The organism is Enterocloster sp. HCN-30185 (assembly GCF_037890305.1).
Lineage (GTDB): Bacteria > Bacillota > Clostridia > Lachnospirales > Lachnospiraceae > Enterocloster.
The window spans coordinates 285,261-342,931 of record NZ_JBBKBT010000003.1; the positions used below are offsets into that span (position 1 = coordinate 285,261).

53 protein-coding genes and 1 pseudogene (2 of these 54 cut by a window edge) are annotated in these 57,671 nt (G+C 47.0%); 17 read left to right on the top strand and 37 right to left on the bottom strand.

Annotated features, from left to right (window positions below):
• The 7 genes from WKT10_RS05350 to WKT10_RS05380 form a co-directional block, all read right to left on the bottom strand.
• Positions 1 to 528 carry the 5' end (the start) of a TRAP transporter large permease gene (locus tag WKT10_RS05350; protein ID WP_340275955.1) on the bottom strand. It extends 771 nt beyond the left edge of the window, so 528 of the gene's 1,299 nt are visible here — the first part of the coding sequence; its start codon is at positions 526 to 528; its stop codon lies beyond the left edge, outside the window.
• Positions 518 to 1,039: a TRAP transporter small permease gene (locus WKT10_RS05355; RefSeq protein WP_340275957.1), complete on the bottom strand. Its 522-nt coding sequence runs from the start codon at positions 1,037 to 1,039 to the stop codon at positions 518 to 520. Before WKT10_RS05355 ends, WKT10_RS05350 begins: the two co-directional genes overlap by 11 nt.
• A 26-nt stretch (positions 1,040 to 1,065) precedes the next feature.
• On the bottom strand, positions 1,066 to 2,136 hold the full coding sequence (locus tag WKT10_RS05360; RefSeq protein ID WP_340275959.1) for a TRAP transporter substrate-binding protein: 1,071 nt from the start codon (positions 2,134 to 2,136) through the stop codon (positions 1,066 to 1,068).
• Positions 2,137 to 2,234: 98 nt separating this feature from the next.
• The gene (locus WKT10_RS05365; protein ID WP_340275961.1) at positions 2,235 to 3,686 is read right to left on the bottom strand and encodes a hypothetical protein; all 1,452 of its coding nucleotides are present in this window, start codon (positions 3,684 to 3,686) and stop codon (positions 2,235 to 2,237) included.
• Positions 3,683 to 4,117, bottom strand: a complete 435-nt coding sequence (locus WKT10_RS05370) for a SufE family protein (RefSeq protein WP_066543244.1) — start codon at positions 4,115 to 4,117, stop codon at positions 3,683 to 3,685. The genes WKT10_RS05365 and WKT10_RS05370 overlap by 4 nt, the downstream gene beginning before the upstream one ends.
• A complete protein-coding gene (locus WKT10_RS05375) occupies positions 4,114 to 5,316 on the bottom strand; it encodes an aminotransferase class V-fold PLP-dependent enzyme (protein WP_066543247.1) in 1,203 nt (400 codons plus the stop codon). The genes WKT10_RS05370 and WKT10_RS05375 overlap by 4 nt, the downstream gene beginning before the upstream one ends.
• Positions 5,291 to 5,731, bottom strand: coding sequence for a hypothetical protein (locus WKT10_RS05380; RefSeq protein WP_066543248.1), 441 nt, complete (start codon positions 5,729 to 5,731; stop codon positions 5,291 to 5,293). The genes WKT10_RS05375 and WKT10_RS05380 overlap by 26 nt, the downstream gene beginning before the upstream one ends.
• 153 nt (positions 5,732 to 5,884) lie before the next feature.
• On the opposite strand from WKT10_RS05380, the gene WKT10_RS05385 reads away from it, so the two are divergent.
• The gene (locus WKT10_RS05385; RefSeq protein WP_340275964.1) at positions 5,885 to 6,799 is read left to right on the top strand and encodes an AraC family transcriptional regulator; all 915 of its coding nucleotides are present in this window, start codon (positions 5,885 to 5,887) and stop codon (positions 6,797 to 6,799) included.
• Positions 6,800 to 6,843: 44 nt separating this feature from the next.
• Here the strand turns inward: WKT10_RS05385 and spoVT are convergent, their stop codons facing one another.
• The 6 genes from spoVT to WKT10_RS05415 all read right to left on the bottom strand — a co-directional run bounded on the left by spoVT (position 6,844) and on the right by WKT10_RS05415 (position 15,417).
• A complete protein-coding gene (spoVT, locus tag WKT10_RS05390; RefSeq protein WP_066543255.1) occupies positions 6,844 to 7,392 on the bottom strand; it encodes a stage V sporulation protein T in 549 nt (182 codons plus the stop codon).
• Between the two features lie 125 nt (positions 7,393 to 7,517).
• Positions 7,518 to 8,129 carry a metallophosphoesterase family protein gene (locus tag WKT10_RS05395; protein ID WP_066543258.1) on the bottom strand — a complete coding sequence of 204 codons (612 nt, stop codon included), beginning with the start codon at positions 8,127 to 8,129 and terminating at the stop codon, positions 7,518 to 7,520.
• Between the two features lie 4 nt (positions 8,130 to 8,133).
• Positions 8,134 to 10,083 (bottom strand): BMP family ABC transporter substrate-binding protein, encoded by a 1,950-nt coding sequence (locus WKT10_RS05400; protein ID WP_066543259.1) that lies wholly within the window; start codon positions 10,081 to 10,083, stop codon positions 8,134 to 8,136.
• A gap of 26 nt (positions 10,084 to 10,109) precedes the next feature.
• Positions 10,110 to 13,685, bottom strand: coding sequence for a transcription-repair coupling factor (gene mfd / locus WKT10_RS05405; RefSeq protein ID WP_340275968.1), 3,576 nt, complete (start codon positions 13,683 to 13,685; stop codon positions 10,110 to 10,112).
• A 194-nt stretch (positions 13,686 to 13,879) separates the two neighbouring features.
• On the bottom strand, positions 13,880 to 14,449 hold the full coding sequence (gene pth, locus WKT10_RS05410; RefSeq protein WP_066543530.1) for an aminoacyl-tRNA hydrolase: 570 nt from the start codon (positions 14,447 to 14,449) through the stop codon (positions 13,880 to 13,882).
• A gap of 215 nt (positions 14,450 to 14,664) precedes the next feature.
• A complete protein-coding gene (locus tag WKT10_RS05415) occupies positions 14,665 to 15,417 on the bottom strand; it encodes a transglycosylase domain-containing protein (protein WP_066543266.1) in 753 nt (250 codons plus the stop codon).
• Between the two features lie 200 nt (positions 15,418 to 15,617).
• Here WKT10_RS05415 and WKT10_RS05420 point away from each other — a divergent pair, with 200 nt between their 5' ends.
• Both WKT10_RS05420 and WKT10_RS05425 read left to right on the top strand, forming a co-directional pair.
• On the top strand, positions 15,618 to 16,979 hold the full coding sequence (locus WKT10_RS05420; protein WP_340275971.1) for an MATE family efflux transporter: 1,362 nt from the start codon (positions 15,618 to 15,620) through the stop codon (positions 16,977 to 16,979).
• Between the two features lie 93 nt (positions 16,980 to 17,072).
• The gene (locus WKT10_RS05425; RefSeq protein ID WP_340275973.1) at positions 17,073 to 18,476 is read left to right on the top strand and encodes an NAD(P)/FAD-dependent oxidoreductase; all 1,404 of its coding nucleotides are present in this window, start codon (positions 17,073 to 17,075) and stop codon (positions 18,474 to 18,476) included.
• Between the two features lie 57 nt (positions 18,477 to 18,533).
• Here WKT10_RS05425 and WKT10_RS05430 read toward each other — a convergent pair whose 3' ends face one another.
• The 8 genes from WKT10_RS05430 to WKT10_RS05465 all read right to left on the bottom strand — a co-directional run bounded on the left by WKT10_RS05430 (position 18,534) and on the right by WKT10_RS05465 (position 26,933).
• Positions 18,534 to 19,979 carry a glycoside hydrolase family 1 protein gene (locus WKT10_RS05430; protein WP_066543275.1) on the bottom strand — a complete coding sequence of 482 codons (1,446 nt, stop codon included), beginning with the start codon at positions 19,977 to 19,979 and terminating at the stop codon, positions 18,534 to 18,536.
• 10 nt (positions 19,980 to 19,989) lie between these two features.
• Positions 19,990 to 20,331 (bottom strand): PTS lactose/cellobiose transporter subunit IIA, encoded by a 342-nt coding sequence (locus tag WKT10_RS05435; RefSeq protein ID WP_242962917.1) that lies wholly within the window; start codon positions 20,329 to 20,331, stop codon positions 19,990 to 19,992.
• A gap of 84 nt (positions 20,332 to 20,415) precedes the next feature.
• A complete protein-coding gene (locus tag WKT10_RS05440; RefSeq protein ID WP_066543276.1) occupies positions 20,416 to 21,654 on the bottom strand; it encodes a PTS transporter subunit EIIC in 1,239 nt (412 codons plus the stop codon).
• A 6-nt stretch (positions 21,655 to 21,660) separates the two neighbouring features.
• Positions 21,661 to 21,984, bottom strand: a complete 324-nt coding sequence (locus tag WKT10_RS05445; protein WP_066543277.1) for a PTS sugar transporter subunit IIB — start codon at positions 21,982 to 21,984, stop codon at positions 21,661 to 21,663.
• Between the two features lie 39 nt (positions 21,985 to 22,023).
• Complete coding sequence (locus WKT10_RS05450) at positions 22,024 to 23,937, bottom strand: BglG family transcription antiterminator (protein WP_066543278.1); 1,914 nt, start codon at positions 23,935 to 23,937, stop codon at positions 22,024 to 22,026.
• Positions 23,938 to 24,181: 244 nt separating this feature from the next.
• Positions 24,182 to 24,463 (bottom strand): septation regulator SpoVG, encoded by a 282-nt coding sequence (gene spoVG, locus WKT10_RS05455; RefSeq protein ID WP_066543281.1) that lies wholly within the window; start codon positions 24,461 to 24,463, stop codon positions 24,182 to 24,184.
• A 77-nt stretch (positions 24,464 to 24,540) separates the two neighbouring features.
• Positions 24,541 to 25,662: a glucose-1-phosphate adenylyltransferase subunit GlgD gene (gene glgD, locus WKT10_RS05460; protein WP_066543283.1), complete on the bottom strand. Its 1,122-nt coding sequence runs from the start codon at positions 25,660 to 25,662 to the stop codon at positions 24,541 to 24,543.
• The gene (locus WKT10_RS05465; RefSeq protein ID WP_066543285.1) at positions 25,659 to 26,933 is read right to left on the bottom strand and encodes a glucose-1-phosphate adenylyltransferase; all 1,275 of its coding nucleotides are present in this window, start codon (positions 26,931 to 26,933) and stop codon (positions 25,659 to 25,661) included. The genes glgD and WKT10_RS05465 overlap by 4 nt, the downstream gene beginning before the upstream one ends.
• Positions 26,934 to 27,314: 381 nt before the next feature.
• Between WKT10_RS05465 and asnS the strand changes: the two genes are divergently transcribed.
• The 3 genes from asnS (at position 27,315) to WKT10_RS05480 (ending at position 31,812) form a co-directional block, all read left to right on the top strand.
• Complete coding sequence (gene asnS / locus WKT10_RS05470; protein WP_340275984.1) at positions 27,315 to 28,706, top strand: asparagine--tRNA ligase; 1,392 nt, start codon at positions 27,315 to 27,317, stop codon at positions 28,704 to 28,706.
• A gap of 141 nt (positions 28,707 to 28,847) precedes the next feature.
• A complete protein-coding gene (locus WKT10_RS05475) occupies positions 28,848 to 29,918 on the top strand; it encodes a metallophosphoesterase family protein (protein WP_296034746.1) in 1,071 nt (356 codons plus the stop codon).
• Between the two features lie 4 nt (positions 29,919 to 29,922).
• Positions 29,923 to 31,812: an ATP-binding protein gene (locus WKT10_RS05480; protein ID WP_340275987.1), complete on the top strand. Its 1,890-nt coding sequence runs from the start codon at positions 29,923 to 29,925 to the stop codon at positions 31,810 to 31,812.
• A 99-nt stretch (positions 31,813 to 31,911) separates the two neighbouring features.
• On the opposite strand, the gene WKT10_RS05485 is transcribed toward WKT10_RS05480, so the two are convergent.
• Positions 31,912 to 33,021, bottom strand: coding sequence for a hypothetical protein (locus tag WKT10_RS05485; protein WP_066543534.1), 1,110 nt, complete (start codon positions 33,019 to 33,021; stop codon positions 31,912 to 31,914).
• Between the two features lie 183 nt (positions 33,022 to 33,204).
• On the opposite strand from WKT10_RS05485, the gene WKT10_RS05490 reads away from it, so the two are divergent.
• The 3 genes from WKT10_RS05490 (at position 33,205) to WKT10_RS05500 (ending at position 34,989) form a co-directional block, all read left to right on the top strand.
• Positions 33,205 to 33,912, top strand: a complete 708-nt coding sequence (locus WKT10_RS05490; protein ID WP_296034754.1) for an L-2-amino-thiazoline-4-carboxylic acid hydrolase — start codon at positions 33,205 to 33,207, stop codon at positions 33,910 to 33,912.
• Positions 33,913 to 33,978: 66 nt separating this feature from the next.
• Positions 33,979 to 34,245, top strand: a complete 267-nt coding sequence (locus tag WKT10_RS05495) for a hypothetical protein (RefSeq protein WP_066543294.1) — start codon at positions 33,979 to 33,981, stop codon at positions 34,243 to 34,245.
• A 102-nt stretch (positions 34,246 to 34,347) separates the two neighbouring features.
• Complete coding sequence (locus WKT10_RS05500) at positions 34,348 to 34,989, top strand: RpiB/LacA/LacB family sugar-phosphate isomerase (protein ID WP_296034758.1); 642 nt, start codon at positions 34,348 to 34,350, stop codon at positions 34,987 to 34,989.
• Between the two features lie 241 nt (positions 34,990 to 35,230).
• Here WKT10_RS05500 and WKT10_RS05505 read toward each other — a convergent pair whose 3' ends face one another.
• The 14 genes and pseudogenes from WKT10_RS05505 to WKT10_RS05570 all read right to left on the bottom strand — a co-directional run bounded on the left by WKT10_RS05505 (position 35,231) and on the right by WKT10_RS05570 (position 48,508).
• The gene (locus tag WKT10_RS05505; RefSeq protein ID WP_340275993.1) at positions 35,231 to 35,518 is read right to left on the bottom strand and encodes a hypothetical protein; all 288 of its coding nucleotides are present in this window, start codon (positions 35,516 to 35,518) and stop codon (positions 35,231 to 35,233) included.
• Positions 35,519 to 36,037: 519 nt separating this feature from the next.
• Positions 36,038 to 38,023, bottom strand: coding sequence for a transketolase (gene tkt / locus WKT10_RS05510; protein WP_340275994.1), 1,986 nt, complete (start codon positions 38,021 to 38,023; stop codon positions 36,038 to 36,040).
• 137 nt (positions 38,024 to 38,160) lie between these two features.
• Positions 38,161 to 38,874 (bottom strand): HAD family hydrolase, encoded by a 714-nt coding sequence (locus WKT10_RS05515; protein ID WP_066543304.1) that lies wholly within the window; start codon positions 38,872 to 38,874, stop codon positions 38,161 to 38,163.
• Between the two features lie 14 nt (positions 38,875 to 38,888).
• A complete protein-coding gene (locus tag WKT10_RS05520) occupies positions 38,889 to 39,581 on the bottom strand; it encodes an L-ribulose-5-phosphate 4-epimerase (protein WP_066543306.1) in 693 nt (230 codons plus the stop codon).
• A gap of 11 nt (positions 39,582 to 39,592) precedes the next feature.
• Complete coding sequence (locus WKT10_RS05525) at positions 39,593 to 40,645, bottom strand: hypothetical protein (RefSeq protein ID WP_066543307.1); 1,053 nt, start codon at positions 40,643 to 40,645, stop codon at positions 39,593 to 39,595.
• Positions 40,646 to 40,660: 15 nt separating this feature from the next.
• Positions 40,661 to 41,506: an L-ribulose-5-phosphate 3-epimerase gene (locus tag WKT10_RS05530; protein WP_066543309.1), complete on the bottom strand. Its 846-nt coding sequence runs from the start codon at positions 41,504 to 41,506 to the stop codon at positions 40,661 to 40,663.
• A gap of 1 nt (position 41,507) precedes the next feature.
• Complete coding sequence (locus WKT10_RS05535) at positions 41,508 to 42,320, bottom strand: DeoR/GlpR family DNA-binding transcription regulator (RefSeq protein ID WP_066543316.1); 813 nt, start codon at positions 42,318 to 42,320, stop codon at positions 41,508 to 41,510.
• A 130-nt stretch (positions 42,321 to 42,450) separates the two neighbouring features.
• Positions 42,451 to 42,756 carry a PTS sugar transporter subunit IIB gene (locus tag WKT10_RS05540; protein WP_066543317.1) on the bottom strand — a complete coding sequence of 102 codons (306 nt, stop codon included), beginning with the start codon at positions 42,754 to 42,756 and terminating at the stop codon, positions 42,451 to 42,453.
• Positions 42,757 to 42,782: 26 nt separating this feature from the next.
• Positions 42,783 to 44,279: a PTS ascorbate transporter subunit IIC gene (locus tag WKT10_RS05545; RefSeq protein ID WP_066543318.1), complete on the bottom strand. Its 1,497-nt coding sequence runs from the start codon at positions 44,277 to 44,279 to the stop codon at positions 42,783 to 42,785.
• A 27-nt stretch (positions 44,280 to 44,306) separates the two neighbouring features.
• Complete coding sequence (locus tag WKT10_RS05550) at positions 44,307 to 44,762, bottom strand: PTS sugar transporter subunit IIA (RefSeq protein WP_296034777.1); 456 nt, start codon at positions 44,760 to 44,762, stop codon at positions 44,307 to 44,309.
• A gap of 29 nt (positions 44,763 to 44,791) precedes the next feature.
• The gene (ulaG, locus tag WKT10_RS05555; protein ID WP_066543320.1) at positions 44,792 to 45,895 is read right to left on the bottom strand and encodes an L-ascorbate 6-phosphate lactonase; all 1,104 of its coding nucleotides are present in this window, start codon (positions 45,893 to 45,895) and stop codon (positions 44,792 to 44,794) included.
• Positions 45,896 to 46,347: 452 nt separating this feature from the next.
• A pseudogene (locus WKT10_RS05560) lies at positions 46,348 to 46,611 on the bottom strand (group II intron reverse transcriptase/maturase); the annotation flags it as partial.
• Positions 46,612 to 46,827: 216 nt separating this feature from the next.
• Positions 46,828 to 47,595 (bottom strand): hypothetical protein, encoded by a 768-nt coding sequence (locus tag WKT10_RS05565; RefSeq protein ID WP_066543321.1) that lies wholly within the window; start codon positions 47,593 to 47,595, stop codon positions 46,828 to 46,830.
• Positions 47,596 to 47,815: 220 nt separating this feature from the next.
• Positions 47,816 to 48,508, bottom strand: a complete 693-nt coding sequence (locus WKT10_RS05570) for a 5'-methylthioadenosine/adenosylhomocysteine nucleosidase (protein ID WP_066543325.1) — start codon at positions 48,506 to 48,508, stop codon at positions 47,816 to 47,818.
• 173 nt (positions 48,509 to 48,681) lie between these two features.
• Between WKT10_RS05570 and WKT10_RS05575 the strand changes: the two genes are divergently transcribed.
• The 6 genes from WKT10_RS05575 (at position 48,682) to WKT10_RS05600 (ending at position 53,896) form a co-directional block, all read left to right on the top strand.
• Complete coding sequence (locus WKT10_RS05575; RefSeq protein ID WP_066543538.1) at positions 48,682 to 48,930, top strand: TIGR03905 family TSCPD domain-containing protein; 249 nt, start codon at positions 48,682 to 48,684, stop codon at positions 48,928 to 48,930.
• Positions 48,931 to 49,044: 114 nt separating this feature from the next.
• Positions 49,045 to 52,029, top strand: coding sequence for an insulinase family protein (locus WKT10_RS05580; RefSeq protein WP_066543327.1), 2,985 nt, complete (start codon positions 49,045 to 49,047; stop codon positions 52,027 to 52,029).
• Between the two features lie 350 nt (positions 52,030 to 52,379).
• Positions 52,380 to 52,700: a PadR family transcriptional regulator gene (locus tag WKT10_RS05585; protein WP_066543329.1), complete on the top strand. Its 321-nt coding sequence runs from the start codon at positions 52,380 to 52,382 to the stop codon at positions 52,698 to 52,700.
• Positions 52,697 to 53,497, top strand: coding sequence for a DUF1700 domain-containing protein (locus WKT10_RS05590; RefSeq protein ID WP_296034790.1), 801 nt, complete (start codon positions 52,697 to 52,699; stop codon positions 53,495 to 53,497). Before WKT10_RS05585 ends, WKT10_RS05590 begins: the two co-directional genes overlap by 4 nt.
• Entirely contained in the window at positions 53,494 to 53,655 is a 162-nt protein-coding gene (locus WKT10_RS05595) for a hypothetical protein (protein WP_167544846.1), read from the top strand. The genes WKT10_RS05590 and WKT10_RS05595 overlap by 4 nt, the downstream gene beginning before the upstream one ends.
• A gap of 43 nt (positions 53,656 to 53,698) precedes the next feature.
• Complete coding sequence (locus WKT10_RS05600; RefSeq protein WP_066543333.1) at positions 53,699 to 53,896, top strand: PspC domain-containing protein; 198 nt, start codon at positions 53,699 to 53,701, stop codon at positions 53,894 to 53,896.
• A gap of 28 nt (positions 53,897 to 53,924) precedes the next feature.
• Here the strand turns inward: WKT10_RS05600 and WKT10_RS05605 are convergent, their stop codons facing one another.
• Positions 53,925 to 54,764 carry a helix-turn-helix transcriptional regulator gene (locus tag WKT10_RS05605; protein ID WP_066543335.1) on the bottom strand — a complete coding sequence of 280 codons (840 nt, stop codon included), beginning with the start codon at positions 54,762 to 54,764 and terminating at the stop codon, positions 53,925 to 53,927.
• Positions 54,765 to 55,021: 257 nt separating this feature from the next.
• Here WKT10_RS05605 and WKT10_RS05610 point away from each other — a divergent pair, with 257 nt between their 5' ends.
• A complete protein-coding gene (locus WKT10_RS05610; protein ID WP_066543344.1) occupies positions 55,022 to 57,526 on the top strand; it encodes a glycoside hydrolase family 31 protein in 2,505 nt (834 codons plus the stop codon).
• A gap of 61 nt (positions 57,527 to 57,587) precedes the next feature.
• Positions 57,588 to 57,671: the 5' end (the start) of a TRAP transporter substrate-binding protein gene (locus WKT10_RS05615; RefSeq protein WP_340276008.1), read on the top strand. Its footprint extends 939 nt past the window's final position; the window shows 84 of its 1,023 coding nt (coding positions 1-84); the start codon lies at positions 57,588 to 57,590; its stop codon lies beyond the right edge, outside the window.

The window sequence follows — 57,671 nt, forward strand, 5'->3', positions numbered from 1 at the left end:
AAACAGAGCGCCTACAGAAAGTCCGCCTGCAGCAGTTGCGTAAATTACCATGTTGTGGGAGGGCGGAATCAAAAGTCCCTCAACAGAGGATGTGATGGTAACAGCCGTAGAAAAATCAGCGTCATATCCCATATTTACCATCATGGGAATCTCAATATTTCCCAAAGAAGCCGTATCTGCAGAGGCTGATCCTGAAATACCTCCAAAAAACAGGGATGCCAGAATATTTACCATTGCTGCGCCTCCGCGCATCCAGCCCACCATAGAATCGGCAAGCAGAATCAGCCGTTCCGATATTCCGCCGCTTCCCATCAGCCCTCCCATGGTGATAAAGAAGGGCACTGCCATCAGTGAAAAGGAATTCAGACCTTTTACCATCTGCTGGCATACATTGGAAAGAGGAATTCCCAGATACAGCAGACAGAGACAGGAAGCTATTCCCACTGCAAATGCAATATTAACCCGAAGAAGGATTAAAATAAAAAACGTAGCTAAAAGAATAATTACTGCGATTGTATTACTGTCCACTTACGGCTTCCCCCTTTCCCAGAAATTTCCTTATATCCTTAACCAGCGTTTCCAACTGGAAAATACACATTGCCACGCCAGCAAAGGGCACCGGCGCATACAGCCAGAATCTGGAAAGCGACGGAAGGCTGACATAAACTGCTTTTCCCGCATTTACCGCATAAGGAAATCCCACAAATACCATCATCAGAGAAAATGCCAGCACCAGAAGATCATCGAAAATTTCTATCCCATCTACCAGCTTTTCCGGCATATAACGATCAAGAGATGTCATTCGAATGTGAGTTTTCTTTCGAACGGCCAGAGCTGCTCCTATAAATGCCATATAAATCATACAGGTCAGCGTCATCTCCTCGCTCCAGGCAGGATCCGGAATAAAGGGAATATACCTTCCCGCAACTGCCATTGAGGTAATTGCAATTTCCGCCACAAGAAACAGCTTACAGATTACTTTAATAATACTGTATAAATAATCCAGTATTCCTTTTTTTACCTTTTTCTCCTCAGTCATAATTCCCCTCCTTCAGCTTACAGACTTTATTCAGCTAAAGAAGTAATCTGCTTATACTCCTCTTCCATTCCCTTTGTATACTGAGAAATGATGTCAGCGCAGGCTTCCTTCCAGGGCGTATAATCTGTTACTTCTGTAAATTTAACACCTTTTTCCTTCAGGCGGGCAATACTCTCAGACTCTTCTTTTTCTGAAAGCTCTTTTGCGTACTGGCTGGTTTCCTTTCCGGCCTCCATAATGGCATCCTGCTGTTCCTTTGAAAGCTCTGCCCAGGATGCATCTGATACGACAACCTCTGAAGCTGACATGGTATGATGGGACAGGATTACATTGGGCGCAACCTCATTAAATGCATTTGATTCATAAAGAGGCACCGGCTGGTCTGCGCCGTCTACCACTCCGGACTGCAGGCTGGTATACAGTTCATTAAAGGATATTACTGTCGGATATGCCCCCAGAGCTTCTACTACGCCTGTAAGAATCGGATCACTGGATACACGGATTTTTCTTCCTTTTAAACCTTCAATTCCATTTACTTCCTCAGACATGAAGAAATCCCTGAAGCCCTCTTCCTGATAATACAGTCCGTGAATGCCAAGTCCCAGTTCTTCCGGTTCTGCAAGAATCTTCTGTGCCAGATCTGTTTCCGTAAATTTCCAGAACTGGTCTCTGTTTTCAAAGGTAAACGGTACGCTCAATAAGGAAGACAGCTTTGCTCCATAGCTGTTTAAGGCAAAACAGGAAATACGGCATAAATCCACCGTTCCGCTGTTGTTTGTCATTCCGTCAAGAACATCTACCTCAGCTCCCAGCACACCGCTGGCCTGAATATCAATCACAACGCTTCCGTTAGTTTTTTCCTCTACTTTGTCCTTAAAAAAAGTGGCAATTTCCCCATCCAGTGAATCAATGGAGTTTACCTCTGCATAAACAAGGGTAACGGCTCCGTCTGCCTTTGCAGACGTCTCCTTTGGTGCCTGCTCCGTTTCCCCGGAAGGAGCCTGGCTTGGTTTTTCCGGCGCTTTTAAGCCGCAGCCTCCCAGTGTACCAATCATTCCGGCAGCAGCTATAAGTGCAATCATTTTTTTGTACTTCATAAAATTTCCTCCCTCATATACAGTCATTTTTTTACAACAAATCCTGCCGGTATCCCAAAATCTTTCCCCAGAGGATACCGGCAAAATATATCTTTTAATTAGTGGAAATACTCTACCTCAAAGCCGACTACCTTTCCCAGCTCCTGAAGCTCTTTTACATGGTTTCCGTAAATAATGGCCTGATGATGTCCGTAGCCGCCGTTAGCAAGAGCCTGACGGAATTCTCTTGCTCCGCCTTCTACGTCATAGTAAACAGCCGGGCTGCAGTAAACAGGACGGAACTCACATCCGATGGTATGGCCTACAGCAACCATCATCTTTGTACCCCGTCTGTTGAAGCGGCCAAAGGTTACAACCTGTCCCTCATTCTCATTCATATCTACATGATAATGAGTTCCCCATCCGTGGGTGGTAAACGGAGCCAGCTCGTATTTCTGCTCAGGCTCTCCGAAACCGTTCATCTTTCTGGTCGGAACTGCGTGGTGGATTTCCAGAACATCATGGTCAAAGGTCTGTCCGGGCTGTGTTAACAGGTTCGGCATTCCCAGCTGCTCCAGGGTTTTGCTTCCTTTAAGCACCAGTACAGGATTTCCCATAAATACGCTCTGTCTGGTAAGATACATCATCATCATCATTGCCATCCAGACTGCCAGATCCTCTTCACATGCAGATGGAATACGGTCGTCTTTATTTAAAGAATGGCACAGACAGGGAACAAATTTCTTCTCCCACGGAATCCGGCTGGCACAAAGCTCTTTACAAGGTGTTGTAAATGCATTGCAGTCATACTGCTCCATCATCTTTCTTACTGCATGGAAATAGCGAAGGTCATTGCAGACATATTCCGTTTTAACATCTGTCTTCTGCGCGCCTTCAACCAGTGCCTCTGCTTCCTTCTGAATACCATCATCTACAGGTGTAGCATCATAGTATTTCATAACCTGACGGAAGTCGATACGGTTGTTGCGGATGCCATACTGGGTAAACAGATGGGTCAGGTCGCAGGTACTCGTATTTACAGAAGCCGGCGTCTGCTCCGTATTGGAAAGGATCAGAATTTTGGTATTAGCTACTGCCTTTCTTACCTGAAGATTGGTAAGAATCTTGTTGTACTCCTCATAATCATGAGCCATATATGCCTCTAAGCCGATATCGCGATAAAAGCCGATCAGGTCGATGGGTGTAGGTCCCAGATTAATCATTGAAATCGGTTTCCTCAGCCGTTCAATTCCCGGAACACGGTATGTGATCAGGTATAAATCAACCTCATGGTTCTCAGGAAGAAGCTTGTCAAATTCGGAATCCTTTACTACAAAGCTCTCATCAAACTCAATGTAAACAGGCTCCATCAGGTTGCATCGGGTCAGATCCAGATTTGCCTTCAGTTCATCATACCACTGCTTAAACTCTTCTTTGCCCAGACGCTTTTCATATTCGGGAGTACCAGTCTCTTCCGGTCCTACACGGCAGGGTCCCTCCCAGTAATCAGAATGTACCAGATTGGAAAACACCGGTCTTAAGTTTACCTTCACATCCATTGCATACTTCATAGCTTTATTTCCTCCTCTAACATGTTCTTTGTTCTATTTTCAAAATGCGCCATTTTCCAGTAGCATTTGAAAAGTCCATTTTCCTTTATTTCCGGATAAATCACATCATCTGAAATGCATTTCAGAAACTCCGGCGGATTTTCCCATATCTCTGTTTCTTTTTTTCCGTCATACAGATCCTTATATATATGTAAAATGCCTTTTACCAGAACAGAATCACTGTCGGCCCTGAAATAAATCAGGCCGTTCTCTTTCAGAACCTCTGTCCATATTCCCGTTTTGCAGCCTTCAATCCGGTATTGATCCCTGCGTATCTCCTGTTCATCCAGCCTTCCTATTCCCAGCCCGATCAGGTATTCCCCCTGAGAGAACGGATCGCACAGCTCGCTGAAATCCTGCGTATACTTTTTAATTTTTTCCTCTATGCTCATACCTTTCTCAGACTGTTCAGCCCTTCCAGGGCAGCTGCCAGACGGTCTGAATCCTCCTTTGTGTTATAAACTGCAAGCGACACCCTGCACAGGCTCTGACGCTCCAGACGCTTCATCAGGGGGTATGCGCAATGGGAACCGCATCGGACTGCAATATCCTTAAGTCCTAAAAGCACTCCCACATCATAAGCCCCTATCCCATCCATTTCAAACAGGATAATCGGACTGTCCGGACCGGAATTTAAAATATGCAGGCCCTTTATTTTTTCGAGCCTTTGCCTTGTATAAGCTGCAAGAGCCTTTTCATGCTCTAAAAGCGCTTCAAACTCATTTTCCTGTAAAAATTCAATTGCCGCCTCCAGTCCCAGCGCTCCTCCGATATTCTGGGTTCCGCCTTCGAACTTTTCTGTATTGCTTTTATATATGATCTGATCTCCGTCTCCCCGTAAAACCATATCCCCTCCATACAGAAGAGGGGGAATCAGCTCCAGACAGCTTTGCTTTCCATACAGCACCCCAAGTCCCATGGGACCGTATATTTTATGAGAGGAAAAACTCAGAAAATCACAGTCCAATTCCCGGACGGAAATCATCCGGTGAACAATCAGCTGGGTGGCATCCACCAGTACCAGAGCGCCTTTGTTATGTGCCTCAGAAATAATTTTCTTTAAATCGGGACAGAAACCGCCTGCATTTGACATGCCTGTAACAGCAACAAGCTTTGTATGGCAGTCTATTAATTTCAGCAGCTTCTCTGTCTTTAAAGATCCATCCTCTTCTGCTTCTGCCACCCGGAATTGTGCACCGGTTCTCCGGCAAAGCTCCTTCCATGGAAAATAATTGGAGGAATGCTCCAGCTCCGTAGTTACTATATTGTTCTCCGGCCCTGTCAGGCCATCCATTCCGGCAGCCACGAGATTAATTGCCTCTGTACTGCTTTTTGCATATACAATTTCCTCCGGCGTACGTGCGTCAATCCAATGGCTGACCGTCTGTTTTGAGTGCGCATAGTATTCTGACGCCCTGCTGCTGAGTGGATAATTCCCCCGATGAATGTTGGAGTTTTCTGATAAATAAAACTGCCTTACCCTGTCAATTACCCCTTCGGGCTTCTGGGAGGTGGCTGCATTATCCAGATAAACCAGCCTTTTATTCTGACTGAAAACAGGGAACTTACTGCGTATCTCCTGTTGTTCCATATTCCTCACCTGTCTTTCCATACTTTATAACCATACGGCATAAATCATCTATGGAAGCAATTTCAACTGCATCCTCATCCGTAAAATGAATTCCCAGTTCCTTTTCAATAAAAAGTATCAAAAGCGTTTTTTTCTGTGTCACCAGATTACTCTGATGACAGTCATATTTTTCTATTTTCGACTGAATCACCTGATCCGGCAGAGAAGCGTCCTCCTTATTCCGGCTTTTAATGCTTAATATGATAAGCTTTCTGATATCGTCTGTTTCATCCTCCGGTATCATCAGCTTGCAGCACACCGCCTTTTTCAAAAGAGGCTTTATGGTATTTTCATTCCGTTCATTTCCGGAAATATATGCAATTTCCTCTAAAAGCTTTTTTGACTCATTTGCCTTTTCAATTATCGTTTCAATCATACAATTCCACCGTCTGTTTTAAACAATTTCTCAATATGTTCATGAAATTATTTGTTTATTCTTGTGTTTTCTTGATTTTTATTATATAATATGCACAAATTATTTTTTGATATAAAAATCATGTTTTTTTGCATTTTATTCAAAGGAGAACCCATGTCAACTCTTTACAAAAGCTTTTTGGAAAATTTCCCCGATGAATTTTCCATTGCCCATAAGATTGCCCCGCAGACAGAAAAAAAGACCTTCCATATGCATAAGCAGCTGGAGGTCATTTACACAATCTCTTCTAATATGAAATGCCGGACGGAAAAAGGCATCCGGTCGATCCCCAAAAACAGTCTGGTTCTTCTTAATTCCATGGATCTTCATTATTTCTTTACAGATCCCGGAAGCGGCCTGTGTGACCGGTATGTTCTTTACTTTTCACCCTCTTTTATCTCACCTCTTTCCACTCAGGAGGTTAACCTTCTGGAAAGCTTTAATGTAAGCCGGATGGAGCATCCCATCATCCTTTCAGCGCCCGAATGTCAGCAAATCCACTGGCTGTACCTGATGGATCAGATGATTTCTCAGCTGAAGCTTGTCAATTCTGCTTCCCCCTGTCAGGACAGCTTCGGAACTGTACTTCATATCAAATTCCTTTTAGGGCAGTTTCTTTTAATGGTAAATCAGCTTTACTGGCAATCTTACGGGAATGTCCAAAGCGCTCTATACAAAAACCATTCTCATCTTGTAATGGAAATATGCGAGTTTATACACAGCCATATCCAATGCCCTATTTCTGCAGATTCACTTGCCGACCACTTTCATATCAGTAAAACCCAGCTGTACTACCTCTTTAAAGAGGTTCTTGGAACTACTGCCGGAGATTTTCTGATTGAATGCAAAATGACCTGCGCTAAAAATTATCTGATCAACAGCGAGTATTCTGTTGAAATGATCAGTGAACTGGTTGGTTACCACAATTTAAGTTCTTTTTCCAGAACCTTTAAAGCCCTTTCCGACTGCAGTCCCCTGCAATACAGGAAAAAACACAAGCTTCATTCTCCGAATGATAAAGGGGAATAAAAAAAGGAAAGGCGAACATTCATCGTCTTTCCTTTCTTAATTTCTTAACTTTCCATCTGCCGTCCCAGAAATCCGGCGGCAGTGACTGCCAGCTTCATTTCCATCTCGCCAAACCGTGCCTTTGGTTCCCGGCTCATAAGGGATACAGAACCAATGGCGTCCCCTTCACAGATAATAGGAGCAATCACCTGGGCGGTAATGCCCTCCAGCTCCTCATCCACCAGCTGAATCACATTTTTTTCATCCTTTCCGGCCTGATAGGTGATACGGTCGTTGATGGCCTGCTCCAGAGAACGGCTTATGGTCTTTTGCAGCAGCTCCTTTCTGGAGCCGCCCGCCACAGCCACTACCTGATCCCGGTCTGTAATACAGACGATCAGTCCGGTAGACTGGGCCATGGCATCTGCATACTGGCCTGCAAAAGCAGTAAGCTCCATCATGGGAGAATACTTCTTTAAAATAATCTCTCCCTCACGGTCTGTAAAAATCTCGAGAGGCGTTCCCTCACGCAGCCGAAGGGTGCGCCGGATTTCCTTGGGTATTACCACCCGCCCCAGATCGTCGATTCTTCTTACAATTCCTGTAGCTTTCATTTCGCAGTTTCCTCCATTTTACATCTTTGTACTCTTTCTGAAATCATTGAAAAAGTACCTCCATTTATCCTTAAGACTGGTTGTAAATGTAGTATTTGTAAATGGTGGGATTTTATGCGCGAAATTTACTTCTCCTCCCCCTCCGGATACTCCACCACATAAAATTCATATCCGTTCACCACAGTCGTACTTCCATATGTATCCTTCCGTTTAAATTTTCCTCCGTAATTGGCATGGACATGGCCGTGGAAGAAAAATTTCGGGTGGTATTTATCCATCAGGGTAAGAAATGCTTTAAAGCCCCGGTGAGGCAGATCCTCCATATCATTCAGGCCGAAGGCCGGCGCATGGGTTACAAGGATATCAAAGCCTCTGTGCCAGAGAAGCTTCCATCTCAGCTTTCGGACGCGGGCCCGCATCTGGCGCTCTGTGTACTGGTTGGCCGAGCCCGGAATATATTCCATAGAACCTCCCAGCCCCAGGATCCGGACTCCCTTATACACATAAATATCGTCCTCAACGCAGATACAGCCCTCCGGCGGCTTATAGGCGTATTTATTGTCATGGTTGCCCCTTACATAAACTAAAGGCGCATGACACACGCTGGCAAAAAAAGTCAGATATTCCGGCGGAAGATCTCCACAGGAAATCAAAAGGTCAATGTCCTTAATCCTCTCAGGATCATAATATTCATACAGGAGCTTTGACTCCTGATCTGATAAAATCATTATATTCATACCGCTATTTCTCCGTCTGTACACTCTCGTCTACACGGATGCCCTGAAGCTGCATCCGTTCTCTTGCCTCGTCATTCAATTCTTCCAGATCCGGCACGCGTCCCACTACATTTTCAGCCAGCCAGTTCATGGTTACAATATCTTCTGAGCGCAGACGTTCTCCCTCCCTGCATCGGATGATTCCCTCCTGGTCATACATGAAACCGTCAAAGGGATGAAAGCTTCCGGAACGAACGGAATTTTTCAGAAATTCAATCAGGCGCAGCGTACCGTGAGGCAGGTTTCCGGAACAGATTACGTCGATCACATCTGCCGACATTCCCCACCAGTAATTAACCGCTTTTTTGCCCTTTCTGGCTTCCAGCTCCTCATTGCTTTCAAAGGCCAGCTGGATCATCTGCTCGTAGAATTTCCCCCAGTTCCAGATAGGCGAAGCCAGATTGAAAACCTCTCCATTATCTTCCTGTACATAAAGGCCGTATTCCCTGGACGGATGTCTGGGGATAATCATATCCTTTCCGGAAATGTACCGGATCCCCTGTTCTCTCAGCCGTTCTGCCGCTGTCTTTTCATGGTTGATCCTGCGCCATTCCAGATATACCTTTACATAAGGGTTGATCATCCGCGCGCCCATGGCAAAAGCGTTGATATCTGCAAGAATCCCATAGGTGGGCTGATCTGCAATATACCCCAGCTTATCCTCTCTGGAAACGGCTGCCGCTATAGCTCCCATAAGGAATTTTGCCTCATACATCCTTGCATAATACGTACAGATAGAGGAATAGGACATATTTACAGAACAGTTGTAAATCTTTACCTCAGGATGCAGAATGGCGGATCTCACGCTCTGATTTACCATCTTGGAATTTGTTGTAAATATCATGGTGCAGCCGGCCTGAACCAGTTTTTCTATGGCCCGGGCGATATCCCCTTCTGTATCTGCCCCTTCGATAACTACCGTGGAAATACGCCCCTCAAAGGCCTCCTCCAGATACTGCCGCCCCAGCTCATGGCCGTAATTCCAGCTGGAATTTTCAATGGTATCCGCATAAACAAATCCGATTTTCAAATGCTCCGGCATATCATCTGCCGGAAGAAGCCATTTCCATATGGACGGTTTATGCTCCGTTTCCATTTCCTCCGGTTCTTCGATCAGCTCTACCTTCCGTCCCCGGTTAGCAAGCTGGATCTCTTCCCAGATTTTCATCAGCGCCCGGTACATTTCCCGTTCTGTCTGTCCTTTTACGCTGTCGTAACCGTAGATTTCGATATAGACTAAAAATGCATCTCCCTCTGTGAGCTGAAGCTGATCCCCATGGGCCATGCTGTAGGCCTTTGCAAAACGCCCGTAGGAGGAGCGGAAAAATAAACGTTCCTCCTGAGTCCAGACCTGATCCGGCTCCATTCCCATCAGTTCCAAAAGCTTCTTATAGCTGCCTTCCTTGCTGAACCATACATCACAGTTTGAAGAAATGCGGTAAAAATCCAGAAATTCATAATACAGCCTGTTTTCCTTGTCATCTGTACGTTTGGGGATCAGGCGCGTTACGCTTCCCGGTATGCTGTAGGCACCCAGATATTTCATTACACTGACCCGCTTATTTCCCTCCTGAACGTAAAACTGATTCATAAATTCGTAGGCAACAACCGGTTCCTGGATTCCCTCCTCTACCTGATACTTGTAAAGGGATGTCCATTTAGCCCCAAATTCGGACCGTTCCGGCAAAAGGGGCATAAAATTACTGGCAAAGGAGCTGGAACGCTCTGCAGTCTTTGTCCCTACCATTTTTGCCAGAGGAATATCCATTACCCCCAGATTGACAGTTGCTACAATATCTGTATTCGCCAGAATGTTATCCAGCACGGGAAGGTATGGATACTCGCCTCTTGCTAAAGCATCCTGATACCGCTTTCTTCCCATTTTCAATGCATATCCATAATCTGTATCCGGCATAACCGCTACCTCCTGTCTCCTGCTTTTTAATCTGCCCCGTTTCCGCCCGGTTCCTTCTGCCCCAGCTTCCCCAGCTGCTCCAGCATAGTTCTGGCCTTTTCCAGCATGATTAAGCTGTCGCTGTTTTTATTCTTTCGGTCCACATAGTGAAATACCGGCGTTTCTCCCGGCACCAGCTTTAATTCTCCCTTATAAGACTGCACAAAATCCGGAATCCTGGTCACATCCAGTTTCGCCTTCTGATACATGGTAAGCCGGATTTCCTGGCGGTTTACAAATACCTCTGTCACATAGGCTCTGTGTGCCAGAGCCCGCACCATGGCAATCTTTAAAAGATTCTCTACGCTCTTTGGGATATCTCCAAACCGGTCTAAGAGTTCATCCTGCATATCCATATATTCCTCATCCGTTTCAATGGTGGAAATCCTCTTGTAAATATCCAGCTTCTGATATTCATTTTTAATATAAGACGGAGGAATGTAGGCGTCAATATCACATTCTACCGAAGTTTCGTAAAGATCCACCTCTGTTTCTTCCCCTTTCAATGCAAGCACTGCCTGATTAAGCATTTTGCAGTACAGATCATAGCCTACTGCCTCCATGTGGCCATGCTGCTCTGCGCCCAGCACATTTCCGGCCCCACGGATTTCCAGATCCCGCATGGCAATCTTGATGCCTGAGCCCAGCTCCGTAAACTCGCGGATCGCCTGAAGGCGCTTTTCTGCTTCTTCCTTTAAAAGCTTATCTCTCTTATACATGAGAAACGCATAAGAAACCCGGTTAGAACGTCCCACACGGCCCCTGAGCTGGTACAGCTGAGAAAGTCCCATATGGTCTGCATCGTGGATAATCATGGTATTGGCATTGGGGATATCCAGTCCTGTTTCAATAATTGTTGTGGATACCAGCACATCAATTTCCCCGTTGATAAAGTCCGTCATGATCCGTTCCAGCTCATGTTCTTTCATCTGTCCGTGGGCAAAGGTCACAACCGCATCCGGCACCATAGCCTGGATCTTTCCTGCTACCTCATCAATATCTGTTACACGATTGTATACATAATACACCTGTCCATTCCGGGCCAGTTCCCGGTTAATGGCCTCCCGTACCATTTCCTCATTATACTCCATTACATAGGTCTGAATGGGAGTACGGTCCACCGGCGGCTCCTCTAACACACTCATATCCCGGATTCCAGCCAGACTCATATGAAGGGTTCTGGGGATCGGCGTAGCGGTCAGGGTCATTACGTCCACATTTTCCTTCATCTGCTTGATCTTTTCCTTGTGGGTCACGCCAAAGCGCTGCTCCTCATCAATAATGAGAAGTCCCAGATCCTTAAACTGCAGGTCTTTTGAAAGAACCCGGTGCGTACCGATTACGATATCCACCAGTCCTTTCCGCAGCCCCTCCAGAGTTTTCTTCTGCTGGGCCGGAGTACAGAATCGGCTCATCATCTCGATTCTGACTGGAAAATCTTTCATCCTCTGAACAAAGGTATTATAATGCTGCTGGGCCAAAATCGTAGTAGGGACCAGATAGACCACCTGCTTGCTGTCCTGTACTGCCTTAAACGCGGCCCGCAGGGCGATTTCTGTTTTTCCGTATCCCACGTCGCCGCAGATCAGACGGTCCATGATCTTTGGACTTTCCATATCCGTTTTTACAGCGTCAATGGCGTCTAACTGATCCTCTGTTTCATCATAGGGGAACAGCTCCTCAAACTCCTTCTGCCACACCGTATCGCTGCCGTACTGGAAGCCCTTCTGCTCCTGACGGGCCGCATAAAGCTTTACCAGATCCTTTGCGATTTCCTGAACGGCACCCTTTACCTTTGCCCTGGTTTTTGTCCATTCAGAGCCTCCCAGACGGTTGAGCTTTGGCTTTTTCGCCTCTGAGCCCGCATATTTCTGGATACTCTCCAGCCGGGTGGCAGGCAGATACAGATTGCCTCCATCTCCGTATTCAATCTTGATATAATCCTTTACCACCTTGTCCCGCTCTACCTTTTCAATTCCCCGGTAGATACCAAGGCCGTGCTCCTCATGGACTACATAATCTCCCACGGACAGCTCGGAAAAGCTCTGGATCGCCCGGCCCTGATAGCTCTGCTTCTTCCGTTTCTTTTTCTTCTTTTCCACCCCGAACATATCGCCCTCGGTAATGAAAACAAATTTAAGCAGAGGATATTCAAAGCCCCGGTGGAGATTTCCGTAGGTAACCATGATCTCTCCCGGAAGAACCTTCCGTTCTGCGCGGCTTTCCTCTCCTTCCGTCTCTCCGTCCGGACAGTAGGCCCGCAGATCATATTCCCGTAAATCCCCTGCCAGACGGCTGGCTCTTGTACGGGAGGCAGATAAAAGCACCACCCGGTAGCCTTCCTTTTTCCAGCGGGTCAGATCCTTAATTAAAATTTCAAAACTGTTCTGGTAAGAATTTACATTTCTCACATCAAAGCTGAACTTATGGTTCACCTTCATTCCCGGCAGCTTCTGATCCAGCCCTGTGAGCATAATGCTGTACGGCCCCTGAAGCCTTCCGAGAACCTGTCCTGCGGGATAGAGAAGCTCTGTCTGTCCCGGCAGCAGGTATCCCTTTTCCAACCGGTGAACCATGCTTTCACGAAATTCCAGCTCGATTGTTTCTCCCCGCTCCTTCAGCCGGCCCGGCTCGTCTAAATAAACAACACAGTCCCCTTGAGGAAAATAATCGGAAAATGATACAGTTTCTGGACAGAAATACCGGATATAGCCATCCAGTCCGCCTCTCTTCCAGCCCTCACGGATCCCTTCTGTCAATTCCCGTATGATTCCCTTAATCCGGATGGCTTCCTCACGGCGTTTCTGTCCCTCCAAAGCCTTCACATAAGAGGCCGTTTCCTCCTCCAAACGCTTTATCCCTTTCTCCAGCTGTCCTTTCGTTAAGACAGTTTCCGATGCAGGATAGATTACAACCCGGTCTAACTGTTCTACCGACCTCTGGCTTTCCGGATCAAAGGTACGGATGGAGTCCACCTCATCATCCCACAGTTCAATGCGCACCGGAACTTCCTCGGTGAGCGGAAAAATATCTATGATGCCTCCCCGGATGGAAAACTGGCCCATACCGTCTACCTGACCCGTACGCTCATATCCCAGCTCTGTAAGCCGCTCCTTCCACTGATCCAGCTCAATAACCTGTCCGCATTCCACGGTCACTGCATGCTGCTTTAAAAATGCCAGAGGCATGAGATGGTCCATCAGACCGTCGATTGTCGTTACAACTACACCGCCCTCATCCTCCATCAGATGGCGCAGTACAGAGATCCTCTGCCGGGTCATCAGATTTCCATGAATATCCGCAGCATAAAAAAGCAGATCCTTGGCCGGATAAAGCCAGACCTGCCGGGTAAAGCTGCGGAAATCATCATAGATTTCCTTGGCCCTCTGCTCATCATAGGTAACAACCAGCTTCCAGGGAAATCCCCCGTCCTCCCCCAGCTCATGCATGAGGTGAACCTTCTGGGATTCCAGCGTCCCGGCCGCCTGCAGAGGCCCCTTTGCCTTTTTTAAAGCCTCCAGAAGATTTTCATACTCCTGTAATTCCAGTAACGGATTTTCCATGATTTCCCTTTCTGCCTTTCCTTGATAATATTGAAGTTTCCGTACATTACAGTGTGACCTGCTGTCTGATACCCAGAGCGACTTTGGAGACCATTAGTAAACCTTAGAAAAATCTCAGTCTCCTAGGTTTTCTTATGGTCGGAAACCGGAGCTCTGGGTATCAGACTGCGGGGTGCGCTGTAATGTGCGGAAACTCACTCCTTATGCCCATTAAACTGATTCATCGCCGCCTCAGCTCCGTCTGTGATCATCACCTGAGCTGCTTTCGCCGCTGTCTTAAAGGCTTCTTCCATCACCCTTCTGTCCTCAGCAGAAAAACGGCCAAGCACATAGTCCGCCAGATCCATTCTGGGCGGCTTAGCCCCTACGCCTACCTTAATCCGGGGAAATTCCTGGGTTCCCAGATGGGCAATGATGTTCTTTATTCCATTATGTCCTCCGGCGCTGCCCTTTCTGCGGATCCGGAGCTGTCCGGGCTCCAGACTAATATCGTCATATATTACAATGATATGCTCCGGATCGATTTTATAGAAATCCGCCGCCTCCCTGACACTTTCACCGCTTAAATTCATAAAGGTCTGGGGCTTTAAAAGGATTACCTTTTCTCCGCCGATGAGGCCTCTGCCATAAAGCCCCTTAAACTTCTTCTCCTCCACCGATGTATTGAGCATATCTGCCAGCACATCCATGGTATCAAAACCTGCATTGTGTCTTGTCTTATCATACTCCCTTCCAGGATTTCCCAAACCAACGATCAAATACATATATCTGTTTTCCTCTTTCTTTATCTCAAAATTTATCCTCTTCCGCAGAAAAATGCCTGCGGTGCTGCAGTGTCTGTCCATATGTCCGCCGTATACAGACACGCCCATAAGCGCTAGACTCCCGCACATGGGGTGTCTAACGCTTATCTTTTCTTTATTCTATCAAATTATAAGTGGATTGTAAATGCAGTGCGGCAGATCCGACCATCCAGCCTTTACGCCGCATCCGGTTCCTGATATTCCCTGGTCTCCGCCATAGTTTCTCTGGCTCGTTTTTCTGTAAAGAGTCCGCACTCCACCAGACGCTCCAGCACCTGCTCCTGGCGCTTGGCAGCCAGTGCCGGATTTACTGTGGGGGCATATTTGGAAGGAGCATTGGGAACACCAGCTAACAGAGTACTCTCATAATCGTCCATATCCTCAGGAGCCTTTCCAAAGTAACCCTCACTGGCATCCTTAATGCAGTAGTATCCGTTTCCAAAGTAAATAGTATTCACATAAAGCTCAAGAATCTCATTTTTACTGTATTCCTTTTCCAGAGCAAAAGCCATAAATACCTCTGCCGCCTTGCGCTCCATCTTCTTTTCCTGTGTAAAATACAGGTTCTTTGCCAACTGCTGGGTAATGGTGCTTCCGCCTTCCACAAAAGCGCCTGCCCTTATATCATTGATAACCGCACGGGTAATGGCGATGGGGTCAATACCGATATGACCGTAAAAGCGGTGGTCTTCCACAGAGAGAACCGCATCTACATACGTTTCCGGAAGCTCTGCAAATTCCGTATAGTTTTCCTTGGAACGGATCTGCTCTACCTTGTCCTTAAGGCTGATCTGGCTGATGGCATCTCTGTACATATCATAGCCCTTCATGCCTACATTTACGCAGATACAAATAACCGCTGCCGCCATGATGCCAATGGTCCACTTAAGACCCCTTTTTAATATGTTCCAGTTTTTACCGGTTCTCATCTGTCCACCTTCTTTCTCTTTCGTACGTTTATTTCTTATAATATCATTCTAGCACATTCTCCCCCTTGTGTCCTTGAGAAAGCCTTAAAGAACTCTAACATAAATCTGACGCTTTCTGAAATATTTTCTAAAGATATTCCCCATTCATCTGGAATCCATGCTAAAATAGAGCCGTAAAACACACAAGGAGAATTTTTATCATGGAAACAGTTAAAAAGAACCGTTCCGGTACAACGGATCTGACCGTGGGACGCCCCCTGGCTCAGATCCTTCGTTTTGCCCTTCCTCTGGTGCTGGGTACACTTTTTCAGCAGCTCTACAGCTTTGCAGATACCATTATTGTAGGCCGCTGTCTGGGAACCGACGCCCTGGGAGCTGTAGGAACCACCTACTCCCTGAACTTTCTGATCCTTGGCTTTATCCAGGGAGCCTGTGTGGGATTCGGCATCCCGGCAGCCGAATCCTTTGGAGCAAAGGATCATAAAAATCTGGAGCGCTTCCTCATCAACGGAACCGCCCTCTGCATTGGGCTCAGCGCTGTCTTTACTGTTGTCACCACCCTGACGGCCCCTCCGCTCCTAAAGCTCATCCACACGCCGCCTGAGCTCTTTGATGATGCCTCTCTTTATATCCGCATCATTTTCCTGGGAATTCCTGCTACGGTGCTGTACAACTACTCCTCCAGCGTCCTGCGGGCCATGGGAGATTCCAGACATCCCTTTTATTTTCTTTTAGCAGCCAGTCTCCTGAATATTGCTCTGGACTGGATTTTAATCGTTCCTTTCGAAATGGGAGTAGACGGAGCAGCCATCGCTACTGTAATCAGCCAGGCCCTCAGCGGCCTGCTCTGTACCTGGTGGTTCTTCTCCAAAACTGCTAAAGGACACGGCCTGAGCTTTACTAAAAATAAGCTGCGCCTTTCCTCCCACCACTGCAAAAAGCTGGCCTACATTGGCCTTCCCATGGGCTTTGAATACTCCGTTTCCGCCATTGGAGCCGTTATTATGCAGGACGCCATCAACCTCTTGGGAAGTACTGCCGTAGCCGCACAGACCGCGGGAGAAAAAATCCGCCAGATGTTCACCCTTCCCATGGAAAGCGTGGGTATGGCTATGGCAACCTATGCCGGCCAGAACCACGGTGCAGGACGCACCGACCGCATCCGCCAGGGTATAAAGGACGGCTGCAAAATCCAGCTGTGCTACTGCGCTGCCGCCTGGATCGCCATTTTCCTGTGCAAAGATTTTGCCGTCGGGCTGGTGCTGGGAGACGCAGACCCGGCAGTTACTGCCGGAGCGCTGGAATACTTAAGCGTTATGAGCCTTCTGTTCTGCTTCCACGGCCTCTTAATGATCTTCAGAAATACCCTTCAGAGCCTTGGATACAGTATGCAGGCTGTTATATCCGGCATCGGCGAGCTGATCGGACGAAGCCTTGGAGGCCTTCTGGCAGTAACAAAGCTGGGATATCTTGGCATCTGTCTGGCCAATCCCATTGCATGGGCCTTAGCCATGTTTTACTGTATTTTTATGGTAACACGGGTAATGAAAAAAGAACGGTAGACCCCTTTTCATAACTATGATAGACTATAGTTATATTCGTTCTGGGCCTTATTTACCATCAGGCTTTGAATCTCAAAGAGAGGAGAATTTCTTATGAGCAAAAATAATCTGTATGATGTAATCATCATCGGCGCCGGCCCTTCCGGCATCTTCTGCGCCTATGAGCTGATCCGTCAGAAACCGGAACTTAAGATCCTTATGGTCGAAAAGGGCCGTCCCATTGAAAAACGTGTCTGCCCCAAGCGCACTACCAAGGTCTGTGTAGGCTGCAAGCCCTGTTCCATCACAACTGGATTTGCAGGCGCCGGAGCATTTTCCGACGGAAAGCTTTCACTGTCTCCAGATGTAGGCGGAAACCTGCCCGAAATCCTGGGGTATGACGAGACGGCTGCGCTTTTAAAGGAATCTGATGACATTTATCTGAAATTCGGGGCAGACAAAAATGTATACGGCATTGACAAGCAGAAGGAAATCGAAGAAATCCGCCGCAAGGCCATCAACGCCAACTTAAAGCTCATCGAATGCCCCATCCGTCACCTGGGTACAGAGGAAGGCTACAAAATCTATACCCGCCTTCAGGAGCACCTGCTGGCTCAGGGCATTGAGATGAAATTTAACACCATGGTAAAGGACATCCTGATCGAGGGCGATACCGTAAAGGGTATTGTAACGGACAAAGATGAAACCTTCTGCGCACCGGAGATCGTAGCTGCCATTGGCCGCGAGGGTTCTGACTGGTTCTCCCATGTCTGCGATAACCACCACATTGAGACAAAGGTTGGAACCGTGGATATCGGCGTCCGCGTTGAAGTCCGCGACGAGGTTATGAAATTCCTCAACGAAAACCTTTATGAGGCCAAGCTGGTCTACTACACCCCTACCTTTGACGATAAGGTACGCACCTTCTGTAGCAACCCTTCCGGTGAAGTAGCAACCGAATACTATGAAAACGGCCTTGCAGTAGTAAACGGCCATGCATATAAATCACAGGAATATAAGACAAACAATACCAATTTTGCCCTTCTGGTAAGCAAAAACTTCACCCGCCCCTTTAACGAGCCCATCGAGTACGGTAAACACATTGCCCAGCTCTCCAATATGCTCTGCGGAGGCAGGATCATGGTCCAGACCTTCGGCGACTTCCAGAGAGGCCGCCGCACCACAGAGGAGCGCCTCTGCCGCAACAACCTGATCCCAACCTTAAAGGATGCGGTTCCCGGCGATCTGTCCCTTGTATTCCCATACCGCATTATGACGGATATCAAGGAAATGATCCTGGCCCTGGACAAGGTCACTCCCGGTATTGCCAGCGATGAAACCCTGCTCTATGGCGTAGAAGTTAAATTCTACTCCAACAAGGTAGTGGTTGATAAAGACTTTGAAACCAGCGTACAGGGACTGAGAGCCATCGGCGATGGCGCTTCTGTTACCAGAGGCCTGCAGCAGGCTTCTGCAAACGGTATCAGCGTGGCGAGAAGTATTTTGAAGAGGATGTAAAAACCGCCCAGCCGGAATCGACTTTTCCGATTCCGGCTGGACGGCCTTTTTATATCTTTATTCTTCTTCCAGACAATGTGCCCCATTGGTAGCGATCACCTTCTGATACCAGTAATAGCTGTCCTTTGGAATTCTTGCCAGATCCTTGATGTCCTCATCATCACGGTTTACATACACCAGACCATAGCGCTTCTGGTAACCATTACTGGTGCTGAGTACATCCACAAAGGACCATGGCAGGAAGCCTCTTACATCCACGCCCAGCTCGATGGCTCTGTGGATTGCCTGAAGGTGCTTGGTCCAGTAATCGATACGGTAATCATCATGTACCTTTCCGTCCTCCAGAACATCTCTTGCACCCAGACCATTCTCTGTGATGATCATCGGAATCTCATAGCGTTGATAGATATCACGCAGCAGGTACTGCATACCCGTTGGGTCAATGGTCCAATCCCAGTCATTTGTATCCGCATTCGGATTCTTCATGTACTGATAGAAATCAGGCATTACCTCATAAGCTCCCATAGCGCCCTTCTTGCCGCTTAAGTTGCTCTTAGCCTCTGTCAGCTCATTCTTATCAGCATCCGGGAAGCGCACGCACTTGCTTGCATAGTAGTTTACGCCCAGGAAGTCCAGCATTCCCTCACGGATAATCTCCATATCTCCCTCTTCGATCACAGGAGCCATTCCATGCTCTTCCAGATAGCGGAATGCACCTACGGGATATTTGCCCTTAAAATAAATATCCAGGAAGAAGTGGTTCTTTAAATCCTCTGCATTTAACATAGCCAGCATATTTTTCGGAGTGGAATCCAGTCCGTATACCGGAGAATATCCGATGGCTGCACCGGAACGTCCACCTTCTACCAGCTCATGGATCAGCTTGCTGATCTTTGCCTGTCCCAGATTCATATGGTGGTTGATCTGGAATTTCACCTGAGGATCCCCATGGTATTTCTCAGGCACATAATTCTTCTTTTTCCAGAATTCCACAATAATACTCTGCTCATTGATAATCAGCCAGTCTTTGATCCTGTCGCCGTATCTGCGGATCAGGAACTCTCCGTAAGCCACAAAATCATCCACGCTCTGGCGGCTTATCCAGCCGTCATATTTGTCTACAAGAGCCATTGGCATATCGTAGTGGTAAATGGTAGGGATCGGCTTAATTCCATTTGCTACCAGCTCATTTACCAGGTTGTCATAAAACTCCAGGCCCTTTGGGTTTACTTCTCCAACGCCGTCCGGGAAAATTCTTGACCAGGAAAAGGAAAAACGGTATGCAGTAAAGCCGCATTCCTTCATCAGCGCGATGTCTTCTTTATAGCGGTGATAGTGATCACTGGCTACGCTTGCATCTGCAAAGCCGGTTCCGCGGTTTAAAATGTCCATCTGAGACAGCTTCTTTCCGTCCTCTTCTGCTGCTCCCTCTACCTGATAAGCACTTGTAGAAGCTCCCCATAAAAAGCCTTCCGGCATCGTCTTTCTGATATCTGCGCTCATAGTTTCTCCTTTATGCATTCATTTTATTGTAGAAACTTTCAAATACCTGGATCATTTTCTCTGCCAGGTGGATCTCTGACATAACGGTCATCAGCGTATCCTGTGCATGGTTAAACAGCAGGCTTGGCTGAATGGTTTCTGTTCCCGCGATCTCAGACTGGATCATCTCTGTCTGAGCATTGTGAGCTGCACAAATATGGTTATTTGCCTCCTCCATATGCTCCTTTGCTCCTGCAAAATCAAATGCTGCTACACAATCTAATGCCTTTCCGGCTGCATTTCTGGCATCACCTGCAGAAATTACGATCTGCATGGCAACCTGAACGACCTTATCATCATCCTTAAACATCATTTCTCCCACTTTTATTTCTCTCCTTTCTGAAAAGCAGCGCCCCCAAAACCAGGGAACGCCGCCATATGTTTTAAGTGCTCTGCATCAGCATGCAGCCTGTGTTTCTTCCTCTACGCACTGTCTCTCATATACTTTGTAGAATGGATACCAGGTCAGCAGATACAGGATAAACAGTACGATATACACCGGAACGGCTCTCCAGTCTCCCGTAATCATCACACTGGAAAACGGAGCCGGGATCTGTCCTACCTGCACCATCTTGGAAGGAATATTTAACAGGCCATAGTGCATGGTCAGCCATACAACTGTAGGACCAACGATACTATTGATCAGGATCGGAAGCATTAACAGAGGGTTAAATACAACCGGTGCGCCGAACATTAACGGTTCGTTGATATTGAACAAAGAAGGTCCGATACAGATCTTACCCATGGTTTTAAGCTTCTTGCTCTTGGAACCCAGCATCAGCACGTTTAAAGGAAGTGTGCCGCCGCGGCCGCCCATGGTGATCAAAGCAGCTGTAAATACGGCCTCGCTGGTAGCGATATTCATAGGAACGCCGCCGTTTGCCACAGCCTCGATATTCTCTGCGATCGCCACCATAAAGATAGGAGTGGTAACTGCATTGAATACCCAGCTGGAAATACCCATTGAGTAGAAAATAACCGGTACAAAGCAGATCAGGATAAAGCCGGGAAGTGTCTGAGCGCCCTTCTGAAGAGGCATAAAGAAGCTTACCAGAATATTGTAAAGATCCAGCTTTAATACGTTTGCAAAGATCATCGCCAGTCCCAGAGTAATGGTAATGGGAATGATATTGTTGATCCAGTCGCTTACAAAATCCGGAAGCGTATCATTGTTTTCCAGTACATGAAGGTTTGCATAGATGTGGAATACAATGGCAACGAAAAGACCTACTACGATACCCATCATGATACCGGCAGCGCCGATACGGCCGTTATCAATCTGGAAGATTCCGTCTACTACCTGAGGACGGCAAAGCAGCAGGTACGCTGCAATGGAGATCAGCGATGCATTGATCTGATACTGTCCATGTCCCAGCTTGATCATGGCCTCATGGGTAACAAAGAAAGCTACGAAGATTGCCAGCAGTCCAAAGGAGAAATTCGCAATGGGACTTAAATCAGGAAGCGCCGGGATATAGGAACGGAATACGTTGTAGAAGAAGATCAGGGAACCGGTCAAAATGATCGGAAGAACCTTCTTCATGGTACTTGCCACGGTATCGATCCATGGATTTGCAAAAACCTGCCGGGCCTTAGGAGCAAATACGTCCGAAAGCCATGTCATTAAACCATTCATCTGTACTTATCCATCCTTTCTTGCAGCTACCTTCTCTGCCAGCTCAACCAGTGCGGCTCCGTCCAGAGAAGAATAAATCTCTGCCGGGATCAGCTCTACCTGGATTCCATGGGGTGCGCACTCCTCTGTCAGCTTCGGAACCGCGCTTGCATAGTGGGGACCAACTAACAGTACATCCATCTTGTCCATGTACTCGCTTACCACACTCTCACTTCTGGCTTCCACAGTCATGTCCAGCTTTTTCTTCTTTGCTGCCTGTCTTGCCTTCTGTGCCAGGAATCCGCTGGAGAATCCAGCTCCGCAGCATAATAACACTCTGATCGTACCCATAATTGTTACCTCCTTAGTTTGGTTAATGTGTTTTATATACTACCGGTTCTGAAGCTCATCTCTCTCCGCCCAGTCAATAATATCCATCAGGGTATCATAACTCCGGGTTTCCAGAAGATGGTTCATACAGCCCTCGTCCATCATAAAACTGGGGGCAATCCGGTAAAATTCCTCCAGGTTTTCCTTATTAACCGAAACGGATAAAAGAAATACCACCTGTACCTCATAAATATGCCAGAGCACCGGCTTTTCCAAAAGCGCCACGCAGACAAAAGTATCCTTCGTCACTGGCTGATAGGGATGAGGAATTGCAATCTGAGGACAGAAGTCTGTCTGCATCAGATTTTCTCTCTTTCGTACGGAATCCTCAAAATCCGGCGGAAGTTCCCGCACTCTGCGGATGCGCCCGCACAGCTCATGGAGGATCTCCTCTCTGCTGTTTCCCTTTATATTGGTAAAAAAGAGCGACCGGTCAAAATACGATCGGATTCCGCCTTTCCTGCTGCTTTTCAGCAGCCGTTCCACCTCTCCCGCATTGTGCCTGTCAAAAAAATACTGTACTTGACATACCGGAACCGGAATGGCTGTTTTTACGGGAACCGTAGAAAATACATAATCTATATTAGAAAAATCCCAGGATGCCAGAGATCCGATATCACAGGCTTCTACCCGGTCCAGATAATCTCCGAACATTTCCCGAAACCGATATTCAAAAAGCTTAGCACTACCGGAACCGGAGGCGCACACAAGAAGGATATTCCTCTTGTACCTCTGTCTGTCCTGCCGTTTTAACGAAAGGGCAAAACACAGGGCCAGGTATCCAATCTCTGCCTCAGGGACTATGGTGTGGAAATACTCCGACAAAACCGTAGACGCATGGGCCGCCACTGCATAGGGAAAGCTGTATACCTCTTTAATCTCCTTTAAAATGGGGTTGTCCATTTTCAGCCGGTACTGCAGGCGGATCCGCAGCGATACCATGTGAAGTCTCAGGGATGTATTTAAATCAAAATCCGATGCCAGATCCAGATTATATGTCTGCTTGACGCTTTCAAGCATCCGGTTCACCAGCTGATTGATCTCCATATCAATAAAAACGCTGCTTCTGTCTCCGGCCAAAATTTTTTTCTTTCCCAGAAGCTGGATCGCCATGTATTTAATCTCAGGAACCGGAAGACAGATTCCAAAAGCCTCTTTCAGTCCTTCCGCACAAAGCCTTGCGGCACGGATATCGCCTTCATGAAGCAGGTCGCTGTGCTTCATCTCCTCCAACGGAATCACACAGCCCCGTCCCCAGCGGTACAGAGCGATCTGCACCTGCAGGACAATATTAGGGATATCCATTTCATAGATGGTTTCCCCACATTGTTTTACACTGCTTAGAATCTCATTGCGGATCTGTTCCCCATCCCAAAATGTATGATAAATTTCCTTAAACCACTGATCGCTGAACTCATAAAATGCCGCGCTCATACAAAGCCGTATGGAGAATTCATCCCCCTGGATCTTAAGACCGTAATAGGGTTTTCTTTCAAGAGCCAGATGATGCTTATTTAAATACTGCTCGACTCCTTTTAGATCAAGGGACAACGTTTTTCTGGATATATAGAGCCGTTCGCAGAGCTCCTCCGCCTTCACTCCGGAAGCATCGGCAAATAATCGGGCCAGAATAAATTCTATCCTCTCTTTTCCGGTCTCCGGAAGCAGGGCTGAGGTTCTTCCCTTTATAAACTCCTGATAGCGCTCCGGTTCCTTTACGCAAAGCCTGAGTCCAAGACCTCTGCGGCGCTCTATGGCAGCTCCGTTCCGGCAAAGAAGTTCATCCAGCTGACTGACCAGCGTCCGGGCCGTTCTCTCGCTGACTTCCAGCTGGTCGGCCACGGTTTCCATATTTATATATAAATCTTCTGAAAGCACTGACAAAAGCCGGTTCAGGCGTCCATCCATCTGCATCCGGTATTCCTCCCTTCTGCCTCCGTACATTCCTGATTTTTATACTCACTGTCTGTTTGTTATGCGTAGTATACCCCAAAATCATTTCCAGTTCCATCCGGCTTTCTTCCAGCAGTACTCGGCAAAAAGTACACTAAAATCCCGCTTTTAATCATGGCTGGCGACGTGCGCCGCCAGGCGCACCACACAAAAAAACCGGGCAGAAAGAATTCAATCCTTCTGTCCGGTTCTTAATATTATCCGGTTATTCAGCCTCTGCTCCCCCATTCTCCAGCAGCGTCATCTCATATTTCTCCAGAATGGTATTCTGGATCATTTCTCTGGTGCCGGAATTGATGGGATGAGCGATATCGCGGTACTCGCCGTCTGCAGAACGGCGGCTGGGCATCGCGATAAACAGCCCTTTTTCTCCCTCGATCACCTTAATATCATGGATCACAAATTCATTATCCATGGTAATAGATACGATCGCTTTCATTTTACCTTCTTTTTCTACCCGTCTGACTCTTACATCCGTAACCTGCATGCTAATCCCCTTCCGTCCTCTCCGTCAGCCCCCTTGCTGCATCTTCCACGCACAGCAGGAAGATGACTGCGCGTAAATTATAATGTATATCTCTCGTTCTTCTCTACCACGATCTTGATATTATCCGGCGTTCCGATATGTGTGGTGTTGGCCCGGATGGTATCACGGCTTTCAACGATGCAGTTTTCAATCACCGTGTTATCTCCGATATATACATCATTTAAAATGATGGAGTTTTTGATCACACAGTTATTTCCGATATAAGCCTTTTTAAACAGGATCGAATTTTCTACCGTGCCGTTTAAGATACAGCCGCTGGAAACAAGGCTGTTTCTCACCACAGCGCCCGGGTTGTACTTTGCCGGAGGAAGATCGTCAATCTTGGTATAGACATCCGGATACTCTCTGAAGAAGTAATTTCTCACTTCCGGCTTCAGGAAATCCATGTTTGTCTTATAGTAGGAATCTACGGTAGCAATGTTGCTCCAATAGCTGTCCATCTTGTATGCATAGATGCGCTTTAAGTTCTTATAGCGTACCAGAATATCATTTACCAGATCATAGCGATCCTCTGCTGCACAGCGCTCCAGAAGCTCGATCAGCTGTCTTCTGCGGATTACATAGATACCGCAGGAAATCGTAGTGGCGTCTGAAGCCATGGGCTTTTCCTCAAAGTCCACGATCCGTCCGTCTGCAGCCAGCTTCACGCAGCCGAAACGGGTGACGTCCATACCTTCTTCCATATCCTTGCATACAACGGTGATATCTGCCTTTTTCTCGATATGGTATTCCAGAACCTTGTTATAGTCCAGCTTGTACACGCCGTCGCCGGAGGCGATCACTACATAGGGCTCATGGCTGTTCTTTAAGAATGTAAGGTTCTGATACAGGGCATCTGCGGTTCCGCGGTACCAGTCGCCGTTCTCCGGAGTAATGGATGGAGTAAACAGAAACAGTCCGCCCTGCTTACGTCCGAAATCCCACCACTTGGACGAGCTTAAATGAAGATTTAAGGATCTGGAATTGTACTGTGTAAATACAGCCACATTCTGGATATGGGAATTGGTCATATTGCTCAATGCAAAGTCAATGCTGCGGTAGCTTCCTGCAACCGGCATAGCGGCTACGGCTCTCTTGTTGGACAATTCCCGCATTCTCTTGCTGTTTCCACCTGCTAAAACAATACCGATTGCTCTCATTTCACGCCACCTGCCTTTATAATGTAATTTCCGCCTGCCAGTATACCGTCAGGATAGTCGTCGATTGCCGTCTCGCCCGCAATGGCTGTATTTCTTCCAATCTTCACGCCGTCAGGAATCACTGAATTCTCTCCGATGGTAGCCAGTTCAAACTGATATACCTTAGGATCATAGGTGCTGGGTGCATAATCTCCAAAGCCTACCTCGGCATTTGCCCCGATCGTTACATTTTCAGCGATAATGGCCTTGTCCACCACTGTGCAGGCTCCGATATGAGTGCCCTGCATCACGATGGAATCCCGAACTACGGCTCCTTTCTCAATGGTTACTCCCGAACCTATAACAGAATTGATCACCTTCCCGTAAACCTCTGTTCCCTCGCCTATGATACTGCGTTCGATTTCTGCATCATCTGCTATGTACTGAGGAGGGATTACATCACTCTTGGTATAGATCTTCCAGTATTCCTCATAAAGATTAAACTCAGGAATAATGTCGATCAGCTCCATATTGGCCTCCCAGTAAGATCCCAGAGTACCTACGTCCTTCCAGTAGCCGTTGTATTCATATGCAAAAATGCGGTCTCCCTTTCCGTGACAGTACGGAATAATGTGCTTTCCGAAGTCACATCCGGGTTCGTCCTTTAAGTGGATTAAAGCGTCCCTTAATACGGGCCAGCTGAAAATATAAATACCCATAGAAGCAAGGTTGCTTCTGGGAACAGCGGGCTTTTCCTCAAACTCTGTGATCCGGTTGGCCTCGTCCGTAATCAGAATACCAAATCGGCTGGCCTCCTCAATAGGCACAGGCATGGCAGCAATGGTGACATCCGCATTATTCGCTTTGTGATAATCCAGCATAACCTCATAATCCATCTTATAAATGTGATCACCGGAAAGGATGAGCACGTACTCAGGATTATACGCTTCCATATATTCCAGATTCTGGTAAATCGCATTGGCTGTACCGGTATACCAGTCGCTGCCTTTGCTCCTTTCATATGGAGGTAAGATCGTCACGCCGCCTACGTTCCTGTCCAGATCCCACGGAATACCGATTCCGATATGGGTATTTAAACGTAATGGCTGATACTGTGTCAGAACTCCCACTGTGTCAATACCGGAGTTGATACAGTTGCTCAGCGGAAAATCAATGATACGGTACTTCCCCCCAAAAGATACCGCCGGCTTGGCTACTTTCTTTGTCAGAACGCCAAGGCGGCTTCCCTGTCCGCCAGCTAAAAGCATGGCAATCATTTCTTTCTTAATCACGTTATCACCTCTTGCTGTTATAATTTTTGTAAGTATAATTATAACACAAATTTTAGTTTCCGTATATAAATATTTAATTTTATTTTGTGTTTTTTGCGCAGTTTTCCGACATTTTTCGTTTAAAAATTCCATAGTTCTTCTAATTTATCCATATCTTGTATTATGGTACAGTTTTAAATACTATATATCCTTTATCCGGATCTAACATGCAAACCAGGGCAGTCTCTTCCTTCAGCGCCTTAAACTTGCAGAAAAATGCGGAAACTCCGGCTGGGAAGGCCTTGAAACATTGAGAGAAATATCATATAATCACGATATGCAGTTTTTAAGACATATTTTTTTATCGAAATCAATGGAAAAAGAAAGGAAGTTACCATTATTATGGATCTGATTACAGTAAGAGAATTATACAAGCATCCGGATCAGTATATGGATCAGGAAATAACCATCGGCGGCTGGGTTCGCAGCCTGAGAGATTCCAAGTCCTTCGGCTTCATCGTCATCAGCGATGGAACCTATTTTGAGCCTCTGCAGGCCGTTTATCACGACACGCTGGAGAACTTTCAGCAGGTATCCAGGCTGGGTGTAGGAACAGCTGTCATTGTAAAGGGTACTCTGGTGGCTACGCCTCAGGCAAAGCAGCCCTTTGAGATCCAGGCCACAGAAGTTATGGTAGAGGGAGCCTCCGCACCGGATTACCCGCTGCAGAAGAAACGCCACTCCTTTGAGTATCTGCGCACCATTTCCCATCTGCGTCCCAGAACAAACACCTTCCAGGCTGTATTCCGCGTACGTTCCCTGATTGCCTATGCCATCCATCAGTATTTCCAGGAGCGTGATTTTGTCTATGTACACACCCCTCTGATCACAGGAAGCGACTGCGAGGGCGCAGGAGAGATGTTCCAGGTAACTACCATGGACTTAAACAATATTCCAAAGACAGAAGACGACAAGGTAGACTTCAAGCAGGATTTCTTCGGAAAACCAACCAACCTGACCGTAAGCGGACAGTTAAACGGCGAAACCTACGCCATGGCCTTCCGCAATATCTATACCTTCGGGCCTACTTTCCGTGCGGAAAATTCCAACACTACCCGCCATGCGGCTGAGTTCTGGATGGTTGAGCCTGAGATTGCTTTCGCTGATCTGGAAGACAATATGAATCTGGCTGAGGGTATGTTAAAATACATTATCCGCTTTGTAATGGAGCACGCACCGGAGGAGATGAACTTCTTCAACCAGTTCGTGGACAAGGGCCTGTTAGACCGCTTAAACAATGTACTGAACTCCGAGTTTGGCCGCATCACTTATACAGAGGCAGTCAAGCTGTTAGAGGAGCATAATGACCAGTTCGATTATAAGGTATCCTGGGGCTGCGATCTTCAGACCGAGCATGAGCGCTTCCTGACAGAGCAGATTTTCAAGAAGCCTGTATTTGTTACAGACTATCCAAAGGAAATCAAAGCCTTCTATATGAAGATGAATCCCGACAACAAAACTGTAGCGGCTGTAGACTGTCTGGTTCCCGGTATCGGCGAGATCATCGGCGGCAGCCAGAGAGAGGACGACTACGATAAACTGGTTGCCAGAATGGAGGAGCTTGGCCTTAAGAAAGAGGATTATGGCTTCTATCTGGATCTGCGCAAATATGGTTCTGCCCGTCATGCCGGTTTTGGTCTGGGCTTTGAGCGCTGCGTGATGTACTTGACCGGTATGTCCAACATCCGCGACGTCATTCCGTTCCCAAGAACTGTAAATAACTGCGAGCTGTAATTTTATCCATGATCTGCAGTCCGGACTGCGTTTCGGCTGCAGGCAGCATCTATATCAAACCAGGGCCTGTTGCGATAACAGGCCCTGATGTTTATGGAAGCGTTGGAAGCATCCTCTGCTTCCGGACGAGGGGGAGGTATTATGAAATTCATCCATACAGGCGATGTACATTGGGGCATGACCCCGGATGCAGATAAACCCTGGGGAAAAGAACGGGCACAAGCCATCCGGGATACGTTTAAAGCCATTATCGATCATGCAGGCGCAGTGAAAGCCGACTGCCTGTTTATCAGCGGCGATCTTTTTCACCGCCAGCCTCTGATGCGGGATATCAAAGAAGTCAATTATCTCTTTTCCACAATCCCCCATGTCAGGGTCGTGATGATTGCAGGAAACCACGACAAGATCCGGGAAAATTCCAGTATCCTGAGTTTTTCCTGGAGCCCTAATGTAACCTTTCTTGCTGATCCCGCTTTAAGTTCTGTTTACTTTGATGACATTAACACAGAGGTCTATGGCTTCAGCTACCATACCACTGAAATACGCGAGCCTCTCTTAGAGGATATCCAGGTTCCCTTAAACAACCGGATCCAGATCCTTTTAGCCCACGGCGGAGACCCGGCCCATGTTCCTATGAATTTCAACACCCTGAGCTTATCCCCATTTTCTTACATTGCACTGGGACATATCCACAAAGCGCAGGTCATTGCCGAGGATAAAATGGCCTACTGCGGTTCCCCTGAACCCCTGGATCTGACAGAGACAGGAACCCACGGATATTTTGAAGGAGAAATCCACCCCGTTACCCGGCGGCTGACCCGTCTGGACTTTATCCCTGCCGCCAGCCTGCGCTGCATCCCTCTGGCTGTGACCGTCACGACGGAAACGACAAACGGAGGTCTGACCGACCGGATCATCAATGAAATCGACAAACGGGGCCGGGAGCATATTTACCGCTTCCGTTTAAAAGGAATGAGGGATCCGGATATTACCTTTGATCTATCCTCCCTCTCTGCACGATTCCGAATCGGTGAAATCATCGACGAATCCGAACCGCTCTATGACTTTCCAGCACTTTTTGCAGAACATTCCAGCGATATGATCGGCTTTTTTATCCAGGCACTCCAAAAAGAGGATATGTCACCTGTAGAAAAAAAGGCCCTTTATTATGGCGTAAATGCCCTGCTTCACACCACGGACGAAAGGAGCTAGACCCATGAAAATACTCAGTCTTCATATTGACGGCTTTGGAAAACTGAATGACCTGGATCTTTCCTTTGAAGACGGCTTAAATGTGCTCTATGGAAAAAATGAAGCCGGAAAATCCACCCTTCATACCTTTATCCGCGGAATGCTCTTTGGAATTGAACGCCAGCGGGGACGTGCTTCCAAAAATGATACCTATTCCCGCTTTGAACCATGGTCCGGTACAGGGGCTTATCAGGGATGGCTCCGTCTGGAAAGCCAGGGAGAAATCTTCCGGATTGAACGCAGATTTCAAAAAGGGAATAAAAGCCTTACGATCATCAATGAAACAAAGGGCTGTGAGGAAACGCCCACAGCGGCTCTGTGGGAACGCCTGCGGTGCGGCCTTTCAGAAACCGCCTACAGCAACACCATCAGCATCGGACAGTTAAAAAGCGCCACAGACGGGGGGATGGTATCGGAGCTGCGAAATTACATTGCCAATCTCAATACCTCCGGCAGTATTGCTTTAAATATCACCAAAGCCAGCGCTCTTCTAAAATCCCAGAGGCGGAAAATGGCTGCAAAGCTGGTACCTGAGGCCGCAAAGAGATACACAGCGCTTCTGAGCGAAGTACGCACCATTGAACACGAAATTTCCGATCCCCGCTATCAAAACCGTCTTGCATCCTGTCAGGCTGATCTGACGCAGATAAAGGAAGAGCTTGAAACCCACCGGACAGAAAAAGAGTCTCTTCTTGAAAAAACTGCCAGAGGACGGCAGATCCTTATTGGAAGCCATTTTACAGATGAGGCCTCCATTCAAAACCAGCTTCGCCAGACACAGGAAGCCTATAAGGAATACAGAGAAAAAACGGCGGCATCCGGCGGACGCGTTCAGACGGCAGCCACAGCCCTCTGTTTTCTGGCAGCAGGCATCCTGGCTCTGGGAATGGGATCCTGCATCAAAAAACCAGATATGATCCGGGGGCTTCTTACCCGGTTCGGGCCTGAACACGCAGGAACCTCTCCCGCCTTTTTTACATTTCTCACCGGTCTCTGCGGCCTTGGAGGCGCTGTCTTCCTGGCAGCTGCCCTGATGCAGCTATGGAGCAGACGGCGCCTAAAACGAGAGCTGTCCTCTGTAACGGATTTTTTATCCGGGATTCTCAGGGATCATCTGGGCGATTCCTCTATCTCCGATGAATCCATCCGCCGGTTAGAACAGCGCATATCGGAGCTCCTTCGCCTGGAGCGGGCTGTATATCAGTCGGAGAACGCCCTGAAGCGGCTCACAGATGAAGCCGAACAGCTCCAGTCCCGTGAAGCAGAGCTTTCAAAGGAAATCGAAACCGGTCAGCGCCTTCAGTGGGAATTAGAACAAAAACTGGAACGGCTCAGTACCTGCCGCAGTGAAGCGGAAGGCCTGAAGCACGTTCTCACGGAAAATGAGAGGATTCAGGAGGAGCTGGATGCCCTGGATCTGGCCCAGGATACTTTAAACCGGCTTTCCTCTACCATCCGGGATTCCTTCGGTCTCTACTTAAATAAAACTGCTTCTGAGCTTATAGCGGGTATCACAGGCGGTATCTACACCAGTATGAGTATCGATCAGGACTTAAATATCTTTATGAACACCCCCTCTCATCTTGTTCCTGTGGAGCAGGTCAGCAGCGGAACCATGGATCAGATTTATCTGGCAGTCCGCCTTGCCGCCGCAAAGCTGGTTCAGACGGAAGGAGAACAGATGCCCTTAATCTTTGACGACAGCTTTGCTCTATATGACGATGAACGGCTGAAAACTGCCTTAAAATGGCTCTCAAAGACCTTTAAGGGACAGATCATTCTCTTTACCTGCCACCAGAGAGAGGCCCAGCTGCTCACAGCGAATCAGGTGGATTTTCACTATCTGACTTTGTAAACAAATCCAAAGCCCCATACCTGCATCTCTTCTCTGAAATACACCAGAAAGGATGCACCGGTATGGGGCCTTTTCCGTTTAGAAATATCTATCGTTCTTCTACTGTCCATCCGCCTTTTTCTGGCTTCCAGCCTTATACAGGGTAATAGCCTCTGTAATATTGGCCGCGGAGCCTGACTGGATCAGCTTTGAAAGCTCGCTTAAGCGGTCGGGTTCTAAAAATTCATTTCCAAGATAAGGGCCAAATGTATCTGTGATATGGATGTTCTGATCCCGAATACTGTCCTCCAGGCTGTGAAGCTGGGCGGAAAGCTCCTTAATCTCCTCTTCCAGAGCCAGCATTTCTTCTCTGCGGTTTCCCTCGATCTCATCTGAAATAATGGTTCTTGTCACATTTTCAAAATTGCTCACAGCATCCTTTTTCCGCTCTGCAATTTCAGAAAGCTCCTGGCTGGCGCAGGCAATCTCGTCATCATATTTTTCCAGGTCATAGAGAGCTTCATTTCCATCCTTTTGAATGGTACGGGTAATCACATGGATCTTTTTATGATTGGCCCTGAGAAGATTGCGGATCTCCCTCCCCTTCTTTAAAACATCCTGATAATGAGTCCGAATACGGTTTCCCACCATCAGATAAAGCCCTCCAAATAAAAATACATCTGCTACATAAACTGCAGCCAGATACCACCATTTTCGTTCAGGAATCAAAAAATAGATGCCGCAGGGGAATGCCAGAAAGCAGATAAGGAAGGTTAAAAAACCTATTCCAAACTCCTTCATTCCCCTGGGATAATAAAGGGCATAAAAGAAGGTCGTATTTACAAAGGCCGGAACACGATCCTTTTTAAACATGGTCTTTAACTGTATCTTCAAATCTCTGTTGTGGTCTCTTAACTGGCTGGTTTCCTCGGCAATCCGTTCTTTCACGCCTTTATCTTTTGCCTTTTCCCGTTTAGCTCTGGCTTTTTTCAGCCTGTCCTGCCCCTTTGCAATTTCTCTGTCATAACCGGATTCAATCTCATCTCTGCGTGCCTTTACGGTGCGGGAAATGGTATCCGCCACCTCTTTTTTCAAAGAAGCCAGCTCCTTTTCCTTCTGGCTCTCCTCTGCTTCCAGCTGTCTGGCTGTACGGCTGTCGCAGTTCACGCGGTATACCGCATCTCTGGCATCTGCCAGGAATTTTACATAATCTGTAATGGCCTGTGCCACAATTTTGTCCTCCTTATGAGTCCCGCGCATCCTGAAATCATACCAAAACCGCGCGTCTTTTGTATATCCATAGCTTACTACAAAACAGGCCGCTGGGCAAGAGATGGTCTGCTTTTCCATATCTGTTTTGTGGTATAATAGCCTTACAAAAATAACTGTCACAGAAAGGAGCTGCTAAATTCTATGGAGCGCAGTACATATACCGTAACTCATCACGGACTTCTGATCGGATTATATGGCAAAACACTGGAGGAACATTTGGGAGAATACGGACTGGATATTTTTGCAAATGCGATCATGCGCTATGCCCATGAGAGGGGACAGCGGATGCGAAAACGGGCCGTCCGGGACGGACGCAGGCTTGATCATGAGACATTTTTATCCTATGGCGAACTCCAAATCCCCTCAAGTCCTGAGGACTACAGTATTGGCAGCGAGTCCCCTGTTTATACGCTCTGCTGCCACCGCTGCATGTGGCAGGAAAGCTGGGCCAGATATGGTCTGGAATGCTACGGCGCACTGTACTGCAGATATGTAGATCTCCATCTGATCCAGGGCTTTCATCCCGATCTGGCAATGATCACCCGGTCGGCCCTGGGACTTGGCGACAGCTGCTGCACTTTTTCCTATGTAGGCTACTGTCAGACTCCCAAAAGCCGTCAGAGGATCGCAGCTGTGAAAAAAGAACTGGCCGGACAATATACGAAGGATTTTCTGTATCACTGCGGCCACCTGGTAAACAGCTTCCATACCTGTATCTCTGATATTCTGGGGGAAGAGACGGCGTCTCTCATTACCAGACGGACAGCCTGTGATTTTGATACATATACAAAAGACGGATATTCCAAAGATATCCTGGCGGAGGCACAGCAGGATTTTTCAGAAATATAAGTCTTGAGGTTCTGCATTTTGCCGTGTTATACTGAAGCATACCATGTATGAGAAAGGGGGATTTTTATGTTCAGAATGTGGGGCAAGCTCATAAAGGACAACCATCTGCTAAAGGATATAACTGCCTGCCGGAGCGACTACTCCCAGTCACGGACCCAGATGGTATTTGACTGTCTGGATGAGATCTGCTATGAATTTGACCTGGAAAAACCGATCTGGCTGGATTCCAATATAAAAGATTTTAAGCTCCATGCAAAAACCCGCTTTGGCCGGGATCATTTTATTGAATCGGTAGATTTTGACTATCTGGAGATACAGGTGATCGAAGAATAAAACTTGCCTGTGTTTCCGGTCTGTAGTATGATAATGTATATGCCGCGGGGGACGATTCTGCTCCTTCCGGCTTATCACTATATGTATAAAGGAGAAAGCACTATGAAAATTGCACTGATCAACGAGAACAGCCAGGCTGCAAAGAATTCCATGATCTGCGAGAACTTAAAGAAGATTGTAGAGCCTATGGGCCATGAAGTTTTCAACTACGGTATGTATACCGCTGAGGATGAAACACAGCTGACCTACGTTATGTGCGGACTGCTGTCTGCTATCCTGTTAAACTCTAAGGCTGCAGATTATGTCGTTACCGGCTGCGGCACAGGAGAAGGCGCTATGTTAGCCTGCAACTCTTTTCCCGGCGTACTCTGCGGTCATATCGTAGATGTAGAGGATGCTTATATGTTTGCTCAGATCAATGACGGAAACGCCATTGCAATGCCATTTGCAAAGGGCTTTGGCTGGGGCGCCGAGCTGCACTTACAGTATGTATTTGAGAAGCTTTTCGGCTGCGAGAGCGGCGGCGGCTATCCAAAGGAGCGCGTAATTCCTGAGCAGCGCAACAAGAAGATCCTGGATGAGGTGAAGAAGATCACCCATACCGATATGATGACCATCTTAAAGAATATTGACCAGGATTTCTTAAAGACCACCATCAGTGGAGAGAAATTCCAGGAATATTTCTTTGCCAACTGCCAGGTACCTGAGATCGCAGAGTACTTAAAGAGCGTATTAAACGCTTAATCCGATCATTGACCGGATGATACACAATCGGGCGCCTTTGGGCGCCCGGTTTTCGTTTGCAGGATCATTTCTACTGTACCTTTTTATACAGCGTATATACTACCACATCCTCTACATATCTGGAAAGAGTCATCAGCTGATCCCCTTCTGCAATAAAATACGTCTCATATGGATTTTTAAAATAATCTTCTCCCGGCAGAGATTTATAGATTCCATCCTCTGTCGGATAAAGCGTATAATCCTATATTTTATACCTAACCCATTTATCATCTTTTCCTACTATATACCCCAAAACCTGAAGACATCCGTTCGACTGCCGGCTGATCTCCAACCTGTGAAGTCTGGGCATGCCATAGCTTCCCAGGTGGTTTCCATAATCATGTACCTCCCCATCCTGTACCCAGGCACCCAACTCATTTACCTGATAGCCGTCCGGCGTAACCGTATTGACATAGAGATAACCCCAGTCATCAAAGCAGTATGACTCTGCCGTTTCGTCCCCGCTTCCATAATCATAACCACCCGTCAAACGCAACTTCATAAACCCACGAGGAAATTATCCTTATATCTGTGCCTGAATTTTTGAATTATTTTTTCAAGCCGTAACAATAATATAAGACTTCTATTATTCCGGCTTTATTGGCGTTTCTTATACCGATGGACTTTAAATCTATATCTTCGTTTTCTATTTCGAATAAAAATTTTCTCATGTCATCGGCAATTTCAGCAGTGATGATTTGCCGTGTATCGGCAGTAATTAACTGAGCGAGGCGGAACACATCATTCTTGTGTTTCTTAATATTTTTACTGTCGATTTGCTCCCCATTGGACTTACGTTTCTTTTATCCAAAGCAAGCAGGATATCATTGGCGCTATATCCGTTGGCAACCAATCCCTCAAGGTAATTTCTGATATATATGTAGTTCTTATAAATGAGGGACGCAAAATACAAGGGTACCGGCAGCTGTTTTCCCCTCATCCACAACAAAAATCAGCCCCACAGCTCCCGGAAAACGGAAGCGCAGGACTGATTTTCATATTGCTTCAATTACAGGCTCTTAACCACCTCTGCCACATGAGCAGCGGTAAAGCCAAATTTCTCAAACAGTTCATTTGCAGGGCCGGAAGCACCGAAGCCTTCCATGCAGACGGTTGCTCCGTCCAGTCCTACATATTTTCCCCAGCCAAAGTCGGACAGCGCCTCTACGGCCACTCTCTTTCTCACAGCCTTTGGAAGTACGGACTCTTTGTACTCTGCAGTCTGCTCTTCAAATACATCCATACATGGCATGGAAACAACTCTTACGTCCATGCCGTCAGCCGCCAGAAACTTCTTTGCTTCGACTGCAAGGCTTACCTCAGAACCGGTTGCAATGATAATGGCATCTGGTGTCTCCTTCACGGAATCTGCCAGAACGTACGCCCCCTTTAAGGCGTCCTTTCCAGTTCCTTCCAGCTGAGGAAGATTCTGTCTCGTCAGTACCAGAGCAGTAGGAGTTTCCTTAGAGGTAACTGCCGCATACCAGGCTGCTGCTGTCTCTCTGCCGTCTGCCGGACGGAATACATGGAAGTTCGGCATAGAACGCAGCATAGCCAGCTGCTCGATGGGCTCATGGGTCGGGCCGTCTTCGCCTACGCCGATGCTGTCATGGGTCAGAACGTATGTCATAGGCACCTTCATCAGGGAAGACAGTCTTGCCACAGGCTTCATGTAATCGCTGAATACGAAGAAGGTAGCCACATAGGGAATCACACCGCCATGAAGAGCCAGACCGTTTCCGATAGCTGCCATAGCCTGCTCACGAACGCCAAAGTGCAGATTCTTGCCGCTGTAATCCTCTTTGGAGAAATCTCCCTCGCCCTTTAAAGCAGTTTTATTGGAAGGAGCCAGGTCAGCAGAACCGCCGAACAGGTTTGGAACTGCCTTGTTGATACGGTTTAACAGCTCTCCGGAAACGTTTCTGGTTGCCTGAGGCTTATCCTCAAAGGCCCAGAACTCTTCCTGATCGTAAAGCTTTTCTGCCAGATTTCCGTCATGGTACTGATCCCAAAGTTCCTTCATTTCAGGATATTTCTCGCAGTACAGGGCAAAACGTGCCTTCCACTCTTCTTCCGGAGTTTTCAGACGCTCTTTTACTGTTTCCATGTGATCGTATACGTCCTGAGGAACAAAGAAGGGCTCCATGCTCTCCCAGCCAATGTTCTCCTTTAATGCAAGCACATTGTCTCCGCCCAGAGGCTCGCCGTGAGCAGAAGCCTTGCCCTGCTTTGCAGGACAGCCATAGCCGATCTCGGTATGAACAATGATTATTGACGGTCTGTCTGTATCTGCCTTGGCTGCTTCAATGGCTGCACCGATGGCGTCAAAGTCATTTCCATCCTCTACCTTAAATACGCCGAAGCCGTATGCTTCCATACGCTTTGCCACATCTTCCCTGAACGCAATGTCTGTATTTCCCTCAATGGAAATATTGTTGGAATCATAGATTACGATCAGCTTTCCAAGTCCCAGAGTACCTGCCAGAGAGAATGCTTCAGAGGAAAGTCCCTCCATCATACAGCCGTCTCCGCCCAGTACATAGGTATAATGGTCTACGATTTTGCAGTCTTCTTTGTTAAATACAGCAGCCAGATGAGCTTCAGCCATAGCCATGCCCACTGCCATGCCCATACCCTGTCCCAGAGGACCGGTAGTTGCTTCTACGCCTACGGTATGTCTGTACTCCGGATGTCCCGGTGTCAGAGAACCAGTCTGACGGAAGTTCTTAATATCATCAATGGAGAGATCTCCGTATCCGAACAGATGGAACAGAGAGTACAACAGCATAGAGCCATGGCCTCCTGATAATACAAAACGGTCTCTGTCAACCCATTCAGGGTCAGCCGGATTGTGTTTCATATGCTCTGCCCACAGCTCGTAGGCAATAGAGGCGCAGCCTAAAGGAAGGCCCGGATGGCCGGACTTTGCCTTTTCAATGGCGTCCGCAGAAAGTACGCGGATGGCATTGGCGGTTTTAGTCTTGATCATTTCCATGATCGTTCTCCTTTCTCTTGTGTCATGTCTTTTTGTTTCTGCTATAAACCAGTATTACACTTAATCTTATCATTTCATTTTGATTCCGTCTAGGGTGAGTTTTGAATTTATGGCGTTTACCGCCGGCATCTGTGCCTTTAAATCAAAATTTCTTTACCCAGGCATATCCTGTCATCCTGTATGCATCCACAGAATGAATCAATCACCGGATATGATCGTTTCTCATCTTCCGTAGGATTTTTATGATACCATACGCCCTTAAATCCGTTCTTTAAAGCACCCTCTACGTCCTTTTCAAGACTGTCTCCGATAAAAGCGCACTGAGACGGGGCTGCTCCTGCCTTTTGCGCGCACAGATCAAAGAAACGTCCGGCCGGTTTTTCCGCTCCAGCCTCCTCGCTGGTTACGATCCAGTCAATATAAGAAGAAACTCCCAGCACTTCCAGTTTTTTATACTGGATATACGCCGTCATATCCGTGCCTATCCCAATTCCGATCCCCTTCGTTTTAAGCAGCTGCATCAACTGCAGAACACCCTCTTCAGGACGGGCAGAAGATAAAAGACTGTCCCAATATAAATGATACATGACTGTTGCATGGGGAAAAAGCGGCTTTCCCAATAATTCCAAAATACACTGCATCCGGATCAGACGGTTATGCACTGCTGCACAGTCTGCGCCTGTCCGTTCCTTTACCAGCTGCTGTGCCTGGCGAAACACCTTCACAAATGTCTCCCGATCCATCTGAAGAACCGTTTCTCCGTAAACAGTCAGGGCTTTCATTCCAGCCTCATTTCCTCTGTCATAGCTGTAAAGAGTGTTGTCAATATCAAAAAATACCGCTTTTATCATCTGATTCTCCCGTATTATTTCCCCTGTCCATAGTAAGCATTAACGCCATGTTTTCTGTAATAGTGCTTATCCTGAAGCTCCTGAGGCGCAGGCTGCACCCGGGGATTGATCATCTCACAGCGGGCCGCCATTTTGGCAACCTCCTCCAGCACAACTGCATTGTGAACCGCCTCATGTCCGTCCTTTCCCCAGGTAAAGGGACCGTGATTCTTACATAAAACAGCTGGAACCGCTTCATAATCTTTATCTTTAAAATAATCTGCGATCAGAACCCCTGTATTCTTCTCATAAGCACCCTCGATCTCCTCCTTTGTCAGGCATCTGACACAGGGAATCTCTCCGTACATATAATCCGCATGGGTAGTTCCGTAGCACGGAATCCCTCTGCCCGCCTGAGCCCAGCTGGTCGCCCAGGGTGAATGTGTATGTACAATTCCACCGATCTTTGAAAATGCCTTATACAGCTCCACATGGGTAGCTGTATCAGAAGAAGGATTATATTTTCCCTCGATTTTATTTCCTTCCAGATCCACGATTACCATATCATCCGGAGTCAGCTTATCATAATCCACGCCGCTGGGCTTAATAGCAAAATATCCTGTTTCCCGGTCAATCTCGCTTACATTTCCCCAGGTAAACGTTACAAGGCCATGCTTTGGCAGCAGCATATTTGCCTCATAAACTCTTTTTTTCAGTTCTTCTAGCATAATGTCCTCCCTTATTCCATTTCCAGCTCGTATCTTGCCACTTCGTCAATCTCACGATTCGTTGCGATCAGAATGTCTTTTCCATCATATTTATACGCATATGCATTGGCAGGGCCGCAGTCATGGTCAAGCCGCTCTGCCCTGTATTCCTGCTTTTCCTGATCGTAGGTAAATGCCAGCAGATCCCGGTCTCCCTTTCTGTGGCCGATAATTACAGTGGGAACACCGCCGATATCGCCGCCCCAGATGGCATGAACAAATTCCGCGTCCTTCCCATAGCTGTATACATGCTCAAAGCGGCCGTCTTTCTTTTTGTAGAAGTCGATCTTCTCGCCATGGAAGGGCGCCAGAACTGCCAGCTCCTTCTCTCCGTCTCCGTCCATATCAAGCAGCAGCGCATCGCTGGCCGGGGTATCAAGAAGCTGTGTAATCTCCCACTCGCCCTCAGGTGATGCAGGCGGAATAAACTGATAGATTCCGTTTTCACAGGAAACCACGCTTGTATCCTGTCCGTTTTCCTTTACACGGTAGTAGCCGTGGTTTTTGAGCATCTGATCCTTGATCACCTTCATCTCCAGCTGATGCTCCTCGTCAAAGCTGCTTAAATCCTCCGGAAGCACAGCCGCAAACACACGGCCGGGAGAGGACCAGTCATCCTTAAACTCATGGCCGGATTTTAAACAGCAGGCGATCAGATAGTGTACCCCATTTCTCTCTAAAATGTCAAACCGGTGTACAAAGGGCAGATCGGTCAGAGTGCGTACCTCCCAGTTTCCCTTTGATTTTGGAGTCACAATTACGATCTTTGCGTCCTTTGAGTCATTGGGAGAATAAAATTTATGGGTAGCAAGAAACTGGCCGTCCGTTCCCGGAACCTGCTGCATGGTCATAACACCGCCCGGCTGCTCCCAGACAGTATCCTCCTGGTTTCCATCCAGATCAAAGAGCAGACAGCGGTCTACCTTCTCAGCTGCCACCAGGATATGATCCTTTCCCTGATAATGAAGAGGTGCTATGGAATAACATTTTGTCAGATTGGAAATTACTTTTTTTACTGCCTTCATCGTTTAACCGCCTTTCTACTCATTACCCTGTAAAATCTTCGTCATCTTATCACAGGCAAACTTCAGATCTTCTGTCCAGTCTGGATTTCCTACATACCAGAACTCGGTCACAAACTTCCGAACGCCCAGCTCCCACGCCTTGCGGATACCGGCCTCAAAGTCTACATGGCCTGTCCCAAAAGGAATTTCGCGGAATTTACCCGGAAGTGTCTCTTTTAAATGCATGGCAGCCAGATGGCCCCGTCCGGTTTCCAGATCCTCTTCCACATCTGTACCATACGTTACAGCCGCATTGGTAACATTTCCCAGATCAGGATATACATTCAGATACGGAGAATTTACCCGATTTACATAAACCATCGCTTTCTCTACCGTATTCATAAATTCCGTTTCCATGGTCTCAAAGCCCATCATCACTCCGGCTTTTGCCGCCATCTCCACTGCTTTTTTTAAATTTTCCTCAAAACGCTCTCTTGTCTCTTCACTGCCTTCTTCATAATAAACATCATAACCGGCCAGCTGAATGATCCGAATCCCCAGATCCTCTGCCAGACGGATCGCCTTTTCCATAATCTCCATTCCTCTGGCGCAGGTCTCTGGATCATTGCTTCCCAAAGGGTATTTTCTGTGTCCACTCAGACACATGGTACGGATGGGAACACCCGTCTCACTCATCAGTTCCATTAAAGCCAGCCGTTCTTCCCTGCTCATATCAAGCCGTGCCAGCTTTTCATCTGTTTCATCAATACTAATCTCTATAAAATCAAATCCTGCCCCTTTTGCCGCCAGCATCTTTTCCTTCCAGCTCAGATCCTTTGGCATGGCCTTCTCATAAAGGCCCAGTGTATATGCTTTTGCCATTTTATTTTCCTTTCTTTTCTGTCTGATTTATCAGTCCTTCATTCGGAAAATCTGCTTTCTTCACCTGATGAACTCTTACTCCTTTTGCCCTCAGCTCCTCCACAGCCTCTGCCGGAGCCAGTTCATCCGTAATCAGATAGTGAATCTCCTCAATAGGACAGCTGATAAAGCTACTGATCTGCCCCAGCTTGGTATGGTCTGCCAGAATATATGCATCCTTTGCCACATTCCGCACCATTAGCTGGTTAATCGTAACCTCATTGGCGTTTTCCGTTGTCATTCCCATAACAGCATCAATGCCGGAACATCCCACAAAGGCCTTTTTAGCAATTACCGTCTGGAGATTACGGATTGCATAATCCCCCACCATTGCCTCTTTTGGATAACGCAGCTCTCCTCCTGTAAGGATTACATTTACCCCCTGGCCTCTCTCTGCATCAATCGCTCTTCCATTATTTGTGATCACTGTAACATTTTTTTTTGTAATATATCGAAGAATCTGGCGGACATTCCGGCTGGTATTAAGAAACAGTGTATCGCCGTCCTCTACCAGACTGGCCGCATAGCGCGCAATCAAATCCCGGTACAGCTGGATTTCGTCCGTCTGCTCCCCTTGTTCCCGGACTGCAACTGCACCTCCGTATACCCGGATCAGCTGCTTCTGCTCTTCCAGATACTGTAAATCCCTGCGTATCGTAATCACAGAAACCTTCAGCTCTTCTGCCAGCGCCTCTACCCGAACCTGAGATTTTTCCCTTAATATATCCCGGATCCGTTCTCTCCGCTCATCCACATATACCTTCTCACGCTTCACTGTTTCCCCTCCCATTCTTTTAAAATAAGGCAAATATTTAACAGTCCTTCCGCCGTTGTGATAATAAAGGCTGCAGCAGTCAGCTGCGGCAGCCTTTTAAACAAGATCTGCTGTTTATACGCTCACTGTACTATTCAATAATACCCTGAGCCTTCAGCTTCTCCTCAATCTCTTTATCTGACATAACATTCTTTAACGGAATCACCTTTACACCCTTTGCCGCTGCATCTGTGAACATACTGGCAAAGTTCTGGGCACACAGCAGAACATCATACTGTGCAGCTGTGCTCTTCCCCTCAGACAGCGGCGCGTGATGGGTTTTACACTTAATGCCGTTTCTTTTTAACACCTTGTCTAATGCCAGCTGAGCCATCAGGCTGGAACCGGAACCATTTGCGCAGCACACGAGAAATTTTAAATTATTTGCATTTGCCATGAATATATCCTCCATATAAAATTATTTTAGTTTGCTTTGTTTGCCTTTAATTCCTTATATGCCTCATAATCTTCTGTCATAAGGAAGTAACCCTTCTTATCCTTGTAATACTGGATCTGCGGAATAGCAAGAAGACCGATAAAAATAAGAGTTACGCCGATATAGCTTAAATACTTCATAACTACTGTAAATACAGGCCATACAACCGCCCAGTCCCACATACCTAAATATCCGCCGTAAGCTGCCATTCCAACCCAGCCTGCAATCAGAGCAGAACCGAATACCTGGCATAATCCGGAGATAAACGGAAGAACCAGAACAGCCTTTAAGCCACCCTTTTCATTGGCAAATACACCGATGGTAGCATTGTCAAAGAATACAGGTACGAAACCGCAGATAATAAGTACCGGACTCTTTAAAGCAATCAGAACAATAATTGCCAGGATCTGTCCGATAAAACCGGATACAAAGCCCAGAGTCACTGCATTGGATGCACCGAAACCAAAGATAACTGCACAGTCTACACCAGGAACAGAACCCGGAAGCAGCTTGCTTGCAATACCTTGGAAAGAAGTTGTCAGCTCAGCAACGAAGGTACGGACGCCCATCTGCAGAATTGCCAGATATACTGCAAAGTAAAGACAGGTCTGGATTACATAGAACAGCATGCTCTGCCCTTCCTTCATAAAACCGCCTGCAATCAGATAGTCCTTTCCAAGTACACATAAGATTGCGCCAAAGAATACCAGCATCAAAACAGAAGCAGATACCATGTTGTCGTTGAAAATAGATAAAAAGCCGGGAAGTTCCAGATCCTCAATCTTCTTAACCTTCTTATCTTTCTTCTTGCCTTCATTTCCAAAAAGCTTTCCTGCCAGCCAATAGAAGAAAGCTACACCAAACATCTGCTGATGAGCCAGAGCAAAGCCTGCTCCGTCAGTTACTTCCTGACATGGTTTAATTGTCAGGTTAGAACCTACTGCCCAGTAAGCACCCAGAAGAAGAGCCATAACGATCAGCATCGGAACATGCATGCCGGGAGCCAGAAGGCCCGGAAGAGCAAACATGATCAGCCAGTAAGCAGTTGCAGCCTGCTGTACCTGTACGTTTCCTGTGGTAAACAGTGCGCGAAGCTTTGTATATTTGCTGAAGCGCACCAGCAGGATATTTACAATAAATGCGATAAACAGAAGGATCATCGCATCGCCGAAGCCTTTTCCGAATACTTCTTCTACTCCGGCTGTAACGGCATTCTGTCCAAAATACGGATCAATAACTGTTGCGTTAATATTGAAGCGTTCACCCAGACCTACCAGTACAGGACGGAAGTTGTTAACCAGTCCGCCGGAACCAACAGTCAGAATCAGGTATCCTACAATTGCTTTAATTGTGCCTGCCAGAATATCATACCATGGTCTCTGAAGCAGAATATAACCGATCAATACAATAAAACCAATCATAAATGCCGGCTGCTGCAGGATATTTGTTGCAAAATATGACCAGATCTTAGACAAAATTTCCATAAGTCACCCCTTATTCCCTCTCTTAAATCAATCCAGATATTGTTTCTGGATTTCCAACAGATCTTCCGGTGTTTCAGCCTTTAATAAGGCTGCCACCACTTCTTCGTTCATCAGAAGTTCTGACAGACGAACCATATTGTTCATGTGCTGCTCCGGATTGCAGGAAGCCAGCGTAAAAAACAGCTGTGCGTCCTTTTCCGGATCCTCCGGATCAAAAGAAACCGGCTTGTCCAGCTTCATAAAACCAATGCTGGTCTTATGTACCCCTTCAGCCCCCTCCTGAGAATGGGGCATGGCAATGTTTGGCATAAGCACAATATATGGACCATATTTCTCCACGCAGGCAACAATATCTTCCTTATAATTTGCCTCTATCGTACCGTCTGCCTCCAGACTTTCGCAGCTCATGCGGATGGCTTCCTTCCAGTCCGGCGCTTCAGCCGCAAACTTATAATGTTTCTGCTCTACAAATTCTCTCAGCATATAACTTTCCCCCTAACACTTATCTGACCTTACAGGCAGGAACGGAATGGAATATTCTGAGGATGTTCGAAGCAGTCCTCAAATCCGCGTCTGTGGTGGTAAGCTTTCTTATCCTTATCTGTGGGATATACATATTTTCCTCCCACTTCCCAGAAGAATGGATGGAACTTGTAGTCCAGACGGTCTTTCTTCATATCATAAAGTACCCGGATTTCATTGATATCTGCCATAAAGTTGGTCCATACGTCATAGTGGATCGGGATTACAACCTTGGCTCTCAATGCCTCTGCCATACGGAGAATATCTACAGAGGTCATCTTGTCTGCCATACCCACAGGATTCTCACCATAGGAACCAAAAGCCACATCTACATCATAATCTTTGCCGTGCTTTGCAAAGTAAATGGAGTAGTGGGAATCACCGCTGTGATAGATATTTCCGCCCGGAGTCTTAATCAGATAGTTTACTGCCTTGTCATCCATATCGGTAGGACAAATTCCTGTAAGCTCTTCTCTGTTCTCGCTGGTATCATCTGTTGTTACCAGGCAGGTTCTGTCAAAGGAATCCAGAGCAACGATCTCAACGTCTTTGATCTTAATCGTATCACCCGGTTTTACTGTAATGCAGCGATCTGCAGGAACACCCCATTTCTGCCACAGTTCTACAGATTTCTTCGGTCCAATAAATGGTACGGGAACCTCTTCTCCCTTTTCGTTTGTTGTTGTCATGCCGCTCTTAATTACATGGGCTGCATACTCAGCGCTCATATGATCCTGATGGTAATGGGTCGCCAGCACTGCGTCTACCTGCTTAATGGCAAAGGGATCGATCACAAAGGGGACTGCTCTTAAGTTAGGCTGCATCATTCTGCCGCCGCACATATTTGCCATCTGATGTCCCGGCTTCATCTTTCCGTCTCCATGGGTTCTCTTTCCGTTTCCGGCCCAAAGATCTACGGTAAGATTGCATCCTCCAGGAGTCTTAAACCAGATACCGGTACATCCCAGCCACCACATGGCAACAGTTCCCGGCTTCACCTCCTCGTTCTCAATCTCCTCATTCAGCCAGGTTCCCCACTCGGGAAATGTCCCCATGATCCAGCTCTCTCTTGTGATCTCATCAATCTTGCTCATTTCGCATCCTCCTTGTTTTTGATCATTTTTATGATTGTTCTTATGCGTTTACCTCTGTCTTTACTTGAATATTAGCACTTTTTGTGCAGTATAGCAATGGTATTATATGATTGTTTCATATTTTATATGATTCATTTATTATTTTGCATTATATTACACGTGATTTAACTTATCTTTTATATATTTTATCCATAATTTTTACCATTCCATTTGTTTTATCTTTGTATTTTAATTTAATTTTTTATATATTTACTTATTATCCTGATTTTTACATACTTTCTTCTTGGTTATATGATTCTTTTTTATGGATTTCGGTCTTATCTTTTAGTCGTCATCCCTTCATATGATTCTTTTTACGATATCAGCGTGTTCACCTTTTCGATCGAGTAGGAGGCGGTGATTAACCGCCGTCCTCTCACAGCACCGTACGTACCGTTCGGTATACGGCGCTTTCAATAGTTGACGTGCACAGACTGGTAGGCTGTGGCTAAATCATAATAGCCACTGTTTATCAGTCTTTCTTTATTCAGCGCCCAAATCACAGCTTTGTTATTACTGATATACCAATACTTTCTGCGACTGTTTGCTATTGTTGCCGCATAGTGTTCTGGAATTCCCAGCTTGACTAGATTCTTATATTTTGTTCTAGGTTTCTTCCACTGTTTCCATATACACATACGTATTCTGTGATAGAGCCATCCGTTAATGTCAGAGATTTGCCCGTGAGTTAGTATGTTCCTCACATCCAGCTTCCTTCAGATCCCACCTCACGATGGACACCCTTGCCTTCGGCTATATCCTTCCCACTACCGGGCGGATTCGGGACTTTAACCCGTTAGAAACGTGCGCCGCTAGGCGCACCATACAAAAAGCTGCCCCCAGTCCCCAAGGGAACCGGGAGCAGCACATTTCTCCAAATCTCATAACTATGATCAGGATATAAATCCTTTAAGCATCTCACCCAGCATCCGCTTCTGATCCGGGTTCAGGTCCTGAAGCCAGTTTTCACCGGAACGGTCCTCTCTGGCGTCTCTGGATACTTCCCTGAGAGTTTCCCTGCTGGCTGCGGTCTGTTCTGCACTGCGTCTGGCATGAACTCTGCGGTCTCTTCCGATGGAGCGCACAGGAGCCGCTTCCCGGCGTTCTTCCTCTGCCGCCGGAGCAGGCTGCTGGTCTGATGCCGTCTCACGCTCCATCCGGGACCACATTACATTTTCCACATGATCCTGAAGACAGGTAAGGAGATGCTGGCGCTTTGCCTCCAAATTTACACCGTAATCCACAAACACGGTGGCCATCCCTCCAAAGATACCCATAACGCCATACAGGACAATGTAGTAATTATCGCTTCTGTTCCAATAGGAGAGGAACGCCGCCGCCCCTCCTGCGAGAAAGCATAAAAGCGTCAGCTGTCCTCCCAGATTTTCAAATCCCTGAAGGCTGATCCCCATAAAACGCAGGCTGTAAATCTGGCGTTCCAGATATACTCTGGTGTTGTTCATTCCCATATTGATCCTGTATGTATCCTCCGCATTCTGGCGCAGGGCGCGCAGATACCGGTTTTTTGCAAGCGCCAGATTGGAGCTCTCCCGAATGAGACGTTTATAGAAGCTTCCCGCTGCGAGCCTTACCATAATTCCTCCCAGACAAATTGCTGCCAGCAGATACAGAGCTCTTCCAGTCTCCAAAAAACTCATCATAACCAATTCCCCTTTCTATACACTACCATCATTTCTCTGCAGCCTATAGGCCGCTGCAGGCCGCCGAACCCGTCCCTGCAGGTCTGGAACATTTTCCGAAAATGATCCGAGCGGCTTCGGTAAGGTCTATTATAGTCCGGGAATTGGATTTGGGAAGTTGAGAACCCCTAGAATCGTTCGTCAAATTCCCCCACGAAACGATTCTTAAGGTAAAATGCTGCTACATGCAGCGAACCATTTCCGTCATCAGGTTTACGCTGTGGCGGATGGCCTGAGCCTCGAAAACAGCGTAATCTACACCGGCGCTGTCATCTGCCTTGTCAGAAATAGCGCGCAGGATCAGGAATGGGATACGGTTAAAATAGCACACCTGAGCAATGGCCGCTCCCTCCATCTCTGTACACATACCGGAAAATGTTTCACTGATCCACTGCTTTTTATCCTTATCAGAAATAAACTGATCCCCCGAAACAACACGGCCTGTAAAAGTGCCGATCTCCGGATTCACCCGGCTGCAGCATTCCTTTGCAAGAGTAACCAGTGTTTCATCTGCCGGAAATGAAAGCGTATCTACTCTTGGGATCTGCCCCGCTTCATAGCCAAAGGCTCTGGCATCCATATCGTGCTGCAGAGCGTCTGTAGAAATCACAATATCACCGATATTGATCCGGGCGTCCAGAGAACCTGCAATTCCCGTATTGATGATACAGGAAGGCGCATAGCGGTCCGCCAGAATCTGAGCGCACATGGCCGCATTTACCTTGCCGATGCCGGAACGGACTACCACCGTGTCCTTTCCTTCCAGCTTTCCCTTATAAAATTCCATGCAGGCCCGGGACTCCACCTGTACCTCTGTCATTTTTTCTTTTAACATAGCCACTTCTTCATCCATGGCTCCGATAATTGCTATCATTGCAATTCCTCCTTATTCTGATCGGCGGCGCTGTCTGAAAGCCGCTTTTTCTCAATTATACTGTGGCCTGCACCATTTTTTCAAGCATCTTCTTGACAATCCACCCGCCTTGGGGCATAATCGAATCTGCATTGACTATGAAACAACGATTTTAATTGGAGGTTAATTACATGATGACATATAAAACACACGGCGTATGTTCCAGAGCCATTACCTTTGATGTAGACGGCAATAAGCTCACCAATGTCCAGTTTGCAGGCGGCTGCTCCGGCAATACCCAGGGCGTTGCAAGACTGGTAGAGGGTATGGATGTAGATGAGGCGATCCGCCGTCTGGAAGGCATTCAGTGCGGCCCCCGTCCTACCTCATGTCCTGACCAGCTAGCACAGGCATTAAAGGAATATAAGGCACAGCTGGCATAAAACAGCACTGCTTCGGATTCTTATAAAAACTGTATCCATATGCTGTACTGCGGATCGTCTGCCGCCGGTACAGCATTTTTTACGCACTGCATTTTATAAAAAAGGAGATTTGCCATGGCAAAGCTGCCCGAAAAAGGCCAGACTCTGTGGGGCTTTACTGTCACAGAGCGCAACTCAATTTCCATGCTGGGAGCTGAAACTGCGGAACTGTTCCACCCTTTCAGCGGAGCCAGACTTTTATATATACATAACGACGACCGGGAGCTTGGGTTTAATCTGATCTACCGGACTCCGCAGCTGGATAATCTGGATTCCAACCATATATTAGAGCATCTGATGCTCTGTTCCTGCCCTTCCTATCCCAGCCGGGATGTGTTCTTTGACATGGACAGCAAAAGCTATTCCACCTTTATGAACGGGATCACGGACAATACCTGCACCTGCTATCCGGTCTGCTCCCTGAGCATGGAGCAGCTTATAAAGCTTATGGATGTCTTTTTATGCTGTATGGAAGAACCGGAGGCTTTAAAGGATCATCGGTTCTTTATGAGGGAGGGGCTTCGGTTTGAACTGGAGGATACGGATGGAGAGCTTTCCATGCTGGGAACGGTTCTCAGCGAAGACTGGGGGCATTTAACAGATCTGGAGGAAAATGCGGACAGCGCGGCTGCCCAGGCATTGTATGAAGGGCAGATTGCAGCCAATCTTCTTGGAAGAGCCCATTTCCATTATAAAGAAATCACCTTTGAAAAAATCCGTCAAACCTACGAACAGCTTTATGACTATTCCAACTGCCTGATGATCCTCTACGGAGACGCCGACCTGGAGGCGGTTCTGCGTTTTCTGGATGAAAAACACTTATCACGCTTCAAAAGCAGAAACCTGAATCTTCGCCCCCTTTTTGAAGGGCCTGTGTCTTCCGGTTTCCGAAAAACAGAGGTCAAAAGTCCGGCCTATGAAGGAAGCCCGGCCGAACACTCCTCTGTGATCGACTATACCATTGATCTAAGCGGGCTGTCCCAGGAGGATGTGATCTGTATGGGGTTCTGTGCCGGAATGATGGATCAGGATACCTCTCCGGTTCAACGGGCCGCCAGATCCCTTGGCCTTAACAATATTATCGACGTCTATCTGGATACGGCGCTGGCCCGGCCGGTTTTAAAATTCCGCCTTCAAAATGGGGATAAAGAACAGCAGGAGCTGTTTTTTCAGACCGTAAATCAGGGGCTTGCAGACATGGCGGAAAATGGAATTGCAGACGAGCTGTACCATGCAGTCATAAAGGAAAACAGGCTGGCCGATCTCCTTATGAGGGAAACGCCCCATCTGGGCTTTCATCTGTCCGAGGATATCGGACGCTTCTGGAGCCTTACCGGACGAACCGACTACTACTCCCTTTACGAACGTACCTTCACACATTTCAGTGCAGATCAGGAACAGTCCATTCTGCGCAGGCTGGCAAAGCAAGTATTAAACCCGCCGTCAGCCGTACTGTCTGCAGCCATTCCCGTACCCGGTCTGGCAGAAGCTCTGGAACAGGAACGCGATCGGTGGCTGAGAGAAAAAAAGGCTTCCATGTCCCCAAAAGAGCTTCAGGCTCTCATCCGTGAAACAGCGGATTTTAAAAAATGGAGCGCCCAGGATAAAAGCTGTCTTGATTTTCTGATTCAGCCGGAGCAGCTTCCCGAACCCGAAGAGGATCCGCCCTTTTTCTCCGGCCTGCGCCATGGGATCTTCTGCTGCGGTTCCCCTTCTCCTCTTGCAGGAATCGGCAGCTACCAGCTCTTTTTTGATCTGAGCGAACTAAGCGGGGAAGACTGGAACTATCTTACATTGTATCAGATGCTGCTCACAGAACTGGATACACGCCGTTTCTGTGTGGAACAGCAGAAAAACATGGAACAGGAATATCTTTATGACTGTACCTTTGATGAACTATATCCGGATGCAGATGCCGGCGAAAACAGCCGGCCCATGATGAGCGTGGTGTGGTCGGGACTTACGGAGGACTTTGAAATCAGTCTGGATTTTCTTCTGGAGCTGATGAGAAATGGAAATTACGAAGATAGGGAAACGATTTCACAGGTGATTGAAAAATATCTCCCGGACTACGATCTGTCCAAAAGTGAAAACGGTCCTTCTCTAGCCTACAGTCTGGCAGAACGGTATATACGGCAGGACAGCCGTTTCCGTTTCCAGCTCAATTCACCTGAGATATACCACTTTTTAAAGAATATTTTAACCATCCTGATCAGGGAGCAGGCCCATCCCGATGATGAAGCGGCCAGGACAGACGCAAACCAGATAAGCAGCTCATTATATACCCTGGCCCAGAAGCTGGTAAGCCGCAGAAAGCTGATCTTTCTGGCAGCTGCTGAAAACGCTTCACTGGAACACATCCTGGATCGTGCCTCCACGTTGCTGAGCCAGCTTCCCGAGCGCAATGAAAACGGTTTCATGTTTTCCAATCATCTTTCACTTCCATCATGGGATCAGGCCCCGTCTCTTCGGACAGCCGCCTGCATTGACAGTTCTCTTGAAGAACTTAGGATGCTGGGAGATTTTAAAAAGGTTCCTGAATTTAAGGGCCGTTTCCTTCCATGGCTTCTGGCAGCAGGCGATAAATATGTAAAGCCTGCCGTGCGCTATCAGGGACGAGCCTATGACAGCGGAATTGATTTTCTTCTTCCGGCCGGATATTTTACCCTATGGAGCACAGAAGACCCTGATATCGAATCAACACTTTCCGTATTTAACCGTACCGGCCAGGCTCTGGCAGAACTAAAGCTGACGCCAGAGGATCTTCAGGGTTACATTTTAAGCGCCTATGCTCAGGCTCTCCCTCCCATCGGAATCCTGAACAGCCGTATGCGGGCTATGCGAAGATATATTATGGGGATCTCTACTGTATACATTAATGAAATGATACGCAATATACGCAACAGTACCGTAAATGACCAAAAAGAAGCGTCAGATTTAATCTGCCGTCTTTTAAAATCCGGTCCGGTATCTGTAGTCGGAAATGAAAAAATAATCCTGGAATATAAAAACCGATTTGATGAAATACTGAAGATAAAAGAAAAAAACGGTACGGTATGAAACTGTGGGGAGAGAAATCTCCCCATAAATTGGTTTGAGCCGGCAAGGCTGCCCATATGCCAACCCCGCCGGCTTAGTGATCTATGCTGCAGCGATAAATGCTGCTGTCTTCTATGTAAAAAGCTCTGACTGCTTGTTTATGTCCTTTAGTATAACCTTTAATTGTGTACGAAGTTTGACCACATGGTAAACAGTTTCTAAAATAGTTTAAGAAAAAATAACAAACATTTCCTTTTTCTTTGGATTTTCTTTTATTGACATATAATATTATACATCATATAATATTGATGTAATCATTCACAGCGGCAGATCATACATTTTCATGCCGCCAACACACGGAGGGGATGCTTATGGTATTCAACACCGGATCTGCCCTTCTGGATGCCATTGTACTGGCTGCCGTTTCACGGGAAAAGGAAGGAACCTATGGCTACCGGATCACCCAACAGGTCCGCGAGGCCATTGACATATCAGAATCTACCTTGTATCCGGTGCTTCGGCGTCTGCAGAAGGATGACTGCCTGGAGGTCTACGACCGGGCGATTGACGGCAGAAACCGCCGGTATTACCGGCTCACAGAACAGGGACGGCTGCAGCTGCAGCTCTACCAAAGAGAATGGGCAGTCTACTCCCAGAAGATTTCCCACATCATAAAGGAGGGGGACTCTTGAATCGAGAACAGTTTATGAAACAGCTTTCCTATCTGCTTCAGGATATAAGCGATGAAGATCGAACAGACGCTCTGGATTACTATGAAAATTATCTTGATGAGGCCGAATTTGGATATGAAACCGATATCACAAATGAGCTTGGAAGCCCGGAACGGATCGCAGCGATTATCCGGACCAGTCTTTTAAGTAATCCGGATGAGACAGGAGAATTTACAGACAGCGGCTATGAAAATTCCCGCTTTAAGGATCCGGGCTATGAGCTTGCAAAACAGCACCGTGAAACCGATACCTTCACCGGAGCTGACCGCAGCAAACATCCGTATACTTCCTGCGGATCCGAATCAGGCCAAACGTATGGACAGGCACAGCAAAGCCGCAGTTCCTTTCATCCGGGAGCAGAGCGTTCCGGCCCCAGGACCAGCCGCCTGTTAAAGCTTCTTTTGTGGATCGTCCTTCTTATCGTAGGAGCGCCTCTTCTTCTGGGAATCGGAGGCAGTATCGCAGGATTAACCGCAGCCATAGTTGGCATTGCTTTTGCTCTCCTTATCAGTCTTGGTGTTTTAACCGGAGGCGCTTTTATTACAGCAATTCTTGCCCTTCCTCTGGGAATTGTATCGCTTTTTATCCACCCGGTTCAGGGAATTTTTACCGCCGGAACAGGGCTGGCAGCCCTGGGAGCAGGCTTTCTCCTCTTAGCCCTCTGCCTTCTGTTTTACGGCCGACTGATTCCCCGCCTTATATGCCGGATCATTGACTGGATCAGCGGAATGCTTCATAAAGGGAGGTCACAGAGATGAATAAACTGATACGTTTCTGCATCATTGCAGGCCTGATTTTTCTTCTCAGCGGACTGCTCTTATCCGCCTGCGGGATCGTCATGGGAGGCGCTTCCTATCCTGACGTTCGGCCCCACCGGATTCACCGGATTATGGAGAGGCTGGATGACTGCATCTGAACCTGAAATTTAACATTTTCATACAAAGGAGGTCTTTCTGATTATGAATAAACGATTATACCGTTCTGTTTCCAACCGTATGCTCAGCGGCGTATGCGGCGGGATCGGAGAATATTTTGACATTGATCCCACCCTCGTGCGCCTGGCCTGGGCTATATTCACCTGCGTTACCATAGGCGCAGGAGTGGCTGCCTATGTGATTGCCGCAATTATCATACCGGCTGATAATAATATCCGCTAGGCGAAACAGCCGATTCCGGGCTCATATGCTACCGGGAATCGGCTGTTTTAGCTTTATAGGTACGAAACTGTCTTTTGTACTCAGAAGGAGTGGTTCCTGTTACAGCTTTAAATACCCGGTTAAAGTGGGTCAGACTTGAAAATCCTACTTCCTGGCTAATCTGAGTCACATTTTTATCCGTTTCCATAAAACTCCTCTGAGCATTCATAATACGGGTTACATTAATATAATTAACCAGTGTGCTGTTTGTATAGCGCTTGAACTCCCTGCAAAGATACCAGGGGCTGATATAAAACTGCTGCGCAAGGCACTCCAGCTTTAAATCTTCATAATAATGACTGTGAATATAACTTATTATTTCATTAATCCGGCTTCGTTTCTCCTGTCTGACCGGAGGCAGATCTGCCCTGACAATTACAGCTGCAAGCAAATTTAAAAGAGCTTTGCGATAACTTACCGTAAAACGTCCCGGATCCTTCTGCTCCTCCAACAGCTGCTCCATAATCCGGTGAATTTGTGTACGCTTCTTTGTATCCAGACGGCAAATTCCCCGTTCTCTGCAAAGCTCTCTGAATATCTCATCTGATCCCAGTTCCTCCTGTCTGAAATACAACACCAGCCTTTTGAATGGCATATCTTTTTCGCCATATGAATAGTGCATTACATAGGGTGGGAAAATAATAAATTCACCGGCTGTCATTTTATAGCACCGGTCCTGTACCATATGAAACCGTTCTCCTGTTTCAAGATAATACAGCTCAAAATATTCATGATAATGGGACTGTGCCATATTATCATTGACTCCTATGATACGTTCACTGGCAATTAAAGCCCCCTGAGCCATCATGATGCCTGCCTGATCGATCATTTTTACTACTCCCTCCTCCTTTGCATTTATTTAAGTTGTGTCTTTTGTTGTAAGTGCTTACATTTTCACCATAATTTTTATTGACTTTCTATATCCTTTTCTCTTTTTTTATTTCATCCACACAAAAAAACGCAAGAAATGTAAAATTTATTACAATATACTGCAATATTCGTCTGGTTTTGCCGATTCTGTTTTATTATTATATTACCACAGAACCGATCGAAAGTATACATTTTACAAACAGGAGGAACTCATTGATGAAGGTATGTATGAATGCCGGCAATGTAACAAAGAAGGGCTCTGTTTTCTGCATTTCCACCAACTGCATAGAAATCCGCCTTCTCTTTCTTACAGATCATATTCTGAGAATCAGAGCAGGATTTGATGGCGATTTTTGCGAAGAATCCTACAGTCTGGTAATGACTGCCTGGGAAGACAGAATGGACGGCTTTATGAAGCATTACAGAAAGCGTGTAGCACCGGCAGAAGCTGAACTGATTGAAGACAGCGCAGTGCAGGCTGTAATTCAGGGTAAAGAACTCAAGGTTGTGATTGAAAAGGATCCTTTCCGAATCTGTGTATATGACCGTGAAGGCTCACAGATTCATGCGGATATCCCGGATCTTGCCTATCTGGAGGATTCAAACCACCGCCGGATCCATACAAGTGAGATCAATGCTCAGGACTGCTTTTTTGGTTTCGGCGAAAAAAGCGGCGAATTTAATAAGGCTCAGAAATTTATGGTAATGAGCCCCGGAGACTCCATGGGATATGACCCCAAAGAAACCGATTCCCTCTATAAGCACATTCCATTTTATATCAAATTAAACCCTGGCACAAAAAAGGCAGTCGGTTACTTCTATCACTGTACCTGGGAATGCGACTTTGATATGGGACGTGAAAAACGAAACTACTGGAAGCCCCACAGCCGTTTCCGTACAGATGGAGGCGATATTGACCTGTTCCTCATAGCCGGACCATCTATCAGCCAGATTGTCGAGCGCTACACAGATCTGACCGGAAAGTCTGCCCTGCTTCCCAAGTATGCCCTAGGATATCTGGGTTCTTCCATGTACTATCCCGAACTGGAAGAAAACTGTGACGATGCCATCACGGAATTTATTGACACCACAAAAGAAGAAGGGATCCCTGTAGACGGCTTTCAGCTTTCTTCCGGTTACTGCGCCATCGAAACAGAGGAAGGAATCAAGCGCTGTGTGTTTACCTGGAACAAAAAACGCTTTAAAAATCCTAAAGATTTCTTTGCACAGATGAAAAAACGAGGCGTCTGCGTATCTCCCAATGTAAAGCCGGGTATTTTGCTGGTACATCCCAGACTGGAAGAAATGAAAGCCAAAGGCATGTTTGTAAAAGCCAGCGACAGTGATCAGCCGGGTATCGGAACCTGGTGGGGCGGAAAAGGTATGTTTACAGACTTTACCAGCTCCTCTACCCGTGAAAACTGGAAAATGATGTTAAAAGAAAATGTGCTAGACTATGGTACAAGCTCCATCTGGAATGATAACTGCGAATATGATTCCATGGTAGATAAGGACTGCCGGGTATCCTTTGAGGGAAAAGGCGCTACCATCGGTCAGTTAAAATCTGTTATGTCCAATATTATGTGCCATATCACAGATGAAGCAATCCATGAAACCTTTGAAAACACACGTCCCTATATCGTATGCCGTTCCGGCCATTGCGGAATTCAGAAATACGCCCAGACCTGGGCAGGCGATAACCTGACCTGCTGGGATTCCCTGAAATACAATATTGCAACCATACTTGGAATGGGACTCTCCGGTGTAGCCAATCAGGGATGCGATATCGGAGGCTTCTTTGGCCCTGCTCCGGAAGCCGAGCTTCTAGTCCGCTGGATCCAGAATGGTATTTTCCAGCCCCGTTTCTCCATCCATTCTACCAATACGGATAACACCGTTACCGAACCCTGGATGTACAGCGGCTGTACCGGCTACATCCGCAGCGCAATTCTGCTGCGTTACCGCCTGTTCCCCTATCTGTATTCTCTGATGGAGCGGGCCCATACCACAGGACTTCCGATTATGGAACCCATGTGCTACGCCTTCCAGAATGATCCTGCCTGCTATGAGGACGGAATTAACTTTATGTTCGGTGATTCTCTTCTGGTAGCAAATGTAGTGGAAAAGGGCGCAAAAATCCGCAGCGTCTATCTCCCCGAAGGAAGCGCCTTCTATGACTTCTATACAAGAGAAGTATATGAGGGCGGACAGACCATCGAATTCCCTGTAAATCTGGGAAGCATTCCTCTGTTTGTGCGAAGCGGCGCCTTGATCCCCATGGCATCAAACCAGATGATGAATCTGATGAATGAAACAGTCACAGGACTTACCATCCTGTGTGCGCCTGACAAAGACGGTTCCTTTATACTTTATGAAGATGACGGCGTATCCATGGATTATGAGAAAGGGCTATACTTAAAAACCGTTATCACCATGACTGCAGGCGAACGTACTGTCATTGGCTTTAAACAGGAAGGAAGCTTTGAAACCTCCGTTGAGACCATCGCTCTGGATATGATTCACCGTGAGAAAGCCCCTTACTGGGTAAGCGTTAATGGAGAAATACTCCCACATTTCCTTCACCGTCGTAAATTTGAGGAGGCTGGCTGCGGCTGGTATTACAGCCAGACTCTGAAATCCGTTCAGATTAAATATAATAACCCCAAAAAGGATCATCAGGTTCTTGTTTCCTTTGAGCAATTCGATCTGATCGGTATGTAAGCTTACAATTGCAGCCAAAAACTGCAGATCACTATTTTTAAGTATGAAAGGAGTAACTAGTGTGAAGAAACTTGCAGCAATCAGCGCCGCTCTGGTTATTGCAGCAGCCGGGCTTTCTGGCTGTGCTTCCCAGAGCGCTGCTTCC

What these genes read in the sequence shown, in the direction of transcription:
- WKT10_RS05595 (WP_167544846.1), top strand. Translation starts at nt 53,494, where the DNA reads ATGAATAAACTGATACGTTTCTGCATCATTGCAGGCCTGATTTTTCTT.
- WKT10_RS05570 (WP_066543325.1), bottom strand. Translation starts at nt 48,508, where the DNA reads ATGATAGCAATTATCGGAGCCATGGATGAAGAAGTGGCTATGTTAAAA.
- mfd (WP_340275968.1), bottom strand. Translation starts at nt 13,685, where the DNA reads ATGGAAAATCCGTTACTGGAATTACAGGAGTATGAAAATCTTCTGGAG.
- WKT10_RS05440 (WP_066543276.1), bottom strand. Translation starts at nt 21,654, where the DNA reads ATGAATGGTTTAATGACATGGCTTTCGGACGTATTTGCTCCTAAGGCC.
- WKT10_RS05445 (WP_066543277.1), bottom strand. Translation starts at nt 21,984, where the DNA reads ATGGGTACGATCAGAGTGTTATTATGCTGCGGAGCTGGATTCTCCAGC.
- ulaG (WP_066543320.1), bottom strand. Translation starts at nt 45,895, where the DNA reads ATGAGCAAGATTGATGAGATCACAAGAGAGAGCTGGATCATGGGGACA.
- WKT10_RS05500 (WP_296034758.1), top strand. Translation starts at nt 34,348, where the DNA reads ATGAAAATTGCACTGATCAACGAGAACAGCCAGGCTGCAAAGAATTCC.
- WKT10_RS05540 (WP_066543317.1), bottom strand. Translation starts at nt 42,756, where the DNA reads ATGGCAAATGCAAATAATTTAAAATTTCTCGTGTGCTGCGCAAATGGT.
- WKT10_RS05435 (WP_242962917.1), bottom strand. Translation starts at nt 20,331, where the DNA reads ATGATGTTTAAGGATGATGATAAGGTCGTTCAGGTTGCCATGCAGATC.
- WKT10_RS05520 (WP_066543306.1), bottom strand. Translation starts at nt 39,581, where the DNA reads ATGCTAGAAGAACTGAAAAAAAGAGTTTATGAGGCAAATATGCTGCTG.
- WKT10_RS05375 (WP_066543247.1), bottom strand. Translation starts at nt 5,316, where the DNA reads ATGGAACAACAGGAGATACGCAGTAAGTTCCCTGTTTTCAGTCAGAAT.
- WKT10_RS05415 (WP_066543266.1), bottom strand. Translation starts at nt 15,417, where the DNA reads ATGAGAACCGGTAAAAACTGGAACATATTAAAAAGGGGTCTTAAGTGG.
- WKT10_RS05550 (WP_296034777.1), bottom strand. Translation starts at nt 44,762, where the DNA reads ATGCTGAGAGAATTTGTAGAGCAGAAACATTATAAGTTTGCGGCTGAA.
- WKT10_RS05545 (WP_066543318.1), bottom strand. Translation starts at nt 44,279, where the DNA reads ATGGAAATTTTGTCTAAGATCTGGTCATATTTTGCAACAAATATCCTG.
- WKT10_RS05425 (WP_340275973.1), top strand. Translation starts at nt 17,073, where the DNA reads ATGAGCAAAAATAATCTGTATGATGTAATCATCATCGGCGCCGGCCCT.
- WKT10_RS05585 (WP_066543329.1), top strand. Translation starts at nt 52,380, where the DNA reads ATGGTATTCAACACCGGATCTGCCCTTCTGGATGCCATTGTACTGGCT.
- WKT10_RS05575 (WP_066543538.1), top strand. Translation starts at nt 48,682, where the DNA reads ATGACATATAAAACACACGGCGTATGTTCCAGAGCCATTACCTTTGAT.
- WKT10_RS05370 (WP_066543244.1), bottom strand. Translation starts at nt 4,117, where the DNA reads ATGAGCATAGAGGAAAAAATTAAAAAGTATACGCAGGATTTCAGCGAG.
- WKT10_RS05605 (WP_066543335.1), bottom strand. Translation starts at nt 54,764, where the DNA reads ATGATCGATCAGGCAGGCATCATGATGGCTCAGGGGGCTTTAATTGCC.
- WKT10_RS05355 (WP_340275957.1), bottom strand. Translation starts at nt 1,039, where the DNA reads ATGACTGAGGAGAAAAAGGTAAAAAAAGGAATACTGGATTATTTATAC.
- WKT10_RS05490 (WP_296034754.1), top strand. Translation starts at nt 33,205, where the DNA reads ATGGAGCGCAGTACATATACCGTAACTCATCACGGACTTCTGATCGGA.
- WKT10_RS05430 (WP_066543275.1), bottom strand. Translation starts at nt 19,979, where the DNA reads ATGAGCGCAGATATCAGAAAGACGATGCCGGAAGGCTTTTTATGGGGA.
- WKT10_RS05380 (WP_066543248.1), bottom strand. Translation starts at nt 5,731, where the DNA reads ATGATTGAAACGATAATTGAAAAGGCAAATGAGTCAAAAAAGCTTTTA.
- WKT10_RS05530 (WP_066543309.1), bottom strand. Translation starts at nt 41,506, where the DNA reads ATGGCAAAAGCATATACACTGGGCCTTTATGAGAAGGCCATGCCAAAG.
- pth (WP_066543530.1), bottom strand. Translation starts at nt 14,449, where the DNA reads ATGTATTTGATCGTTGGTTTGGGAAATCCTGGAAGGGAGTATGATAAG.
- WKT10_RS05395 (WP_066543258.1), bottom strand. Translation starts at nt 8,129, where the DNA reads ATGAATATAATGATTTTATCAGATCAGGAGTCAAAGCTCCTGTATGAA.
- WKT10_RS05610 (WP_066543344.1), top strand. Translation starts at nt 55,022, where the DNA reads ATGAAGGTATGTATGAATGCCGGCAATGTAACAAAGAAGGGCTCTGTT.
- WKT10_RS05400 (WP_066543259.1), bottom strand. Translation starts at nt 10,083, where the DNA reads ATGCCGGATACAGATTATGGATATGCATTGAAAATGGGAAGAAAGCGG.
- WKT10_RS05385 (WP_340275964.1), top strand. Translation starts at nt 5,885, where the DNA reads ATGTCAACTCTTTACAAAAGCTTTTTGGAAAATTTCCCCGATGAATTT.
- WKT10_RS05360 (WP_340275959.1), bottom strand. Translation starts at nt 2,136, where the DNA reads ATGAAGTACAAAAAAATGATTGCACTTATAGCTGCTGCCGGAATGATT.
- WKT10_RS05525 (WP_066543307.1), bottom strand. Translation starts at nt 40,645, where the DNA reads ATGAAGGCAGTAAAAAAAGTAATTTCCAATCTGACAAAATGTTATTCC.
- spoVG (WP_066543281.1), bottom strand. Translation starts at nt 24,463, where the DNA reads ATGCAGGTTACGGATGTAAGAGTCAGACGGGTAGAAAAAGAAGGTAAA.
- spoVT (WP_066543255.1), bottom strand. Translation starts at nt 7,392, where the DNA reads ATGAAAGCTACAGGAATTGTAAGAAGAATCGACGATCTGGGGCGGGTG.
- asnS (WP_340275984.1), top strand. Translation starts at nt 27,315, where the DNA reads ATGGATCTGATTACAGTAAGAGAATTATACAAGCATCCGGATCAGTAT.
- tkt (WP_340275994.1), bottom strand. Translation starts at nt 38,023, where the DNA reads ATGGAAATGATCAAGACTAAAACCGCCAATGCCATCCGCGTACTTTCT.
- WKT10_RS05475 (WP_296034746.1), top strand. Translation starts at nt 28,848, where the DNA reads ATGAAATTCATCCATACAGGCGATGTACATTGGGGCATGACCCCGGAT.
- WKT10_RS05515 (WP_066543304.1), bottom strand. Translation starts at nt 38,874, where the DNA reads ATGATAAAAGCGGTATTTTTTGATATTGACAACACTCTTTACAGCTAT.
- WKT10_RS05600 (WP_066543333.1), top strand. Translation starts at nt 53,699, where the DNA reads ATGAATAAACGATTATACCGTTCTGTTTCCAACCGTATGCTCAGCGGC.
- WKT10_RS05580 (WP_066543327.1), top strand. Translation starts at nt 49,045, where the DNA reads ATGGCAAAGCTGCCCGAAAAAGGCCAGACTCTGTGGGGCTTTACTGTC.
- WKT10_RS05565 (WP_066543321.1), bottom strand. Translation starts at nt 47,595, where the DNA reads ATGATGAGTTTTTTGGAGACTGGAAGAGCTCTGTATCTGCTGGCAGCA.
- WKT10_RS05365 (WP_340275961.1), bottom strand. Translation starts at nt 3,686, where the DNA reads ATGAAGTATGCAATGGATGTGAAGGTAAACTTAAGACCGGTGTTTTCC.
- glgD (WP_066543283.1), bottom strand. Translation starts at nt 25,662, where the DNA reads ATGAGAGCAATCGGTATTGTTTTAGCAGGTGGAAACAGCAAGAGAATG.
- WKT10_RS05495 (WP_066543294.1), top strand. Translation starts at nt 33,979, where the DNA reads ATGTTCAGAATGTGGGGCAAGCTCATAAAGGACAACCATCTGCTAAAG.
- WKT10_RS05420 (WP_340275971.1), top strand. Translation starts at nt 15,618, where the DNA reads ATGGAAACAGTTAAAAAGAACCGTTCCGGTACAACGGATCTGACCGTG.
- WKT10_RS05480 (WP_340275987.1), top strand. Translation starts at nt 29,923, where the DNA reads ATGAAAATACTCAGTCTTCATATTGACGGCTTTGGAAAACTGAATGAC.
- WKT10_RS05450 (WP_066543278.1), bottom strand. Translation starts at nt 23,937, where the DNA reads ATGCAGATGGATGGACGCCTGAACCGGCTTTTGTCAGTGCTTTCAGAA.